This is a genomic window from Streptomyces sp. NPDC104313 (assembly GCF_055583985.1).
Genome location: NZ_JBVJMW010000018.1, coordinates 56018 through 113688, shown reverse-complemented (window position 1 = coordinate 113688; position 57671 = coordinate 56018). Strand labels below are relative to the sequence as shown.

Below are 57671 nucleotides of genomic sequence, written 5' to 3'. Positions count from 1 at the left end.
GTCCCGAAGAACTACAAGGTGGTCACCCCCACGTGAGCACCGCCGCCATCGGCACCGCCGCCGTACTGCGCGAGATGCGCTGGTGGGACATCGCGCCGGTGCTCGACCTCGAACACGTGCTGTTCCCGGACGACGCCTGGTCGCCCGGCATGTTCTGGTCCGAACTGGCCCACGCCCGCGGCCCCGGCGCCACCCGCCACTACGTCGTCGCCGAGGACCCCGCCACCGGGCGGATCGCCGGCTACGCGGGGCTCGCCGCCCTCGGCGACCTGGCCGACGTCCAGACGATCGCGGTCAGCCGCGAGGCGTGGGGCACCGGCCTCGGCTCCGAACTCCTCACCGACCTGCTGAAGGCCGCCACCGCCTTCGAGTGCGCCACGGTCCTCCTGGAGGTCCGGGTCGACAACGCGCGGGCGCAGAAACTGTACGAGCGCTTCGGCTTCGAACCGATCGGCTTCCGGCGCGGCTACTACCAGCCGGGGAACATCGACGCCCTGGTCATGCGCCTCACCACGCAAGAGCAAGCAGTGCACGAGCACGCACCAGAAACCGGGACTGAATGATGGCTGCCGACGAACCTCTCGTACTCGGCATCGAGACCTCCTGCGACGAGACCGGCGTGGGCGTCGTGCGCGGGACGACCCTGCTCGCGGACGCCGTCGCCTCCAGCGTCGACACCCACGCCCGCTTCGGCGGCGTCGTCCCGGAGATCGCCTCCCGCGCCCACCTGGAGGCGATGGTCCCCACCATCGAGCGCGCCCTGAAGGAGGCGGGCGTCAGCGCCCGCGACCTCGACGGGATCGCCGTCACCTCGGGCCCCGGGCTCGCCGGAGCACTGCTCGTCGGCGTCTCGGCCGCGAAGGCGTACGCGTACGCGCTCGGCAAGCCGCTCTACGGGGTCAACCACCTCGCCTCGCACATCTGCGTCGACCAGCTGGAGCACGGTCCGCTGCCCGAGCCGACGATGGCCCTGCTGGTCAGCGGCGGCCACTCCTCGCTCCTGCTGGCCCCCGACATCACGAGCGACGTCCGCCCGCTCGGCGCGACGATCGACGACGCGGCGGGCGAGGCGTTCGACAAGATCGCCCGGGTGCTGAACCTCGGCTTCCCCGGTGGCCCGGTCATCGACCGGCTCGCCAAGGAGGGCGACCCGGCGTCGATCGCGTTCCCGCGCGGTCTGACCGGCCCGCGCGACGCCCCGTACGACTTCTCCTTCTCCGGGCTCAAGACCTCCGTCGCCCGCTGGATCGAGGCGAAGCGCGCGGCGGGCGAGGAGGTGCCGGTACGGGACGTGGCGGCGTCCTTCCAGGAGGCCGTGGTGGACGTGCTCACCCGCAAGGCGGTCCGGGCCTGCAAGGACGAGGGCGTCGACCATCTGATGATCGGCGGCGGCGTCGCGGCCAACTCCCGGCTGCGCGCCCTGGCCCAGGAGCGCTGCGAGCGGGCCGGCATCCTGCTGCGGGTACCGCGCCCCGGGCTCTGCACCGACAACGGGGCGATGGTCGCGGCGCTCGGCGCGGAGATGGTCGCCCGCAACCGCCGCCCCTCCGACCTGGAGCTCTCCGCGGACTCCTCGCTGCCGGTCACCGAGCCGCATGTGCCGGGCGCCGACCACGCTCACGGTCGCGGTCACAGTCACGGTCACTCCCACGATCACGACCACGTGCACGAGATCAGCAAGGACAACCTGTACTCATGAGCGCCGGAACCATCGTCCTGATGTGGGAGGCCCGCGCCGCCGAGGGACGCGGCGGCGAACTCCTGGAGTGGGCGCGGGCACGGGCCGCCGAGCTGGCCCGCGAACCCCACCGCGGCGAACTGCTGCGCGCCCCGCAGGACCGGGTGCTGGTGATGACGTGGTGGCAGGACGCCTCGTACGGCGACGACCTCCCCGAACTCCCCGAGCCCGAAGCCGCCCTGATCACCCGCCCGGTGCACCGGTGGCGCTTCGAGACGGTGGGCTGAACGCGCGGGCACCGGGTCGGCGGGAGCCGTCGGCCCCCGCGTCCCGGGCCGGGTCTTCGTGCCCCGGGCCGGTCGGGTCTCCGCGCCCCGGTCGGGTCTTCGTGCCCCGGTCCGGTGAGGTTCTCGCACCCCGTGTCCCGCGCCTGAGCAGGCCGTCCACGATCGCGTCGAGCTCCTCGACGGTCTCGTAGTCGGCGGCGTACTCCCGCCAGCGGTCCTTGACCTCGGTGAGCCGGGGCAGCTCCGCCGCGTCCTTCTCGGTGACCATCTCCGGGAAGAACTCCCGGCGCGGCGGGCTCTCCGCCCGGCGGGCCGCCGCCCTGCGGAAGACCAGGTCCCCGTAGACGTAGCTCCAGATCGTCCGGTACGCCCGCACCGAGCGGGCCGGGGAGAGGCCGCAGGCGAGCGCGCAGTCGACGATCTCCTCCACCATCCACAGCGCGTCGCGGTCGGTGAGCTCGCCCAGCGCCAGGATGTCCAGCACCCAGGGGATCCGGCCGATGACGTCGTGCAGGTGAGCGGCGACCGCCACCAGCCGCTCGCGCGGGTCCTCGGGCAGCTCCGGGCGCGGGAACGCCGCCGCCGTGCCGGACAGGGTGAGCATCAGCAGCTCGTCCTTGTCCTGCACGTAGTGGTAGAGCGCCATGGGCGTGCTGCCCAGCTCCTTCGCCACCCGTCGCATGGACAGGGCGGACACGCCCTCCTCCTCGACGATGCGGCGCGCGGTGGCGATCATCACGTCCGGGTCCAGTCGGCGGGGCCGCCCAACGGGCCGTCCGGCGGGCCGTGGGGCGGGCCGCCCGGATGTGCCCGGTTTGCCGCCCGACACCGGATTTCTCATCTTCTTCGCCTTCTCGGTCTTCTCGGTGCCTGACACCTGGGCATTCTCTCCTCCCGGGGCTTTGCTCCGGTCCGCCGCGGAACCCTCCCGGTGCCTCGGCCTTTATTTTCTGTACGCGTACGGTAATTCTCGGTCGAGGGAAGCGCGAAGGGAAGGGGACGTCATGGGCGGCGCGGGGAGGAGCGGAACGGCAAGAGGCCCCGAGGGCGGGGCGGCGGGCACGCCGGGTGCGGGAGAGCGGCACGCGCGGTGGCTGCTGGTGGTGGCGCTCACGGTGCAGTTCCTGGTGTCGCTGGACATGTCGGTGGTGAACGTCGCGCTGCCCGACATCCGCAGCGACCTCGGCTTCGGCGGGGACGGGCTGCTGTGGGTCGTGAACGCGTACGCCCTCGCCTTCGGCGGGCTCCTCATGCTCGGCGGCCGACTCGCCGATCTGACCGGTCCCCGCCGTGTCCTGACGGCGGGCCTGGTGCTCTTCGGCCTGGCCGGCCTGGCCGGCGGGCTCGCCTGGTCGCCCGGGTCGCTGGTAGCGGCGCGGGCCGTCCAGGGCGTCGGCGCGGCGGCCCTCGCCCCGGTGGCGTTCGCCCTGATCACCCTGGCCTTCCCGGCCGGGCCCGCCCGGTCCCGGGCGCTCGGACTGTGGGGCATGGCGGGTGCGGCGGGCGGCGCGGTCGGGGTGCTGGCGGGCGGGGTGCTCACCGACGCGATGGGCTGGCGGTCCGTGATGCTGGTCAACGTGCCGATCGTCGTCTTCGCACTGGCCGCCGCCGCACGCACCGGACCCGTCGGCGGGGCGCGGCGGGCCGGGGCGCGGCTGGACGTGGCCGGGGCGCTGCTGGTCACGGCCGGGACGACGCTGCTGGTCCTCGGGCTGGTGCGGACCTCGGACCACGGCTGGGGCTCGGCGACCACGCTCGCCTCCCTCGGCGCGGCGGTGATCCTGCTGGTCGCCTTCGTCGCCGTCGAACTGCGAACCGAATCCCCGTTGCTCCGGCCCGGCCTGCTGAGGGGTCGGCCGGTGCTGACCGCGAATCTGTTCTGTCTGCTGCTGGCCTCGGCCCAGTTCGGCGCGTTCTACTTCGTCTCGCTCTTCATGCAGCTGGTGCTCGGGTTCCGGCCGACCACCGCCGGGTTCGCGTTCCTGCCGTTCTGCGTGGGCGTCGTCGTGGGCTCGATCCTCGCTCCCCGTGCGGTCGCCGGGCTCGGTATCCGGCGGCTGATGACGGTGGGCGCGACGCTGGCGGCGCTCGGCATGGCCTGGTTCGCGGCGACCGTCACGGTCGACGGCGGTTTCCTCGTCTCGATCCTCGGCCCGTCGCTGCTCTGCTCCTTCGGCATGGGGCTCTGCTTCGTCCCGCTCGGCACGGCCGCGACGACCGATGTGGCCACCGGCGAGACCGGCATGGCCTCGGGGCTGCTCAACAGCTCGCGGCAGGTCGGCGGCTCGCTCGGCCTCGCGGTCCTGGTCACCGTCGCCGCCCAGGTCTCCGGCGGCTCCACCGGGCTCACCGAGCTGTCCTCGGGGTTCGAGGCCGCGTTCTGGGCCGCGGCGGGACTCCTGGCGGCGGCGGCGCTGGCGGCGTACGTCCTCCTGCCCGCGGAGCGCAAGGCTCTCGACGGGCCGAGGCCGCGGCGCGGGGCCTGGGCGCGGGGCCGGGGCGCCGAGCGGGAGGGTGACGCGGCTTCCCGCTGAGCCCGTACGGACGCGGCTTCCCACTGAGCCCGCCCGGGTGGGGAACGGCGGGTCCGGGGCGTGTCCGATGAGTTCGGGAGGCGGGCCGGGTCTACCTTCCACGACGTCCGGACCGACCGGCCCGGACGCGTGGACGGCCCGACGAGGAGAAGGTCATGCAGAAGATCACCCCCTGTCTCTGGTACGACGGCAAGGCCAAGGAGGCGGCCGAGCACTACGTCGCGATCTTCGGCGGGGACTCCCGGATCCTGGACGTCACCCACTACGGCGAGTCCGCCCCGGGCGAGACGGGTTCCGTGCTCACCGTCGAATTCCGGCTCGCGGGCCAGGACTACATGGGGCTCAACGGAGGCCCGCAGTTCCCCTTCACCGAGGCGATCTCACTCTCCGTGGACTGCGCCGACCAGGCCGAGGTGGACCGGTTCTGGGACGCGCTCTCCGAGGGCGGCGAGGAAGGCCAGTGCGGCTGGCTCAAGGACCGGTTCGGGGTCTCCTGGCAGATCGTGCCGAACGAGCTGCCGCGCCTGCTGGCCGACCCCGATCCCGTGAAGGCGGACCGTGCCATGAAGGCGATGCTCGGCATGAGGAAGCTGGACATCCAGGCGCTGCGCGACGCCTGAACGGACGGGCGGCCGTGAGGGCTCGAACGGGCGGGCCGCCCCTGCGGCCGGGTCGGTAATGTTCTGCGCATGCCACGCCGTGCCCCGCTCCCGCCGCCTCCGCCGCCTGTCGGGATCCGCTCCTGGCCCGACCGCGAGGCGATGCTCGCCGACCGGGCGGTGGTTCTGGGCGAGCTGGTGAGGATGCACGTGGGGCCGGCGCGGCTCGGTCTGCTGTGGATGTGGGCGGGGCTCGTCGCGATCGGCTGGAGCCTGGTGGGCTCCGGAATCGTCATGTTCGAACAGGCGATTGATCTGGTCGACTTCACCAGCTATGCCGGCGGATTCGTCAGCCTGGTCATCGGCGTCACGGTGCTGATCCCGGCCGGCGTCTTCCTCCTCCTGGGCGTCCGGCGGGACCGGAAGGTCCGCTCGCTGCTCACCGCCTGGGGCGCGCTGGACCGGGACCCGGAGCGCGACCGGCGGCTGCGGATGCCCGGAACGAGCCTCGCCTGGCTGCTGCTGTCGTTCGCCCTGGGCACGGTGGGGCTCGCCCTCTGCGTGATCGGACCCGCGAGCGCGCGACCCGGCCGGGAGACGTACGGGCTGGTCGCCCTGGTGATGGGCGTCGGCATGGTCGCCTGGCTGACCGCGTTGACCGGCGCGGTCACGGCCCTGGCGCACCGCCGCTGGGTGGTGGGCGTCCTGATGAGGTCCGCCGGGCGGGTCAGCGTGGGGCCCGCCGGGCGGATCAGCCCAGCGGATGGCCGATCAGCATCGTCGGAGCCCCCGCCACCCGGGTCAGGAACACCGTCGCCGAGTGAGGACCGCTCAACTTCATCCGGCGACGCAGCTCCTCCGGCTCGACCGCCGAGCCCCGCTTCTTGACGGTCAGTACGCCGACCTCCCGCTCCCGCAGCAGCGCCTTCAGCTTCTTCATGTTGAACGGCAGCCGGTCGGTGATCTCGTAACCCGAGACGTACGGGGAGGAGTACCGCGTATCGCTCGTGACGTACGCGATCGTCTCGTCCACCAGCCGCCCGTCGCACCGCTCCACGATGTCGGCGACCAGATGTGCCCGGATCACCGCGCCGTCCGGCTCGTACAGATAGCGCCCGACCGGGCCCACGGGCGGGGCGGGCAGCGGGGCCGGGGCGGTCAGGGTCGCCCCGGAGGGCAGCAGCGTGGCCCGGAACACGCCGGACGCGAAGCCCTCCCCGTACCAGAGCACCGCCTCCTTCACATCGCCGCCGTCCGAGATCCACTCGGCCTCCGCCTCCGGGCCGATCGCCTCGTGCGGGACGCCCGGAGCGATCTTCAGCGCCGCCCTGGGGGCCTTCAGCGCGGCGGCCACCGCCCAGGAAAGCGGCGGTGAGTACGCCTCCGGATCGAAGATGCGGCCCCTGCCTCCGCGCCGTGCCGGGTCCACGAAGACCGCGTCGTACTGGGAGGTGTCGATCTCCGTGACATCGGCGCACCGCACCTCGATCAGTCGCTCCAGGCCGAGCGCCCCGGCGTTGGCGCGGGCCACTTCGGCGGTCAGCGGGTCGCGGTCCACGGCCAGGACGGAGATCCCGGCGCGGGCCAGGGCGAGGGCGTCGCCGCCGATGCCGCAGCACAGGTCGGCCACGCTCCGCACGCCGAGCCCGGCGAACCGGGCGGCGCGGTGGGCGGCGACCGAGGTGCGGGTGGCCTGTTCGACCCCGTTGGGCGTGAAGAACATCCGGTAGGCGTCCTCGGCCCCGAACTTGGCCACCGCCCGCTGCCGCAGCCGGGCCTGGCCCAGGGCCGCCGACACCAGCTCCGCCGGATGCGCGCGGCGCAGCCGGGTCGCGGCGGCCAGCTCGTCGGCGGGGTCGTGGTCGCGCAGCTCGGCCAGCAGTTGCTCGCCCTCGGGGGTGCGCAGCGCCGCGAAGGCGGCGCGGGCGGGGTCGTCGTCCGGGGCGGAGGGGGTCGTTGCGTTCACCCGGCCCATTGTGGCTGCCGCGCCGGCGCTGTGGGCCGGCCGGGGGACGGGGGCGGTCCGCTCGCGGTGTCGGGGCGGGAGGCGGGCCGAGGGCTGGCAGGATGCGGCGCCATGCAGCTAGTACGACAAAAAGAAAAATCAGCCATGAAACGTTACAGGTCGGGCGTCGTCGTGCTGGCGGCCCTGCTGGCCGCCGCCGTCGCCTCGGGGTGCGCGGCGGAGAGCGGCGGCGGCGCGGGAGCCCCCGGCCCCGAGAAGCCCGCCGCCGGCCGGCCGGGCGAGGCCGCTCCGAAGGCCGGGCCCGCCCGCGCCCCGGACACGTACGCCGAGGCGCTCAGGAGGAAACAGGCCGCACGGGCCGTCGCCGCGAAGAAGTGGGGGCTCGCCAAGACCCCGCTCGCGGCCCCCGAGCCGCCGAGGACGAAGCCGCGCATCACCACCCGCAAGGGTTTCGAGGTCGGGGACGACGCCGGACTGCCGCCCGTCTTCACCACGGTCCCGACCAAGGAGAGGATCGTCTTCCTGACGATGGACGACGGGGCGGAGAAGGACCCCGAACTGCTGCGGATGATGACCGAACTGGACATCCCGTACAGCGCGTTCCTCAGTGACTACGTCACCAACGACGACTACGGCTACTTCAAGAAGATGCAGAAGCGCGGGGTGACGATCAGCAACCACACGCTCAACCACCGCTATCTGCCCGGCCTCTCCCACACCGAGCAGAAGCGGGAGATCTGCGGCCAGCAGGAGAAGATCCTCAAGCACTACGGCAAGCGGCCCACCCTCTTCCGCCCGCCCTACGGCAACTACAACCGCGACACCCTCGTCGCCGCCAAGTCCTGCGGGATCACCGCCGTGCCCCTGTGGTCCTCCGAGGCCTTCCCCGACCACATGGAATGGCGCGAGTGGGACCGGGACCTGCACCCCGGCGACATCGTCCTCACCCACTTCCGGGGCGAGGAGGACTGGAAGGGCTCGATGCCCGACATGATCCGCCGGGTCATGAAGACCATCACGGACAAGGGATACGCGGTGGCGAAGCTGGAGGACTACGTCTGACCCGCGCCCTTCCCCGTACGGGGCCGCGGATGCGCCCGCGGCCTCCGCCGCGCGCACCCGCTCTCAGGGCACCGCCTTCCGTACCGTCGTACGGAAGGCGGTGCCCCGCCCCGGCGTTGTCCGGAAGGTGACCCCACGGAGCCCTGATCCAGGCAGCGTGAGGGTGGTGAATTGGCACTCCGCTTGACCGAGTGCTAATCGCGGTCATAGTCTCGGTGCTGGCACTCCCCCCTGGAGAGTGCCAGCACCACTCTGCGCGACAGGACAGGTCCGGCACCCGCGACGACGGGCCGGTCAGGTCGCCGCCCACAGACTGTTAAACCCCGTGAGATCTCCGAAGGGGGAGACCGGATCGTGTCGACCACCAGCTCCAAGGTTGCGATCAAGCCGCTCGAGGACCGCATTGTGGTCCAGCCGCTCGACGCCGAGCAGACCACGGCTTCCGGCCTGGTCATTCCGGACACCGCGAAGGAGAAGCCCCAGGAGGGCGTCGTCCTCGCCGTGGGCCCGGGCCGCTTCGAGAACGGCGAGCGGCTTCCGCTCGACGTCAAGACCGGCGACGTCGTCCTGTACAGCAAGTACGGCGGCACCGAGGTGAAGTACAACGGCGAGGAGTACCTCGTCCTCTCGGCCCGCGACGTTCTCGCGATCATCGAGAAGTAATTCACCCACGTTTGCTTGTGTTCTGCGCCCCTGGCCCCCTGCGAAATAACTAGCCGGGCGGCGAGGGGCGCAGTTCATTTTGAGAGGGATACAGCCCATGGCGAAGATTCTGAAGTTCGACGAGGACGCCCGTCGCGCCCTTGAGCGCGGCGTCAACAAGCTTGCCGACACGGTCAAGGTGACGATCGGCCCCAAGGGCCGCAACGTCGTCATCGACAAGAAGTTCGGCGCTCCCACCATCACCAACGACGGTGTCACCATCGCCCGCGAGGTCGAGCTCGACGACCCGTACGAGAACCTCGGCGCCCAGCTCGTCAAGGAGGTGGCGACCAAGACCAACGACGTAGCGGGTGACGGCACCACCACCGCGACCGTCCTGGCCCAGGCGCTCGTCCGCGAGGGCCTGCGCAACGTCGCCGCCGGCGCCTCCCCGGCCTCCCTGAAGAAGGGCATCGACGCCGCGGTCAAGGCCGTGTCCGAGGAGCTCCTCGCGACCGCCCGCCCGATCGACGACAAGTCCGACATCGCCGCCGTGGCCGCGCTCTCCGCGCAGGACACCCAGGTCGGCGAGCTCATCGCGGACGCGATGGACAAGGTCGGCAAGGACGGTGTCATCACCGTCGAGGAGTCCAACACCTTCGGTCTGGACCTGGAGTTCACCGAGGGCATGGCCTTCGACAAGGGCTACCTGTCCCCGTACATGGTGTCCGACCAGGAGCGTATGGAGGCCGTCCTCGACGACCCGTACATCCTGATCCACCAGGGCAAGATCGGCTCCATCCAGGAGCTGCTCCCGCTCCTGGAGAAGGTCATCCAGGCCGGCGCCTCCAAGCCGCTCCTGATCATCGCCGAGGACGTCGAGGGCGAGGCGCTCTCCACCCTCGTCGTCAACAAGATCCGTGGCACCTTCAACGCCGTCGCGGTGAAGGCCCCGGGCTTCGGCGACCGCCGCAAGGCCATGCTCGGTGACATCGCCACCCTCACCGGTGCGACCGTCATCGCCGAAGAGGTCGGCCTCAAGCTCGACGGCGCCGGTCTCGACGTGCTGGGCACCGCCCGCCGCGTCACCATCTCCAAGGACGACACGACCATCGTCGACGGCGGGGGCAACTCCGACGACGTCAAGGGCCGCGTCAACCAGATCAAGGCCGAGATCGAGTCCACGGACTCCGACTGGGACCGCGAGAAGCTCCAGGAGCGCCTCGCGAAGCTGGCCGGCGGCGTGTGCGTCATCCGTGTCGGCGCCGCCACCGAGGTGGAGCTCAAGGAGAAGAAGCACCGCCTCGAGGACGCCATCTCCGCGACCCGCGCCGCTGTCGAGGAGGGCATCGTCTCCGGCGGTGGCTCCGCCCTCGTCCACGCGGTGAAGGTCCTGGAGGGCAACCTCGGCAAGACCGGCGACGAGGCCACCGGTGTCGCGGTCGTCCGCCGCGCCGCCGTCGAGCCGCTGCGCTGGATCGCCGAGAACGCCGGCCTGGAGGGTTACGTCATCACCTCCAAGGTCTCCGAGCTCGACAAGGGCCAGGGCTTCAACGCCGCCACCGGCGAGTACGGCGACCTGGTCAAGGCCGGCGTCATCGACCCGGTCAAGGTCACCCGCTCCGCCCTGGAGAACGCCGCGTCCATCGCGTCGCTGCTGCTCACGACCGAGACCCTGGTCGTCGAGAAGCCGGCCGAGGAAGAGGCCGACGCCGGTCACGGCGGCCACGGCCACTCCCACTAGTACCGCCCCGTACCGTCCGGTACGCCCGAGGCCCGGTACCCCTGTCGCTGGGGTGCCGGGTCTCGGCGCGTTCCGGGCCGTTCCGCCGTGAGCCGGCCCTGCGCCGAGCGGGGGAGGGGCGGAACCGACTCGCGTACCGATCGACGACGGCGAACCGGCAGCAGGTGACCCGCCGCCGCGAACCGACTACTGCGGACCGTACTTGCGGCCCGTCCGCGACGTGACCCCGCCGAGCAGACCCCGCGGGGCGACCTTCACCAGTCCCATCAGCGCCTTGTAGCGCGGGTCCGGGATCGACACCGTCTTCCCCCGGGCCAGATCCGTCAGCGCGGACGCCACCAGCTTGTCCGCGTCGAGCCACATCCAGCCCGGGATGTTGTCCGTGCCCATCCCGGCCCGCTCGTGGAACTCCGTCCGCACGAACCCGGGACACAGCACCATCAGCCGCACCCCCGACCCGGCCAGATCCCGTGCCGCGCCCTGGGTGAACTGCACGACCCACGCCTTGGACGCCCCGTACGTACCGCGCGGCACGAACGCCGCGACGGACGCCACGTTGACGACCCCGCCCCGGCCCCGCTCCTTCATCCCGGTGACGGCTGCCGAGGTCAGCCGCAGCACCGCCTCGCAGTGCACCTTCAGCATCGTCAGCTCATCGGCCATGGACACTTCCAGGAAGCGTCCCCTGTTGCCGAACCCGGCGTTGTTGACCAGCAGATCGACCGGGTGCGTGCGGTCCGCGAGCCGCTCCTCCACCGCTTTGATCCCGCCGTCCGTGGACAGATCCGCGTGTCGCACCTCTGCCTCGATGCCGTGCCGGTCGTGCAGTTCGGTGGCCTGCTCGCGCAGCCGCGCGGTGTCCCGTGCCACCAGCACCAGGTTGTGCCCCTGGGCCGCGAGCCGCCGCGCGAACGCGGCCCCGATGCCCGCCGTCGCGCCCGTGATCAGTGCAGTCGTCATACGCCGCACGTTAGTGCCCCGCCCCGGACGCCCCTGACCTGCCCTCAGCCCTGCCGGGCACCGCGTCCCCGACCGGCCCTGACCCCAAAGGCTCCCATCGTGAATTCGCCCAGCCTCCAAGAATTTCTTATGATGGTTGGGTGATCGAAGCTCGCCACCTCCGTGTCCTGCGTGCCGTGTCCACCACCGGCTCGTTCTCCGCCGCAGCCCGCGAACTCGGCTGCACCCAGCCCGCCGTCAGTCAGCAGATGAAGGCCCTGGAGTCCTCCGCGGGCACCACGCTGCTGATCCGCACCGGACGTGAGATGCGCCTCACCCAGGCCGGCGAGGCGCTGGTACGACACGCCTCCGGCATCCTCGCGGGGCTGACCGCCGCCGAGGAGGAGGTCGCCGCCATCGCCGGGCTGCGGGCCGGCCGGGTCCGGCTGGTCTCCTTCCCCAGTGGCAGCTCCACCCTGGTCCCGGGAGCGCTGGCGGCCCTGCGCGCCGAACATCCCGGCACCCGGGTGTCGCTCGTCGAGGCGGAGCCGCCGCGCTCGGTGGACCTGCTGCGCGAGGGCGACTGCGACATCGCACTGGCGTTCCGTTACGGGAGCACCGGCGGCGAATGGGACGACCTGGTGGTCCGGCCGCTGCTCACCGACCGGCTGATCGGTCTGGTCCCGGAGGGGCACCGGCTGGCGGAGGCGTCGAGCGTGTCCATCGGCGAGCTGGCCGAGGAGTCGTGGATCGCGGGCTGCCCGCGCTGCCGCCGGCAGCTGGTCGAGGTCTGCGAGGAGTCCGGCTTCACCCCGCGCATCGACTTCGCCACGGACGACTACCCGGCGGTGATGGGGCTCGTCGGGGCCGGGCTCGGGGTGGCGGTGCTGCCGGAGCTGGCCGTCGAGTCGGTACGCCCCAAGGGGGCCAGGGCCGTGCCGGTCGAGCCCGCGATCGAGCGGGAGATCGTCGCGCTGACCCTGCCGGACCTGGCCCGGGTCCCGGCGGTGGCGGCCACCCTGGACCAGCTGTCGCGCACGGCCACCCGCTGAGAGGCTGCCGGGTGGGCCGCGGCGCCCGACGGGCCCCGCGGCCCACGGGCGGTGAGGGGTCCGGTCCCGCTGCGGCTGGTCGCGGGCCGGACGGCTGAAGGTGCCGAAGAAACGTTTCTTCGGCAGGTTACGGCGTACGGGTGTCAGGTGGCGCCGGGGCCCGGGCCCGCGGCGGGCGCCGCGGTGATCAGCCGGGTTCTGGCCCGGCCCATCAGCTCTTCGCGCTCGTCCTCCGTCAGGCCGCCCCACACTCCGTAGGGCTCCCGTACGGCGAGGGCGTGCGCCGCGCACTCGGCACGTACCGGGCAGCGCATGCAGACCTCCTTGGCGGAGGTCTCGCGGGCACTCCGGGCCGCGCCGCGCTCACCCTCGGGGTGGAAGAACAGGGAGCTGTCCACGCCTCGGCAGGCGGCGAGCAGCTGCCAGTCCCACAGGTCTGCGTTGGGTCCGGGAAGGCGGGAGAAATCTGCCATTGCTTGTCCCCTCGGAGCTGTGTCGCGTCGGAAGCGGCATCTCGACCGTCTGTGATCGACGGCCTGCTGTGATCGGACCGTCTGTGATCGGTGTGACCGAAGTCTCGACCGTACATCTACGGTGCTAGTAGATGTAAATATGACTGATTGCGAATCTAGCCACAGACACCCTCAAAAGGGAAGAAATGGCGCCAAAAAGGGCATGCCAACGAGTGAAGATTCGGTTGACGGGTGAATCACCCGTGCCGCTCTCCTCCGTGTGCGGCCCTTCACGTAGAGTGCCGAACCCGGGCGCCCGACCCGTAACTCTTTCGAGTGACCGTCGTTAAGGGAACGGATGCGGTTGACGGATATCCGGCTCGGGCACATGTCCGAGGGGGTCAACCGCACAGGTGACGACTTGTATCAGCCTGGAGGCTCAAGGTGACGCGCATCAGCTGCGGAGGACGGTCATGACATCCGTCCTCGTCTGCGACGACTCCCCGCTTGCCCGAGAAGCGCTCCGTCGCGCGGTGGCCACCGTGCCCGGCGTCGAACGCGTGACGACGGCGGCCAACGGCGAGGAAGTCCTCCGCCGCTGGGGTGCCGATCGTTCGGATCTGATTCTGATGGACGTACGCATGCCCGGTCTGGGGGGTGTGGAGACCGTCCGGCGGCTGCTCTCCGCCGACCCCGGGGCCCGGATCATCATGCTGACCGTCGCCGAGGACCTGGACGGCGTCGCGCTCGCGGTCGCCGCGGGGGCCCGCGGATATCTGCACAAGGACGCCTCGCGCGCCGAGCTGCGGGCCACCGTCACCCAGGCGCTGGCCGATCCGACGTGGCGGCTCGCCCCGCGCCGGCTGCGGTCCGCCGAGATGGGGGCGGCTCCCACCCTCACCGCGCGGGAGATCCAGGTCCTCGAAGGCATGAGCCACGGCCGCTCCAACGCGGAGATCGGCCGTGAGCTGTTTCTCTCCGAGGACACGGTCAAGACCCACGCCCGGCGCCTGTTCAAGAAGCTCGGGGCTTCGGACCGCGCCCATGCGGTGGCCCTCGGATTCCGCTGGGGCCTGGTTCGCTGACGGCCGGCCCGGGCCGCGCCCCGTCCGCAGACCGGCGGACGGGGTCACGGAGCGGGTCACCGGCTCCACACCCCGTATCCGGTCGCCCGCTCACGGTGCCATGTGACGCTTCCCGGCCGATGACGCATCCTTGAGTCGTGGAGTTCCTCAGGAACGATTCGGTCGAGCGGAAGGGGAGGGCGCAGGGCATGACATCCGGCGCACCCGCTCATAACGCTTCGGTGCACAACTCGGGACGCGGTGGAGCGGACCGGGCGGCCTCAGGGCACCATGGTCCGATGCGCGACGACGAAACCACGGTGATCGGTGCCCTCGTGCACCGGGCCGTCGACGGCGACGCCCAGGCCACCCATGATCTGCTGGCCCATGTACACCCCCTCGCGCTGCGCTACTGCCGCTCCCGGCTGAACCGTCTTCCCGGTGATGCTCGCCACTTCGTGGAGGACCTGGCGCAGGAGGTCTGCGTCGCGGTGCTGATGGCGCTGCCGCGCTACAAGGACACCGGCAGGCCCTTCGAGGCCTTCGTCTTCGCGATCGCCGGGCACAAGGTCGCCGACCTCCAGCGCGCCGCGATGCGCCACCCGGGGGCGACCGCCGTCCCGTCCGACGAGATGCCGGAGCGGCCCGACGACTCCCTCGGCCCGGAGGAGCGCGCCCTGCTCAGCAGCGACGCCGCCTGGGCGAAGAAGCTCCTCGCCAACCTCCCGGAGAACCAGCGCGAGCTGCTGGTCCTGCGGGTCGCGGTCGGGCTGACCGCGGAGGAGACCGGCCAGATGCTCGGGATGTCCCCGGGCGCGGTCCGGGTCGCCCAGCACCGCGCGCTCAGCAGGCTCCGGGCGCTCGCCGAGCAGTAGAGGCTTCCGCTCCGGCCTTCGCGGGAGAAGGCTGTGGGAAGCCCGGAGGAAGGCTGTAGGAAGCTACAGAACAGCCAAGTGATCTTGATCGTGGAATGAGACGCCCGCGGAGCCCGTTAGCATGGACATCCGCACCGATCAAGGCCATTTGGGGAAGGTGTCATGACTGCAAACGTCGACGGAGTGCCCGAGAAGTTCGCGACGCTCGGGCTGACCTACGACGACGTGCTGCTGTTGCCCGGCGCGTCCGAGGTCCTGCCCAACGCGGTGGACACCTCCACGCTCATCTCGCGCAACGTCCGGGTGAACATTCCCCTGTTGTCGGCCGCCATGGACAAGGTGACCGAGGCCCGCATGGCGATCGCCATGGCCCGTCAGGGCGGCGTCGGCGTGCTGCACCGCAACCTCTCCATCGAGGACCAGGTGAACCAGGTCGACCTGGTCAAGCGCTCCGAGTCCGGCATGGTCACCGACCCGATCACCGTGCACCCCGACGCCACGCTCGGCGAGGCCGACGCGCTCTGCGCGAAGTTCCGCATCAGCGGCGTGCCGGTCACCGACCCCGCGGGCAAGCTGCTGGGCATCGTCACCAACCGCGACATGGCCTTCGAGTCGGACCGCTCGCGCCAGGTGCGCGAGGTCATGACGCCGATGCCGCTCGTCACCGGGCGGGTCGGGATCTCCGGCGTGGAGGCCATGGAGCTGCTGCGCCGCCACAAGATCGAGAAGCTGCCGCTGGTCGACGAGGCGGGCATCCTCAAGGGCCTCATCACGGTCAAGGACTTCAAGAAGGCCGAGCAGTACCCGAACGCCGCCAAGGACGCCGAGGGCCGGCTGCTGGTCGGCGCGGCCGTCGGCGCCAGCCCCGAGGCGCTGGAGCGCGCACAGGGGCTCGCCTCCGCCGGGGTCGACTTCCTCATCGTCGACACCTCGCACGGGCACAACAGCAACGCCCTCGCCTGGATGGCGAAGATCAAGTCGAGCGTCGGGGTGGACGTCATCGGCGGCAACGTCGCCACCCGCGACGGCGCCCAGGCGCTGATCGACGCCGGCGTCGACGGCGTGAAGGTCGGCGTCGGACCCGGCTCGATCTGTACCACCCGTGTGGTCGCCGGCATCGGCGTCCCGCAGGTCACCGCGATCTACGAGGCCGCGCTCGCCGCGCGCGCCGCGGGCGTCCCGGTGATCGGTGACGGCGGCCTCCAGTACTCCGGCGACATCGGCAAGGCGCTGGCCGCCGGGGCGGACAGCGTGATGCTGGGCAGCCTCCTCGCGGGCTGCGAGGAGTCCCCGGGCGAGCTGATGTTCATCAACGGCAAGCAGTTCAAGTCGTACCGCGGCATGGGCTCGCTGGGCGCGATGCAGTCCCGCGGACAGGGCCGGTCCTACTCCAAGGACCGCTACTTCCAGGCCGAGGTCTCCTCGGACGACAAGCTCGTCCCCGAGGGCATCGAGGGCCAGGTGCCCTACCGAGGCCCGCTGGCCAACGTTCTCCACCAGCTCGTCGGCGGCCTCCGCCAGACCATGGGCTACGTCGGCGCCGCGTCCGTCGACCAGATGGAGAGCAAGGGCCGCTTCGTCCGGATCACCTCGGCGGGCCTCAAGGAGAGCCACCCGCACGACATCCAGATGACGGTCGAAGCACCGAACTACAGCAGGAAGTAACGCATTCGCACAGGGGAGGGGCGGACCGGAGTTCCCGGACACTGTTGGCGGCCAACAGTGTCGGAGTTCCCGGTACCGCCCCTCCCTGCGTGTCGGGGATACTGGTCAGCGCAGACGTAGAGGGAAAGGCCACACATCGTGACTGAGATCGAGATCGGACGCGGCAAGCGCGGCCGCCGGGCTTACGCATTCGACGACATCGCCGTCGTTCCGAGCCGCCGCACCCGCGACCCGAAGGAGGTCTCGATCGCCTGGCAGATCGACGCCTACCGCTTCGAGCTGCCCTTCCTGGCCGCTCCCATGGACTCCGTGGTCTCCCCGCAGCACGCCATCCGGATCGGCGAGCTCGGCGGCCTGGGCGTGCTGAACCTGGAAGGCCTGTGGACCCGGCACGCCGACCCGCAGCCGCTGCTGGACGAGATCGCCGAGATGCCGGTCGAGTCCGCGACCCGTCGGCTCCAGGAGATCTACTCCGCCCCCATCCAGGAGGAGCTGATCGGGCAGCGCATCAAGGAGGTGCGCGACTCCGGCGTCGTCACCGCCGCCGCGCTCTCCCCGCAGCGCACCGCCCAGTTCTCCAAGGCGGTCGTCGACGCGGGCGTCGACATCTTCGTCATCCGCGGTACGACGGTCTCCGCCGAGCACGTCTCGGGCGCGGCCGAGCCGCTGAACCTGAAGCAGTTCATCTACGAGCTGGACGTCCCGGTCATCGTCGGCGGCTGCGCCACGTACACCGCCGCCCTGCACCTGATGCGGACCGGCGCGGCCGGTGTCCTCGTCGGCTTCGGCGGCGGCGCGGCGCACACCACGCGCAACGTCTTCGGCATCCAGGTCCCGATGGCCACCGCCGTCGCGGATGTCGCGGGCGCCCGCCGCGACTACATGGACGAGTCCGGCGGCCGGTACGTGCACGTCATCGCCGACGGCGGCGTCGGCTGGTCCGGCGACCTGCCGAAGGCCATCGCCTGCGGTGCGGACGCCGTGATGATGGGCTCCCCGCTGGCCCGCGCGACGGACGCGCCCGGCCGCGGCCGGCACTGGGGCATGGAGGCCGTCCACGAGGACGTGCCGCGCGGCAAGCTGGTCGACCTCGGCTCGGTCGGGACGACGGAGGAGGTCCTCACCGGTCCTTCGCACACCCCGGACGGCTCGATGAACATCTTCGGCGCCCTGCGTCGCGCGATGGCCACCACCGGCTACAGCGACCTCAAGGAGTTCCAGCGCGTCGAGGTGACGGTGGCGGACTCGCAGCACCGCCGCTGATCTCCCGCACGTCGTAGGCAGACGGAAGGGCCCGGACCACCACGCGCCACGGTCCGGGCCCTTCCGAGTTCCCGTATGGCCCTGCGGGGGTCAGCCGGCCTTCTTGGCGCCACCGACGGCGGCGACCGCACCGAGGGCGAGGAAGAGGTAGGTCATGAAGTCGGCCTCCCGCGACCAGGCCTCCGTCACGGCGCCGAAGTGGTCGTCGACGACCTCGGAGAAAGGGATCTGCGCCAGGTCGGCGAGCACCATCGAGATGCCGACGAGCTGCCCGAGGTAGACGGCGCCGATCGAGAGGACGGCCGCGGCGCCGATGACCGCCGGGTTGGAGCCGCCGACCTTGCTCGACGCGAAGCCGACCAGGAAGCCGACACCGACCGCCGCGTAGCCGACCTCGCGCTCGATGGAGCCCGCGATCACGCCGTACAGGATGCCCGCGACGACGGCCGCGCCCAGGGCGACCAGCACGCCGAGCATGATGTTGTCGCGGGCCGGCGGCACCGGGGTGAAGGGCGTGCCGCCGAATGGTGCGTTCTGGCCGGGCTGCTGACCCGCGAACGGGTTGCCGGTCGGTCCCGGGGGCTGCTGGCCGTAATGGTTGCCGGTCGGGGAGGCGGGGGCGGGCCCGCCCGGCTGACCGGCGTACGGATTGCCGTCGACGGGCTGACCGCCGTAGGGCTGCTGGGGTTGGTTCGGCGGCTGCACGGGCTGACTCACGGCGGGGCTCCCCCTGGGATTGCTACGCACAAACGTGCGAGACACGCACGACTGTGCGCTCTGTGACGCCGCAGGGTAGCAGTACACCCCGGAACCGGTCACCGGCGATCTTTCGACGCCCCGTCACGTCTCGGAGCCGGTGCGCGGCTCCCGCCGGAGCCCCGTCACGGCTCAGAGCCGGTGCGCGGCTCCCGCCGGGGTGGCCCCCCGGGTGTCCAGGAGCAGTTGGGCCTTCACCGCGAGGCCCTGGAGGTCGTAGGTGCGGTGCTGCTGGAGCAGTACGGTCAGGTCGGCCGCGGCCGCCGCCTCGTACAGCGAGTCGGCGCGCGGGACGGGGCGTTCGCGCACCCGCCAGTCCAGGACGTGCGGATCGTGGTAGCCGACCTGGGCGCCCATGTCCATCAGCCGGGTCGCGATCTCGCGGGCGGGGGCGGCCTCCTGGTCGGCGCTGTCCGGCTTGTACGTGACGCCGAGCAGCAGCACGCGTGCGCCCCGGACGGACTTGCCGTGCTCGTTCAGGAGGGTGGCACAGCGCTGGATGACGTAACTGGGCATCCGGTCGTTGATCTCCCGCGCCAGCGAGACCATCCGCAGCGGGTGCCCGGGGGTGCCGGTGCCGTAGGGCGGACAGCCCGGGTCCACCGGAACGCCGTGTCCGCCGACGCCGGGTCCCGGCCGGAAGGGCTGGAAGCCGAACGGTTTGGTCTCGGCGCACCGGATGACGTCCCAGAGGTCGACGCCGAGGTCGTGGCAGAGCACCGCCATCTCGTTGACCAGCGCGATGTTGACGTGCCGGAAGTTGGTCTCCAGCACCTTCGTCATCTCCGCCTCGCGCGGGCCTCGGGCCCGTACGACCTTGTCGGTGAGCCGTCCGTAGAAGGCGGCGGCCGACTCGGTGCAGGCGGGGGTGAGGCCGCCGATGACCTTGGGGGTGTTGGCCAGGACATGGGTGCGGTTGCCGGGGTCGAGCCGGGCGGGGGAGCAGGCGAGGTGGAAGTCGCGTCCGGCGACGAGCCCCGAGCCCTCTTCGAGCAGGGGGCGCAGGACGTTCTCGGTGGTGCCGGGAGGCACGGCGGACTCCAGCAGCACGGTGGTGTGCGGGCGCAGCCGGGCGGCCAGCGCGCGGGCGGCGTCGCGGAGCGCGGTGAGGTCGACGGTACGGTCGGGGCCGAGCGGGGTGGGGGAGCAGATCACGGCGGTACGGACCCGGCCCAGCTCGGCGGCTTCGGTGGTGGGCCGGAAGCCGCCGGAGAGCATGCGGCGGATCTCGGAGGCGGTGAGGGTGCCCTCGACGGGGCTGCGGCCCGCTCCGAGTTCCGCGTAGGGCCGTGGGTCGGGGTCGTAGCCGACGGTGTCGATTCCGGCGGTCACGGCGGCCCGGGCGAGGGGCAGGCCGAGGTGACCGAGTCCGATGACGGCGAGGTCTGCGGGCATACAGGAAGACCCCCATAAGTGCGGAGAGCGAAGATCGCAACTGCTGTGGACAGCGCAATGTCAGACTAGGCGTAAATATGACCTATATGTCGCATTGTGGGGCTCCGGTCGCCCGAGTGTTGTCCACAGGCGGTGGCTGAACTCGGGGAGCGCGGACAGAATCGAGGGGTGGACACGGGCGGCCGGCCCCTCGGCCGGGTGGCACTTCCGTGTCCGACCACCCCGATCCACCGGGAGGCAGCAGTGAGGACAGCGACACTGGGACCCGCCGAGCGCACCGTCGCGCTCGCCGCCATGGCCGAGCGCGAACTGGACGTGCTGGTCGTGGGGGCGGGCGTGGTCGGCGCGGGCACGGCGCTGGACGCCGTCACCAGAGGCCTCTCGACCGGCCTGGTCGAGGCGCGTGACTGGGCATCCGGCACATCGAGCAGGTCGAGCAAGCTGATCCACGGCGGTCTGCGCTATCTGGAGATGCTCGACTTCGCCCTGGTCCGGGAGGCGCTCAAGGAGCGCGGGCTGCTCCTCGGACGGCTCGCCCCGCACCTGGTGAAGCCCGTGCCCTTCCTCTACCCCTTGCAGCACAAGGGCTGGGAGCGGCTGTACGCCGGCTCCGGGGTCGCGCTGTACGACGCGATGTCGGTCTCCTCCGGCCATGGCCGCGGCCTCCCCGTCCACCGCCATCTCTCCCACAAGCACGCCCTGCGGGTCGCCCCCGCGCTGAGGAAGGACGCCCTGGTCGGCGCCCTCCAGTACTACGACGCGCAGATGGACGACGCCCGCTTCGTCACCGAGCTGGTGCGCACCGCCGCGTCCTACGGGGCCCAGGTGGCGAACGGGGCCAGGGTGATCGGCTTCCTCCGCGAGGGCGAGCGGGTCGTGGGCGCGCTCGTGAGGGACGTCGAGGGTGGTACGGAGTACGAGATCCGGGCCAAGCAGGTGGTCAACGCGACCGGCGTGTGGACCGACGACACCCAGGGGCTCATCGGCGAGCGCGGGCAGTTCCACGTCCGGGCCTCCAAGGGCATCCACCTGGTCGTCCCCAAGGACCGCATCCACTCCTCCACCGGCCTCATCCTGCGCACCGAGAAGTCCGTCCTCTTCGTCATCCCCTGGGGCCGGCACTGGATCATCGGCACCACGGACACCGACTGGGACCTGGACAAGGCCCACCCGGCCGCCTCCAGCGCCGATATCGACTACCTCCTCCAGCACGTCAACTCCGTCCTGAACACCCCGCTGACCAGGGACGACGTCCAGGGTGTCTATGCCGGACTGCGACCGCTGCTGGCCGGTGAGTCGGACGCCACCAGCAAGTTGTCACGCGAGCACACGGTGGCCCACCCCGCCCCCGGCCTGGTCGTCGTGGCGGGCGGCAAGTACACGACGTACCGGGTCATGGCCAAGGACGCGGTGGACGAGGCGGTGCACGGACTCGACCAGCGGGTCGCCACCTGCGTCACCGAGGACACCCCGCTCCTGGGGGCCGAGGGGTACAAGGCCCTGTGGAACGCGCGCGCCCGGATCGCGGCCCGGACCGGACTCCATGTCGCCCGGGTGGAGCATCTGCTCAACCGGTACGGCTCAATGACCGAGGAGATTCTGGAACTGATCCTCGCCGACCCCACCTTGGGCGAACCCCTGCCCGCCGCCGACGACTATCTGCGCGCCGAGATCGTCTACGCGGCCTCCCACGAGGGCGCCCGCCATCTGGACGACGTGCTGACCCGGCGCACCCGGATCTCCATCGAGACCTTCGACCGGGGCACCCGTAGCGCCCGGCTCTGCGCGGAGCTGATGGCGCCGGTGCTGGGCTGGGACGAGGGACGGATCGACCGGGAGGTCGAGCACTACGAGAAGCGGGTGGAGGCCGAACGCGAATCACAGCGGCAGCCCGACGACCTCACGGCGGACGCGGCCCGGCTCGGCGCGCCGGACATTGTGCCGATCTAGGACATGCCCTCCCGGGGTCCGTGAGTTCTCGCGCCGTGGTCACCGCCCGCCTTCACCGGGCCAGTTGGGCTCCGTCGGCCCGGTGGAGCCGCGGAGGAGGCCCGGACCGGCCTGGACGGGGAGGCCGGGTTGGTAGGAGGCTGGGGGGGCTTCCCTCTTCGGGCCCCAGGGTCTGTCGTCCATGCGCCGCCCTGCCGCCCTCCGGGCGTCGGCGGCAGGTTGACGGCGGGCCCTGGCGCGGCGGACCCCGGACCCGGCACCAGGACCGGTCCCGGGGTGAGGGACAATGAACGCTCTGCCAGGGCGGGTTGATCGCAGAGGGGACGCATGTCGGAGGCGGAGCAGGCACGGGAGCCCCAACGGGACAAGAACGGTCGCCTCCTCGCGGGGCGCTACCGGCTCGGTGAGGTGCTCGGCCGGGGCGGTATGGGTACGGTCTGGCGCGCCGCCGACGAGACGCTCGGCCGCACGGTCGCGGTCAAGGAACTGCGGTTCCCCGGGGCGATCGACGAGGACGAGAAGCGCCGGCTGATCACGCGCACCCTGCGTGAGGCCAAGGCGATCGCACGGATCCGCAACAACAGCGCGGTGACCGTCTACGACGTGGTCGACGAGGACGACCGCCCGTGGATCGTCATGGAACTGATCGAGGGCAAGTCGCTCGCCGAGGCGATCCGCGAGGACGGCACGCTGACGCCGAGGCGGGCCGCCGAGGTCGGGCTCGCCATCCTCGACGTGCTGCGTTCGGCGCACCGCGAGGGCATCCTGCACCGCGACGTGAAGCCGTCCAACGTGCTGATCGCCGAGGACGGGCGCGTCGTGCTCACCGACTTCGGCATCGCCCAGGTCGAGGGCGACCCGTCGGTCACCTCCACCGGCATGCTCGTCGGCGCCCCCTCGTACATCTCGCCGGAACGGGCCCGCGGTCACAAGCCGGGCCCGCCCGCGGACCTGTGGTCGCTCGGCGGACTGCTGTACGCGAGCGTCGAGGGCTGCCCGCCGTACGACAAGGGTTCGGCCATCGCCACCCTGACGGCCGTGATGACCGAACCGCTCGACCCGCCGAAGAACGCCGGTCCGCTCACCGAGGTCATCTACGGGCTGCTCGCCCGGGATCCCGACCAGCGGCTCGACGACGCCGGGGCGCGGGCGTTGCTCAACGACGTCATCAACGCCCCCGACGTTCCCGCGCCGGCCCCTCCGGACTCCACCCAGATCATGGCGCTGCCGTCGGCGCCCGCCGCCGACCCCCTCGTCAAGCGGACGCCGAAGCAGCCCAAGGCCCCGAAGTCGCCGAAGCAGTCCACCGGGTCGGGCGAGTCCGGTGGCGGCTCCCGCGACCGGCTGCGCGGAGCCCTGCGCTCCGTGCGTAACGCGAAGACCCCGGCGGTGGCCGCGGGAGCCGCCGCGGCGTCGGCGAGTTCTCCGGCCGCCGCGGCCGGCGGCTCGCCCGCCGCACCGCCCAAGCCCCCGTCGCCGCCCGGGACTTCCGGCCAGGGCGCGAAGTCCCGGGCGCCCGCCGCGTCCGCCCCGGCGACCGTGAAGGGAGCCGCCGCGGCACCCGTCGGAGGCCCGGAGTCCGCAGCGGCGGCGCGTGCTTCCGTACCCGGGCAGCGTCCGCCGTCCTCGGTCGCGTCCACACGTGCCTCGATCACCGATGTGGTGCCTCGCCGCACCCTCGCGATCATCGCGGCCGTTGTCGCGCTGGCCATTCTCGGCACGGTCCTCGCGCTCACTCTCGGCGGTGACGACGTGGACAACGGCGGCTCCACGGCCACCTCGGCCGGAGCCTCGGCCGGCGGCGCCGACGACAAGGGCGGCGGCACCGAAGGCGGTTCGGCCGGTGCGAAGGGCGGCGGCCAGAAGGAGAGCCACGGCACCGAGGACGGCCGGGCCTCCGCTGCCCCGTCCGACGCCGACGACTCCGCTTCCGACGACCCCAAGGGTGACGGGGCGGACCCGGGCGACGCTCTGCCCGCCGGGTACGAGAAGGCCACCGACACCCGGTTCCACTTCACCATGGCGATGCCCGAGGGTTTCGAGCGCACCGGCATCGCGGGCAGCAACTCCGGCGGCATCTACAACGACAAGCAGGGCAGCTTCCCCCGCGTCCAGGTCGACTTCAACAACTCGCCCAAGGACGACGCGGCGGCCGCCTGGAGCGGGGCCGTCGCGAGCGCCAGGGGTCTCAGCGACGGCTACAAGCACGGCGACATAAAGAAGGTCGAGTACAACGGCTACCCGACCGTCGCGGACTGGACGTTCGAACGCAACCACAACGGCGTCCGGGTCAAGGTGCTCAACCGGGGCTTCAAGGTGGACGCCAGGCGCGGCTACTCGATCATGATCAGCTGCAAGGTGGACGAGTGGGACGGCGCCGGGTGCCGGACGCTGCGGGAAACGGCGTTCGCCACGTTCACGCCCACGGACTGACCGCCCGGCACCTCCGGAACCGGGTGTCCGCAACGTCCAGGGCTGACCGCCCGGCACGCCCGTCGACCCGTCGGGCACGCCCTGACCGGTCGATGGGAAACGTTTGTGCGGACCGGGTTGGCGCGACCAGGCCCGTCGGCCCGCGTTGCCACGTATCGTAAGAGGCCGGAGACCGTACGCAGCCGCGACGGCGGGTCAATTGTCCACCGAATGACCGTGACTGACGGATGGGTGCGCCTCCGGTGACCGGGGGGAAGAGCGCGCTCTGGGGAGGCGTCGTGGACGACTACGCGGGTCGGGTGCTTGCCGACCGCTACCGCCTTCCGCTGCCCCCGTCCGATGGGTACGAACTGGCCGAGACCCGGGCGTTCGACACATACAGCGGACAGGAGGTCCTGGTCCGCCAGGTGCCGTTGCCGGAGATCGTGGACGCGGAGGTGCTCGACGCCGACGGTCGGCCGTCGGCGTCCGGACGCGCCGCCGGGCGAGCGGTTCGCCGCAGTACGGACCCGGCGGTCCGGAGGGCGATCGAGGCCGCGCAGGCCGCCGCCCAGGTGCCCGATCATCCCCGGCTCGACCAGGTCTTCGACGTGTTCGCCGAAGCGGGATCGTTGTGGATAGTGAGCGAGCTCGTCGCGGCCCGCCCGCTCGCCGCGCTCCTCGCGGAACGCCCCCTGAACCCCTACCGGGCGGCGGAGATCGGCTCCGACGTGCTCACCGCCCTGCGGGTGCTGCACGCCCACGGCTGGACCCACCGCAACATCACCGTGCGCACGGTCCTGGTGTGCGACGACGGCCGCGTCATGCTCACCGGTCTCGCGGTGGGCGCCGCCGAGGAGGCGCTCTGCGGATACGCCCCCGGACCGGATCCCGACACCGACCCGGTGGCCGGTCCCACGACCTACGGCATCCCGGCCGTCGAGGCCGCCCCGTCGAGGGAGCTCGACGGGACCTACGTGCTTCCGCCGGCCAGGAGCGAAACGGAGTACGCGGCGGTCGAGGGCTACGGACCGGTCGAGGGCTACGGATCCGTCGAGGACGGCGAGGGCTACGCGGACGTCGAGGAGTACGCGGACGCGGAGGTCCAGGAGTACGCCGAAGACGACGGTGGCGAAGGCCGGGCGGACCAGCTGGGCCGGGCGGGCCAAGGGCTTCCCGTTCCGTCGTTGCCGCAGGGGTACGTACCGCGCCAGGACGACGACGACCGGCATGGCGACCGTTACGACCTGCCGCCGGGCCGGGAAGCCGAGCCCTTCGCGTCGCACGCCGGGCAGGAGATCGTCCCGCGCCCCGCCGCCCCCGCCGCCCCGTACAGCGCTGTGCCGCTCCCCGCCGAGCCGGGCGCCGCGAGCCCCGCCCAGCTGCGGGCCGCGCGCGCCGGAGCCATCGCCGCCTACCGGGCGGGCGCACGGGCCGCCGCCCGGGTCACCGAGGACCGGCAGCAGACCGACCGCACCCCGGCCGACCTCACGAAGTCGCCGCCGGAAGGGCGCGCTCCCGCCCCGAGCACCAGCGGCACCTACAGCACCAACGGCATCACCGAAGCCGGAACCGAATCCGAAGCCGGAACCGGAGCGGACGAGGATACCGACACCGGCATCCTCCCGCCGCGGCGCCCGGCGCCCGGCGCCCCGGCCCCGGACGCCCCCGAGCTCTCCAGGCAGACCGCCCCCTGGGGAGCCCCCACCGAGGACCCCTACGACGACGAGGACGACGAGGACGACGAGGACGGCCCCCGGCCGCCCGGCCGCCGCGTGCACCTCGCCGGGACCTGGGACGACGGGCCCGGTGCGCGGCCCGTCTCCGCGGGCGGCTCCGGTGAGGACGCGCTGCGCGCCGACTCCCGGCGGCCCGGCCCGCCGGCCCCGGCACCCAGGCAGCTCGCCCGCACCGCGCCCCGGGACGGGCGAGCCGCCCACCGGGCCTGGGAAGAAGCCGTCGCGGGCGGCGACGAGCCCGCCGTCTACCGGGGCCCCGCCACCCCGCTCGCCGCCGAACGCGCCCGCCAGGCGCGGATCGCCGTCGTCGGAGCCGTCACCGAGCGTTGGGCCCCCGAGCAGGCGGGCCCGGTCCACGAGAACTGGCAGCTCGCGCCGCCGATCGGCCCCTCCACCGACCTGTGGGCGCTCGGCGCACTGCTCTACCGTGCCGTCCAGGGCCACGCTCCCTACCCCGAGGAGAACGCGGCCGAGCTCGTCCAGATGGTGTGCGGGGAGCCGCCCGCCTTCGCGGAGGAGTGCGGTCCGCTGCGGCCCGTCGTCGAGTCCCTGCTGCGCCAGGACCCCACGGAGCGGCCGGACTTCGAGGAGCTGCGCGGCTGGCTGCGCTCGCTGGTGCGCTCCGCGCCGGAGCCGGAGGCGGGCGCCGACGTCGTGCCGCTGCCCGCGCCCGACGCCACCCGGCTCCCCGTCGTACGCCGCAGGGGCGAGCTGGTCCGCCGGCGCCGGGGCCGTTTCGGCGGCGGCGCGGCACATGGCAGACACCGCCAGGGCAAGCCCCAGCAGCCGCCGAAGCAACGCGGCGGCGGCAAGCAGCGGGACCGGCAGGAGTCGCTGCTGCCGCCCGACCGGTCCGCGCGGATGCCCGTCGAGGCCTGGGAGGAGGAGCGCCCGGCCCGCGCACCGCGTGCGCCCAAGGGGCCCCGGGTGCTGCGGGAACCGCCGCGCCGCGGTGAGGAGTCCTCCTCCCCCCGCAGTCTGGGCAGGCTGCTGCTCGTCCTCATCCTGCTGTTGATGGCCGCGGCCGTCGCGTACGCGGTGATGTTCCTGCCGAAGCAGGAGCCGGGCAGGGACGGTGGAGCGCCGACGTCGCCCGCCGGCTCCGCCGCACCGCCCGCCGCCTCGGGGGAGCCCGACCCGTCCGCCTCGGCGGACGGGCCCGCCGATCCCGGCTCCCAGCAGCCGCAGACCAGCCGGTCCGCCGTGGCGCTCGCCCCCGGCTACGCGCTCCGCGAGGACCCGGAGGGCTTCGAGATCGGCGTACCGAAGGACTGGCAGCGCAGCCCCGCCAACGCGGACCGGCAGATCCGCTACGGCAGCGACGGGTTCACCCTGCTCGTGGTGCCCGGCCGGGACACGGTGAAGGCGGGGGGCGGCGATCCGCTGGACTACCAGCGGGACAAGGAGCCCGAGCTCCAGCCGTTCCGCGACTCCAGCTGGTCCTCCTCGTCGGGACTGCGCCGGGTCGACGTCGGCAGGCAGGCCATGGCCGAGGGGCAGTTCACCTGGCAGGAGAGCGGCGGGCGCGAGGTGTTCGTCCGTAATCTCGCCATGATCGTCGACGGCAGGTACCACGTCATCCAGGTCATCGGGCCCGAGAGCGGCCGGGACAGGGTCACCGAGATCTACGAGCAGGCCATCGCCTCGTACCGGGTCACCTGACCGCCGGTCACACCCGATCGCGCGCACGTGCCCGCCCGACCGCTCCCATGTCATCGCCCGGCCGCTCCCGGCGCCCGCCTGACCGCACGTCATCGCAGCGGTCCGGCAGCGGGTGTTGCGTGGCGACGACAACCATCACAGTGCGGTCTCGTGGGCGATCCCCGGTTCCGTCTCCCCGCTCCGCCTCCGTAATCTGGCAATCCGAGGAACGGGGCGGGGACATCACGTGGATCGATCACAGGGCACGGACGCGGGACTGGTTCTGGCGGGGCGCTACCGGCTGGGCGACGTCCTCGGCCGGGGAGGCATGGGCAAGGTCTGGCGCGCCCACGACGAGGTGCTGCACCGCACGGTCGCCGTCAAGGAGTTGACCGCCGGGCTGTACGTCGCCGAGGCCGACCGGCTCGTCCTGCACGCGAGAACACAGAAGGAGGCGAGGGCGGCGGCGCGCATCACGCACCCGGGCGTCGTCACCGTCCACGACGTGATCGAGTACGACAACCGCCCCTGGATCGTCATGCAGTACGTCGACGGGCCCTCGCTCGCCGACGCGGCCAAGGAGAGCGGCGAGGTCGCCCCGCGCGAGGCGGCCCGCATCGGGCTGCACGTCCTGAGCGCCCTGCGCGCCGCGCACGCGGCCGGGGTGCTGCACCGCGACGTCAAGCCCGGCAACGTGCTGCTGGCGCGCGACGGGCAGGTACTGCTGACCGACTTCGGGATCGCCGCGATCGAGGGCGACGCCACCATCACCCGTACCGGCGAACTGGTCGGCTCCATCGACTACCTGGCCCCGGAACGGGTACGCGGCGGCGACCCGGGACCGGCCTCCGACCTCTGGTCCTTGGGCGCGACGCTGTACACGGCGGTCGAGGGGATCTCCCCGTTCCGCCGTACGTCCCCGATCTCCACCATGCAGGCCGTCGTCACCGAGGAGCCGCCGGCCCCGGTCAACGCCGGTCCGCTCGGCGCCGTGATCACCGCACTGCTGCGCAAGGACCCGGAGGACCGGCCCACGGCCGACCGGACCGAGCAGATGCTGCTGGACGCCATGGACGGCCGCGAACCCCGCGCCGCCCAGGCGCACGTACCGACGCAGCGCATCCCCGAGGACGCCCGGTACGCCAACCAGGACGCGGACGGTCCCGGCGGTCCGAACGGCGCCGACGGCACCACCGCCCGGCTGCCCGGGGCGACCCCCACCACAACGCCGCCCGCCCCCGGCCCGGACGCCACCGCCCCGGCCACCGCCCCTGCCCCGGTGACCCGGCGCGCCGGATCCCGCTGGCGCACGGTGCTGGTCGTGGTCGTCGCCGCGGCCGTCCTGGGGGGCGCGGCCGGGCTGTTCGCGATGAAGTACGTGGGGAGCTGGGACGCCCCCGGCTCCACCAGTGGCGGTACGGTCGCCGGCCGCACGCCGTCCGCGGAGCAGACCTCCCCGGAGCCGGCCGTCTCTTCGGAGGGGACAGCGGAGATACCCGACGGCTGGCACCGGGTCGAGGACCCGGCGGGGTTCAGCCTGGTCGTGCCGAAGGACTGGACACGGCAGGTCCAGGAGGGCCAGATCGACTACACGCCGGACGACGGGGCCCACCGGATCCGCATCAGTATCGACCCGGACCCGGATTTCGGCCATCCGTATCTGCACATGGAGAACATGGAGGAGCAGCTCTCCGAGCGGCTGCCGGGCTATCAGCGGATCGGGATGGAGAAGAACACCTTCCGCGACCGGCCGGGCGCCCTCTGGGAGTTCACCTGGAACGAGACCAAGGACCACCCGGGGCCCCGGCACGGGATCGACCAGCTGTACTACGGCGGTCCCGGCGGCCCCGAGTACGCGCTGTATCTGACGGCCCCGCAGGAGGGCTGGGAGGCCAGCCGCGAGAAGTTCGACATCATGCTGCGCAGTTGGAGCGCACCGAGCACGCGGCAGTGAGAGTGCCGTCAGGCAACAGCCCGATGCCGCGCCCGGGCCCGGAGTCGGACCAGTGGTCGCCGGGCGGTGTGCTGTACGCGGCGGGCTGGGCATGTCCCCGTACCGCCGCTCGCACACCCCGGCAACCTCCGGGCCGCGCTGTCCGCCGTGCCGCAGGTGCCTGCCGTGCCGCAGGTGTCCGCGAGTCGCAGGTGCCTGCCGAGTCGCAGGTGCCTGCCGTGCCGCAGGTGTCCGCCCGCGGCGCGGGCGCGTTCGGCACGCCCGTCATGCGGCTGATCCGCAAGGACCGCGCCGAGCGCCCGCCGTCCGCCGAGCGCCCGCCGTCCGCCGCAGGGCGGCCGACCGTATAGCCACTGATCAGCGCTTATGCCGCCAGCGATCACTGGCTCGTTCGGGGAGAGGGGCGGCAGGGGTGGCGGGTCCTGTGAAAAACTGTTACCCACGGGTACCCAAAGACTCCGGCTGGACATACTCTCGGCCTCATGACGGACTCGCAGGCCCCTGACGCCCCACTCGGTACGAACCCCGTGGCGGTCGCCCCCGCCGGGGTGCGTACCGCCGCCGACGTGGTCACCCCCGAGGTGATCGCCCAGCTGACCCGCGGCGTCGTCGGGTCGGGCCGCACGGCCAACCACACCCCCTTCACCGGGGAGAAGCTGGCCGACCTGCCCGAGTCCACCCCCGAGGACGTCGCCACCGCCTTCGACCGGGCCCGCGCCGCCCAGCCGGTCTGGGCCGCCGTCCCCGTACGGCAGCGGGCCGCCGTCCTGCTGCGCTTCCACGACCTCGTCCTCAGCCGCCAGTCCGAGGTCCTCGACCTCATCCAGCTGGAGACCGGCAAGGCCCGCCTGCACGCCCACGAGGAGGTGCAGGCCATCGCCATCGCCGCCCGCCACTACGGTCGCAAGGCCGCCGCCTACCTCAAGCCCCGCCGCCACACCGGCGTCGTCCCGATCCTCACCAAGGTCACCGAGCTGCGCCAGCCGCGCGGCGTCGTCGGCCAGATCGCCCCCTGGAACTACCCGCTCGAACTCTCCGTGGGTGACGCGCTGCCCGCGTTCGTCTCCGGCAACGCCGTCGTGATGAAGCCCGACACGGAGACCGCGCTCACCGCCCTGTGGGCCCGCGACCTGCTGATCGAGGCCGGACTGCCCGCCGAGGTCTTCCAGGTGGTCCTCGGCGAGGGCCCCGTCGTGGGACCCGAGGTCGTCAGCCACGCCGACTACGTCTCCTTCACCGGCTCCACCCGCACCGGCCGCGAGGTCGCCGTGGGCGCCGCGTCCCGGCTGGTCGGCGTCTCCCTGGAGCTCGGCGGCAAGAACGCCATGCTCGTACTGAAGGACGCCGACGTCGAGAAGGCAGCCGCCGGAGCCGTCCGCGCCTGCTTCTCCTCCGCCGGGCAGCTCTGTATCTCCATCGAGCGGCTGTACGTCCATGAGTCCGTCGCCGACGACTTCGTGGAGCGCTTCGCCACCCGGACGAAGGCCATGCGGCTCGGCAACGCCCTGGCCTACGGGGCCGACATGGGCTCCCTCGTCGGCGAACGCCAGCTGGAGGCCGTCACGCGCCACGTCGACGAGGCCGTCGAGAAGGGCGCGAAGGTGGTCGCCGGTGGCGTCGCCCGCCCCGACATCGGCCCGCTGTTCTACGAACCGACCATCCTCGACGGGGTGGAGGCCCCGATGGCCGTCTGCACCGAGGAGACCTTCGGGCCGGTCGTCTCGATCTACCGCTTCAGCGACGAGGACGAGGTGATCGCGCTGGCCAACGCCACCCCGTACGGCCTCAACTCCAGCGTCTGGACCACCGACTCCCGGCGCGGTCACCAGGTCGCGGCCCGGCTGCGCACCGGCACCGTCAACATCAACGAGGGGTTCGCCCCCGCCTACGGCAGCGTCCAGTCCCCGATGGGCGGCATGAAGGAGTCCGGCCTCGGCCGACGGCACGGCTCCGAGGGCATCCTCAAGTACACCGAGGCACAGACCGTCGCCCAGCAGCGGCTGATGCCGCTCGCGCCCGCCTTCGGGATGGACGACGAGAAGTACGCCGCGCTCATGACCAGCGGCCTCAAGGCGATGAAGGCTTTCCGGCTGCGCTGAACGCCCCGGAGACCGCCGCGACGTCCGCCCTTTTCGTACCGATTCCGTTCCGAGGAGTGCCATGTCCCAGGACAGCCCTGCCCAGAAACAGGTCGTGAGCCCCGCGTCGGCGAACTCCTTTCAGGCGAGCCCCGTTCCGGCGAGCCCCGCGTCGGCGAGCCCTGTTCCGGCTGAGGACGACGCCGCGTACGACTACGACGTCCTGGTCGTCGGATCGGGCTTCGGGGGCGCGGTGTCGGCGCTCCGGCTGACCGAGAAGGGCTACCGGGTCGGGATCCTGGAGGCGGGCCGCCGCTTCACCCCCGCCACCCTCCCCAAGACCTCCTGGGACCTCAAGAACTACCTCTGGGCCCCCGCGTTCGGCCTCTTCGGCGTCCAGCGGGTCCACCTCCTCGGCAAGGTCATGGTGCTCGCCGGGGCCGGTGTCGGCGGCGGATCGCTCAACTACGCCAACACGCTGTACGTGCCGCCGGCCCCGTTCTTCGCGGACCGGCAGTGGGCCTCGATCACCGACTGGCAGGACGAGCTGAAGCCGTACTACGACCAGGCCCGGCGCATGCTCGGGGTCCGCCTCAACCCGACCATGACCCCCTCCGACATCCATCTCAGGGCCGCCGCCGAGGCCATGGGCGTCGGCGACACCTTCCACCTGGCCCCGGTCGGCGTCTTCTTCGGCGACGGCAAGGACGCCGACGGCACCGCGAAGGCCGGGCCAGGCTCCACCGTTCCCGACCCGTACTTCGGCGGCGCGGGCCCCGCCCGTAAGGCCTGCACCGAGTGCGGCGAGTGCATGACGGGCTGCCGCCACGGCGCCAAGAACACCCTCAACGAGAACTACCTCCACCTCGCCGAGAAGGCCGGGGCGGCCATCCACCCGATGACCTCCGTCGTCGCGGTCACCGACGACCCCGAGGGCGGCTACCGGGTCCTCACCGTCCCCACCGACCGCCGCCGCAGGGCGAAGCCCACGAAGCTGCGCGCCCGCGAGGTCGTCGTCGCCGCCGGAACGTACGGCACCCAGACCCTGCTGCACACCATGAAGGACCGGGGTCTGCTGCCCCGGCTCTCCGCGAGGCTCGGCGAGCTGACCCGTACCAACTCCGAGGCTCTGGTGGGCTCCCAGACCAGCGATCGCCGCTACCGCAAGAAGCACGGCACGGCGAAGGCCGACTTCTCGCAGGGCGTCGCGATCACCTCCTCGATCCACCCGGACGACCACACCCACATCGAGCCCGTCCGCTACGGCAAGGGCTCCAACGCCATGGGCGCGATGTCGATACTCCAGGTCCCCTACGGGGCCCACCGGGTGCGCGGCTGGCTCGCCAACATGGTCAAGCACCCCACCCTCGCCGCCCGTTCGCTCTCCAACCGTCACTGGTCCGAGCGCACGATCATCGGACTGGTCATGCAGTCGCTCGACAACTCCCTGACGACGTACCGCAAACCGGGCGGCATCGGCAAGGGCCTGCTCACCGCCCGCCAGGGCCACGGCGCGCCCAACCCGACCCAGATACCGGAGGCCACCCACAGCGCCACCCTGCTCGCCGAGGAGATCAACGGCTTCGCCGGCTCCAACGTCGGCGAGCTGATGGGGACCCCGCTCACCGCCCACTTCCTCGGCGGCTGCCCGATCGGCGCGAACGCCGACGAGGGCGTCATCGACCCGTACCACCGCCTCTACGGCCACCCCGGCATCAGCGTCGTCGACGGCTCCGCGGTCTCCGCCAACCTCGGCGTCAACCCCTCGCTGACCATCACCGCCCAGGCCGAGCGCGCGATGTCCTTCTGGCCCAACAAGGGCGAGGCGGACCCTCGCCCGGAGCAGGGCGATGCCTACGAGCGGCTCACCCCCGTCGAGCCGCTCGCACCGGCCGTGCCGAAGGAGGCGTTCGGCGCGCTGAAGCTGCCGTTCCTGGGCATTCCCGTGGTGCCACCCAAGGGGACGGCGGAGGCCGGGGCGGACGTGAAGGGCGTCGGGAACACACCCGTACCCAATCCGTGATCATTCTCCGGGCAACTGTTCGGTGAGCTGCGCGGTCGAACCCGTACCGCGACAACTGTCACAGCAGTCAGACAGCTCCTGCCGAGTCCCAGAGGTTCCCGATGACACCCTTCTTCCCGAGGTCCGCGCTGCGCCGTGCGGCCGGCTCTCTCACCGCCGCGGGCCTGCTGGCCACGGTCTCGCTCGCCGGGGCGGCCGCCCCGGCACAGGCCGCCGGCCCCCCGGTGTTCACCCTCGGCGGGCCCGCCGGGACCGCCCTGCACCCGTTCCCGGAGAGCGGCGCACCGGAGGGGGCCACGGTCGGGATCACCGTCAACAACCCGTCGCAGGACGAGGGGAACGGCGGTTACGGGGGCGACTTCACCCTCACCTTCGATCTCGGCGGTGTCGAGGGCGTCGCCGACGTGGCGTTCGACGGCGAGTCCGGCCCGGACTGCGAGATCACGGGTACGAAGGCCGTCTGCGAGGACTGGGGCATCTGGCCCGGCCTCCAGAGCGTCGCGGACCTCACGGTCACCGCCGCCGAGGGCAGCGAGGCCGGGGACACCGGCACGATCACGGTGACCGGCGCGGCGCAGGGCGTGACCTTCACCCCGTTCACCACCCGGCTCACGGTCGGCGGCCCCGACCTTGTCATGGAGCAGCTCCCCTTCGACCAGGAGCTGAACCCGGGCGACGAGCAGCAGGCCCCGATCACCTTCGCCAACCGGGGCACCCGGGCGGCCGACGGCGTCCTGCTCACCCTGCTGTACTCCCGCGGCCTCGACCTACCGCAGCGCTACTCCAACTGCGAGTACACCGAGGACGACCCGGGCGTCCCCGGCGTCGGCTGGACCACCGCTCTCTGCTCGGTCCCGGGCTCCTTCGAGGTGGGCGAGACGTACACCCTGGAGACCCCGCTGACCATCGAGGCCACCACCCGCGCCTTCTACGACACCTTCGTCTACCGCATTCACGAGGACGGCGCCGCCCAGCGCGAGGCGCAGCGCGCGGGCGCCCCCTTCGCGCGCGGCGCGGGCCCCGTGCTGAGGGCCGTCCCGGTGAAGGACCCGCGGAAGAAGGGCGCGACCGCACGGGGCGGGGACCTCGCCCCGTGGGACAACCAGCAGGAGGCCGACTTCCGTACGAAGAACACGGCCGACTTCGTGGCCTACGGCGACCAGGTGTCCGGAGCCGAGGGCGACACGGTGAAGGCAGACATCGGCTTCCGCAACAAGGGCCCGGCCTGGATCGGTTACCTCCGCTCCGGCGAGGACGTCGCCACCGTCGACTTCACCGTCCCGCAGGGCGCTTCGGTCACCGCGAAGCCGGACCGCTGCCGCGCGGTGACCGCCGATGGGAAGGACCGCGAGGACCAGGGGAGCCCCGCGCCGCGCTACCTTTGCCACACCTCCATGACCGTGCGGGACGACGGCGGCCTCGACCTGCCCTTCGAACTGCGGATCGACGAGGCCCTGATCGGCGCGAGCGGCGAGGTGACCGTCCGCAGCACCTGGCCGCAGAATCCGAAGCTGCCGTTCGACCCGAAGCCCGCCAACAACACCGCGCATCTCGTCCTGAACGGCGAGGGCGAGGGGTCCGACTCCGGTGGCACCACGGACGGTGCCGGCGGCGGCTCCGGCGAACCGTCCGCCCCGCCGACCTCGGCCCCGGACCCGGAGGAGAGCCCGTCGTCCGCCACCTCCGGATCCTCGGCGTCCACCACGTCCGGCGGCTCGGCGGGTACGACCGCGGGCTCCGGCGGCGGGGGCGGCCTCGCCTCTACGGGATCGATCGCCCTGATCGCCTCGGGCATGGCCGCCGCGGCGCTGGCGGCGGGCCTGGTGCTGTTCACGGCCGCACGGCGGCGGGCCGCCGGGCAGAGCGCCTGACCGGCCGAGGGAGACGAGGCGGCGAAGGGGACGGGCCCGGCCCGGACGACGTTCCGATGCGGCCGACCCGGGCGTCCCCGGGTTCGGCCGCATATGGGGTGACCGGACTGCTGTCCCCTGCGGACCGGTCACATACGCCGAGTCGTGGTCCCACGACGTACCTGAGGTACGTCACACGTCCCGGCGGAGCCACGCGTGGTTCCTGCCGATGCCGCCCCTGGCCGGCGCGGACATCAGGACCAACGAAGGCACAGCGCTCCCGGTCACGCGCCGTACGGGTGAGACGGGCCCGAACGCAGATACGGCCCCTGTCCGGCAAGCGGAGAACCGTTCCCTCGAAGAGAGTCTCGCGAGGCTCCCGCAGGACCCCCGCGAGGCTCCCGCAGAACCCCCGCGAGGCAGTCCGCCCCGGCCGGGGCGCTCACACCCGGCCGCGGCACAGCTCCAGGAGCGTCATGGCCAGCGCGGTGCCCGGCTTGCCCAGCGCGTCCCTGTAGTGGCCGAGCACGGCCGTCTCCCGGGAGAGGTTGACCCGACGGCCGCCCGAGGTGATCCGGGCCTCCTGGATCACCGCCGAGACGGCCATCCGTTCCTGGACGAGACCGATGATCCGGTCGTCGAGGGTGTCGATGCGCTCCCGGGCGCCGCCGATCAGGGCGGCGGCCTCGTCGGTGTGGGCGCCGGTCCGCTCGGCGGGGGTGACGGCGGTGGTGGTGCTGCTCATGGTGGTGACTCCCGGTGGGGTGGCGGCCCCCCGAGCGATGGACCCGGACACGCGAGACGCCCCGGGCCTGTCGGCCCGGGGCGCCTGGAACGTTGCTTGTCAGTAGCTCAAGCAGCACGACCATGGCAGCCGGCGGGCCGGATGCCATAGGTAAAGACGAAGGTCGTGTGCTGACGCATGGGGCACAGTATGGCCCCGCTCCGGCAGGGCCGACAAAACGGGGCCCGGATCGTGAGACGCGCCACGTGCCGGTCCTGGCGTGTCCGCCCCCGTCACCGGCCCGGCCAAGGGTCCGCGCACGGCCGGTAGAATCGGAAGAACCGACCCCCCTTCACCACCGCCGGAAGGCCGCCCCGTGCCAGCAGCACCCCCCGCCGCCCCCGACGCCACGGCCGACGTGGTCCTCGTCGTCGACTTCGGCGCGCAGTACGCCCAGCTCATCGCCCGCCGTGTCCGTGAGGCCCGGGTCTACAGCGAGATCGTCCCGTCCACCATGCCGGTGGCCGAGATGCTGGCGAAGAACCCGCGCGCGATCATCCTCTCCGGCGGCCCCTCGTCGGTGTACGCGAAGGACGCGCCCTCCCTGGACCGCGCGCTCTTCGAGGCCGGGGTCCCCGTCTTCGGCATGTGCTACGGCTTCCAGCTGATGGCGACCGCGCTCGGCGGCACGGTCGACGACAACGGGGCCCGTGAGTACGGCCGCACCCCGCTGCACGTCTCCAAGGCGGGCTCGACGCTCTTCGAGGGCACACCCACCGAGCAGCCGGTGTGGATGTCGCACGGCGACGCCTGCTCGGCGGCCCCCGAGGGCTTCACCGTCACCGCGTCCACCGACGTCGTGCCGGTCGCCGCCTTCGAGAACGACGAGAAGAAGCTCTACGGCGTCCAGTACCACCCGGAGGTCATGCACTCGACCCACGGTCAGCAGGTCCTGGAGCACTTCCTCTACCGCGGCGCGGGGATCGAGCCGAACTGGACCACGACCAACGTGGTCGAGGAGCAGACCGCGCTCATCCGCGAGCAGGTCGGCGACAAGCGCGCCATCTGCGCCCTCTCCGGCGGTGTGGACTCCGCGGTCGCCGCGGCCCTCGTCCAGAAGGCCATCGGCTCCCAGCTGACCTGCGTGTACGTCGACCACGGGCTGATGCGCAAGGGCGAGACCGAGCAGGTCGAGAAGGACTTCGTCGCCGCGACCGGCGCGAAGCTGAAGGTGGTCGACGCACAGAAGCGCTTCCTCGACGCCCTGGCCGGGGTCTCCGATCCGGAGCAGAAGCGGAAGATCATCGGCCGCGAGTTCATCCGCGTGTTCGAGCAGGCCCAGCTGGAGATCCTCCAGGAGGACGGACCCGAGGTCGCCTTCCTCGTCCAGGGCACGCTCTACCCGGACGTCGTCGAGTCCGGCGGCGGCACCGGCACCGCCAACATCAAGTCCCACCACAACGTCGGCGGTCTCCCCGACGACATCGAGTTCCAGCTCGTCGAGCCGCTGCGCCAGCTGTTCAAGGACGAGGTCCGCATGGTCGGCCAGGAGCTGGGCCTCCCCGAGGAGATCGTCCAGCGCCAGCCGTTCCCCGGCCCCGGCCTCGGCATCCGCATCGTCGGCGAGGTCACCAAGGAGCGCCTGGACCTGCTCCGCGACGCCGACGCCATCGCCCGCGAGGAGCTGACGGCGGCCGGCCTGGACCGCGACATCTGGCAGTGCCCGGTGGTCCTCCTCGCCGACGTCCGCTCGGTCGGTGTCCAGGGCGACGGCCGCACCTACGGCCACCCGATCGTGCTGCGCCCGGTCTCCTCCGAGGACGCCATGACGGCCGACTGGTCGCGCCTGCCGTACGAGACGCTGGCGAAGATCTCCACCCGCATCACCAACGAGGTCGCCGACGTCAACCGCGTCGTCCTCGACGTCACCAGCAAGCCGCCGGGGACGATCGAGTGGGAGTGACCTTCCCGCTCCCGGCGAGCCCGTAGGGCTCTCCCGAGTCAACGCCGATGCCGTCGCTCATTCGTTTGGGCGGCGGCATTGTCGTATCGGATGGGTACGCTGAGTGAAGAGACGAGACTTCGGCGTATGGGAGTAATCATGAGCGCCGCACCCAAGCCCGAGCTTGAGGAGCAGGAGCCGTACCGGTGGCCCGTTCCGCCGGAGGGCGGCTGGACGGCGGACGACCTCGACCGGATTCCGGGCCTCCCGCCCCACACCGAGCTGATCGACGGGAGTCTCGTCTTCATGAGTCCGCAGCGCAAGTTCCACACACGAGCCATGTGGCTGCTGGAATCGGCTCTTCTCGCGCACGTTCCCGCGGATCTGGACGTCGACCGGGAGATGACCATCAGGCTGGACCGGAGGAACCGTCCGGAGCCCGACCTGCTGGTCTATCGGGCTGAGGCGGACACAGGCGCCGACCAGACCTGGTACGCACCGGAGGACGTCGTTCTTGCCGTCGAGGTCGTGTCGCCCGACTCCGAGGACCGCGACCGGGGTGTGAAACCGCGCAAGTACGCCGAGGCCGGAGTGAGGCACTTCTGGCGGGTCGAGCAGGGAGCCGATGACCTGCCTGTCGTCTACGTCTACGAGCTCGACCCGGCGACGGACACGTACACGCCCACCGGAATCCACCGCAAGAAGATGAACCTCGACGTCCCGTTCCCGATCGACGTGGATCTCAGCGAGATCTATCGCCGAGGCCGCCCGTAACCCACTGGCAGGGAGCCTGACCCCCGTGCCAGGCTCCCTCCTCATGTCCGCCGAAGAAGTCCGCGCCATCGTGTCCGCCGCCGGTAACGACCGCCTCACCTGGAACACCCCGCTCTCCGAGGAGCACGCGGCCCGGCTGGTCGCCGCCTGCGACCCCGCTCCCGGATCGCGGATCGTCGATCTCGGCTCCGGCTGGGGCGAGCTGCTGATGCGGCTCGTCGAGTCCGCGCCCGGCTCCACCGGGGACGGCGTCGAGACCGACCCGGCCGCCGTGGCGCGCGGGCGCAAGCTCGCCGGGGAGCGAGGGCTCACGGGCCGCGTGCGGTTCCACGGGGTGCCCGCCGCCGAGTGGGCCGGGGGCGGATACGACCTCGCCGTCTCCATCGGCTCCTCGCACGCCTGGCCCGGCACGACCCGGGAGGCCCTCACCGCCCTCGCCGCCACCGTGCGCCCCGGCGGACGGGTCCTGTTCGGCGAGGGGATCTGGCTGAAGGAACCGACCCCCGCCGCGCTGGAGGGCATCGGAGCCGGGCCCGGGGACTTCGGGTCGCTGCCGGAGCTGATCCGGCTGGCGGAATCCGTCGGGCTGCGCGCGCTCCAGGTCACCGTCGCCGACGAGCGCGAATGGGACCTCTTCGAATCCGAGGGCCCGATCGGGCGCGGGCAGCGCTGGGCGCTGGAACACCCGGACCATCCGCTGCACACCGAGGTGACGGCCGAGGTCGACGCCCGCCGCACGGGCTACTACGGCGGCTACCGCTCGTCCTTCACCCTCGCCTATCTGGTGCTCAGCACCTGACGCCCGGTCCGGGGCGCGTCGCGCCTCTGGTCACCTGACCCGCCCGGCGGTAGCTTCCGGTCCCGTACGCCCAGGGAACCCGAGGAGCCGCCATGCCCGAGCCGGTCGCCGTGCCCGCCCCCGCCCCGATCCCCGTCGAACAGCTCCGGTTCGCCATGCCGCCCGTGCACGCCTCGCCGGGCGAGGAACGCGCGTACCGCAGGGAGCGGCTGGCGGGCGCGCTGCGGCTGTTCGGGCAGCTCGGTTACGAGGACGGGGTCTCCGGGCACATCACCGCCCGCGACCCCGAACTGGCGGACTGCTTCTGGGTCAACCCGTTCGGCGTGCCCTTCGCCGACATCGCCCCGCGGGACCTGATCCTCGTCAACGGCGACGGCCAGGTGCTCCAGGGCCGCTTCCACGTCAACCAGGCCGCTTTCGCCGTGCACGCGGCGGTGCACCGGGCCCGCCCGGACACCGTGGCCGTCGCGCACACCCACTCCACGCACGGGCGGGCGCTCGCCGCGCTCGGGGAGCCGATCGAGCCGATCACCCAGGAATCCTGCGCCTTCTACGAGGACCATGCGCTGTACGACACGTACTCCGGGGTCGTCGTGGACGAGGACGAGGGCCGACGGATCGCCGCCGCGCTCGGGCCGCACAAGGCGGTGATCCTGCGCAACCACGGGCTGCTGACCGTCGGCGGCTCGGTGGACGCGGCGGCCTGGTGGTTCCTCACGATGGAGCGCGCCTGCCAGGTGCAGCTGCTGGCGCGGGCCGCCGGGAAACCGGTCCTCATCTCGCACCGGGACGCCGTCACCACCCGCGACCACCTCGGCGGCGACCTGGTTGCCTGGATCAACTACCAGCCCCTGTGGCAGCGGATCGTTCGAACATTCTGACGGTCCCCGCCCGCCGGTCGCCCCGATGCGGGAAGCGCCCGCCCCGTACGGCACAATTCGCTGATATCGCAGGTGAGTTGGCTGTACCGGGGCGGGAAAGGGTGTAATCCTCCGTGGCGTTGGACGAATCCAGGACGAGCGGCACGCACGGCGGCGGCTGTACGTGTGGCGACTGCCCGCACGGAGCCCGTCACGGACACCGGCGTGCGGTCGCCGCGTTCCTGGCCAAACGGGACGAACTGGCGGCGGGCAAGGGGCTCCCCGCCGGGGTCGCCCAGTCCGCGTCCGCGTCCCGCCAGTGGGTGTCCGACGAGCTGACCGGGTCCGCCCGTACCGTCGCCGAACGGGCCCGGGAAGCCGGTGACGCCTGGCTTCACCAGGTCTGGCGGGGGACGCTGTTCGCCGTCTGGGGAGCGGCCGGGGCCCTCCTCGTCGGTGCGAGCCTCACCGCGATCGGGGCCGGCTGGTCCACCGCCCGGACCGCCGCTCTGATCGCCGCCCTCCTCACGGCCGGGCTGCTCACCGCCGCCGCCCGCTTCCACCGCGCCCGGGGCGGCCTCCTCGCCCCGCTGATCGGGGAGGACAACCGGCTCTCCACCTCCCGGACGGTTGCCGCCGGATGGGTGCTGCTGGCCGTCTTCGCCGTGCTCGTCCTCGCGCTGCAACTGGCCGGGGCCTCCGACCCGGAGAGAAGGGACGCGCTGATCGAGGGGCTCGACCTCGTGCGTTCCGCCGGGGTCGTGGCCGTACTGGCCCTTGTCTGCGCGGTCGCTGTCGTCGTGCGCCGCGTGGTGACCGTGAGGGTGCTGGGCCAGCGGCTCCAGAAGCTGCGCGCGGACCGGCCGCGCGCCGCCGACCTGCTCACCGACGACTCGGGGCGCGGCTCCTTCACCGATGTGCAGTACGTGCTGGTCAGCGCCGTCGCCGTGCTGTTCGCCGGGGTCCGCCTGGCCCGCCGCCCCGAGCAACTGCCCGACCTGCCGTGGGGGCTCGCGCTGCTGGTCGCCGTCTCGGCGGCGACCTACTTCGCCGGGAAGTACGCGGAGGGCGGCCGGCCCGTCGTGCTGTCCGTCGTGCGGGCCCGGGAGGCCGGGGACCTGGACGCCCCGATCCGGACCGGCGACGACATCGAGATCCGGGGCGCGGGCTTCGTACCGCCCGGCTCCGGCAGCCCCGACCGACTGGCCCGGCTCGTCGTACGGATCGGCACCGTGCACGTCCACGTCCCCCTGATCCCGGTCGCCGGGGGCTTCGCCAACCCGACCGACACCGTCCTGACCGTGCCCGTTCCGGTCGAGGTCGAGCCGGGGACCGTGGACGTCCAGGTCGTCACCGCGGCCGGGGTGGAGACCAACCGCTGCCCGATCGACGTCACGGACTGACCGTCACCCGGCCCCGGGCGAATTTCCGCCGCCGATCGCGTCCCATCCCTGGTGAGCAGCGCGCCCAGGGCGTACGTATGGTCGAGGTGACGGGACTTCGGGAAGCGGGGCAGCGGTGATGAACGGTTACGGCGGCGGATCGTATGGTCTGGGCGAGCGCAGGACGCTGAGGGAGCAGGCGGGTACGTACGCCCTGCTGCCGCTGCGGATCTTCCTCGGCGTCACCTTCGTCTACGCGGGCCTCGACAAGCTCACGGACAGCGCGTTCCTGTCCGCGACCGGCACCGGATCCATCGGCGAGATGATGCGCGGGGTGCGCGACTCCTCCGCGATTCCCGCCCTCGTAGACCTGGGGCTGAAGAGCCCCGAGGGCTTCGGCTACGCCATCGCGATCGGTGAACTCCTCGTCGGACTCGGCACCCTCGTCGGCCTCTGGGCCCGGCTCGCGGCGCTCGGCGGCGCGCTGATCTCGCTGAGCCTCTGGCTGACCGTGAGCTGGCAGGCCACCCCGTACTACTACGGCAACGACCTGCCCTACCTGATGGCGTGGCTGCCGCTGGTACTCGCGGGCGCCACCGTGTTCTCCGCCGACGCCTTCCGTGCCTCGCGCCGCCGCCGCAGCATGTAGGCGGCCCACGTCACCGTCGCGGCCAGCCACAGTCCGCCGAGGAACAGCGGCAGGAAGAACGTCCACGGAACCTCCCAGGCGCCGGCGGCATCGGCCGCATACCCGCCGGCCAGGCCCAGCATCGCCAGCCCCGCCACCGCGCGGCCGGGCCGGAATTCATGACGCGGCACGGGTGACCTCCACCTGTCCGATGCCGACTTCCAGCACCAGTTCGATCGTTCCGGCGGGCTTCGTGCCCGCCGGCGGCGGCAGCGTCCGCTGCTTCGCCTCGTCGCTGTTGATCCGGACCTGGACCCGCTGCCCCTCCTCCAGCCGGATCTCCCCGAGACGCGCCTCGGCGCGCACCTTCACCGTCACGTTCTCCGGGACGACGACGGCCGCCCGCCCCGCCGTCACATCGAGCCCCGTCCGCACGGTCTCACCCTTGGCCACCTTCAGCCCGGACAGATCCAGCCGGGCGTCGCCCGTCCTCAGCTCGTAGTGAGGCCGGAGGGCGGCCACCGAGGCGGGCTGCCACTCCTGGCGGGCCCACGAGGTGCCGATGTCCTTCGGCAGCACCGCCGCTCCCGCCAGCAGGCCCGCCGTGACCATCGCCATGAGGACCGTGCCGAAGCCGGTCCGTCCCAGCACCGAGGCGATCAGCAGGCCGAGCCCGAACACCCCGAGGGCGGCGACCAGGCCGATCTGGAGAGCGGTGCCCAGCGGCTGCTGCTCCCAGCTCAGCCCGGTGCCCAGACCGCCCGCCACCAGCGCTGTCAGGAAGACCGGACCGCCGATGGAGCGCGGCCCGCGCGGCGCGGGCGACGGCTCAGGCGTCCGGAACGGGGCGTCCGCACCGGGCCGCCCGGCCTTCTCCCCGGCGCGTATCGTGCCGACGGCCGTGTCCGGCGGCCCCCACAGATAGCCGGGGCCGACCCGCCCCGTGGTCCCGTCCTTGACGATCGGGTCCCGCCACCACGACGGACTGCCCGGCGTCGGCGGGGCCTTCACCTCCGGCGGCGGCGTGCCGAGCCCGCCGGAGTGCGCGGGGCCGGGCGGGGCCGCCGGGGCGCCGGGCGGAGCTGCCGGGTCCGCCGGGGCCCCCGCCGTCCGCCGGGACTGCGTCCACACGGAGAACCCGACGACGGCCAGCGTCAGCAGCGCGGCGAACGCCAGCATCCCCCGGTTGTGCAGCATCGACAGGAACAGCCCACAGCCGATCAGCGCCAGCAGCAGCGCCACCAGCGACGCCCCGTCGACCCGCCCCGACAGCAGTTTGCGCGCCTCGTTCTCGTCGTCGCCGTCCGCGGGGAGCAGCAGCCAGGCGAAGCCGTAGAAGATCAGCCCGATGCCTCCGGTCGCCGAGAGCACACCGAGCACGATCCGGAAGATCACCGGATCCACGTCGCAGTACCGGCCGAGTCCGCCGCACACCCCGGCGACGACCTTCTGTCGCGGGGTGCGCCGCAGCGTCGGCTTCGGCGCTTCGGGGGGCGCGACGCCGGGAGCGGCGTCCGAGGGAGCGGTCATGACTCCATGGTGACGGTCCGGACCGCCCGCCGGGACCCGCGCCGACCCTGGCCGGTCCCTGATATTGCCCGCGTACGCCCCTGAAGGGCCGGGGCGCACGCGCCGGGCGGAGCGGGGAGGGGAGCTGCCATCAGGCCGTACGCGGGGGAGAGCGTCAGGGACACTTCGGGGGCCTACCCTGATGCCACCCCACGTCCGCGCGTGTGACGATCGGGGTATGCCAGCCGCCACCGCCCGAGCCGCCAGCTCCCTCGCCGCCGACCCGGAGGAGCCCGCAGCACCACGCAAGCTCTACCGCAGCGCCGACGGCCGGCTGCTCGGCGGCGTCGCGCGCGGGCTCGCCGGACACCTCGGACTGCCCGTCGCCTGGGTGCGGTTCCTCTTCCTCGGCCTGTTCTTCACCGACGGCCTCGGCGCGGTGCTCTACGCGGTGTTCTGGATCGTCGTGCCCCTCGGCGTCGGCGGCGTCGACGCCCCGCGCTCCGTGTTCGAGACGTCGGCGGACGGACGCCGCAAACTCCGCAAACCAGACAGGGGTCAGGTCTTCGCGCTGGTCGCCCTGACCGTCGGGGCCATCGCGTTCGTCGTCAACGTCGACATGGGCAGCGAGGCCGACCGCTACATCTGGCCCACCCTCCTGATCGGCGCGGGCTCCGTCCTGGTCTGGCGGCAGGCGGACAACGCCCGCCGCGCCCGCTGGATGGAGACCGGCCGCAACCGCAAGCTGCTGCACCTGGCCCGCGGCCTCGCCGGAGTGGCCCTCGTCGGCCTCGGCCTCGCCGTGTTCATGGTGGTGCGCGGCTCGGCCGCCCAGCTCGGCAATGTGCTCACCGCGGCCATCGCCGTCCTCACCGGCATAGCCCTGCTCGCCGGCCCCTACCTGGTGCGGATGACCCAGGACCTCTCCGAGGAGCGCCGCATGCGCATCCGCGCCCAGGAGCGGGCCGAGGTCGCCGCCCACGTCCACGACTCCGTGCTGCACACCCTCACCCTGATCCAGCGCAACGCCGACGACGGCGGCGAGGTCAGACGCCTCGCCCGCGCCCAGGAACGCGAGCTGCGCAACTGGCTCTACAACCCCGAGGGCACCGGCAAGGACGAGGACGACGAGCCGGAGACCCTGGCGGAGGCGGTCAAACGGGCCGCCGCCGAGGTCGAGGACAAGCACGGCGTCCCGCTGGAGGTCGTCGTGGTCGGCGACTGCCCCCTCGACGACAAGCTCACCGCACAGATGCAGGCCGCGCGCGAGGCGATGGTCAACGCCGCCAAGTACGGTGGCGAGGGTGGCGCCGTCCAGGTCTTCGCGGAGGTCGAGGGCCGCACGGTCTTCGTCTCCGTACGGGACCGGGGTCCGGGATTCGACCTCGACGAGGTTCCCGGGGACAGGATGGGCGTACGAGAATCAATCATCGGCAGGATGCAGCGCAACGGCGGCAGCGCCCGGCTGCGTTCGGTGCCCGGCGGGGGCACCGAGGTCGAGTTGGAGATGGAGAGGGCGAGCGAATGACCGAGAACACCGAAGCCACCGGGGGCCCGGAGCGACGGGTACGGGTCGTGCTCGTCGACGACCACCGGATGTTCCGCACCGGGGTGCAGGCAGAGATCGGCCGCACCGAGGAGACCGGCGTCGAGGTGGTCGGCGAGGCCGCCGACGTCGACCAGGCGGTCACCGTCATCACGGCGACCCGCCCCGAGGTCGTCCTCCTCGACGTCCACCTCCCGGGCGGCGGCGGCGTCGAGGTGCTCCGCCGCTGCGCCCCCATGATGGGCACGGCCGAGAACCCGGTCCGCTTCCTCGCGCTGTCCGTCTCGGACGCCGCGGAGGACGTCATCGGCGTCATCCGGGGCGGCGCGCGCGGCTACGTCACCAAGACGATCACCGGCACCGACCTGGTGAACTCGGTCTTCCGGGTCCAGGAGGGCGACGCGGTCTTCTCGCCGCGCCTGGCCGGCTTCGTCCTGGACGCCTTCGCCTCCACGGACGCCCCGCCGGTCGACGAGGACCTGGACCGTCTCACCCAGCGCGAGCGCGAGGTGCTCCGGCTGATCGCCCGCGGCTACGCGTACAAGGAGATCGCCAAGCAGCTGTTCATCTCGGTGAAGACGGTCGAGTCGCATGTCTCGGCTGTCCTCAGGAAGCTCCAGCTCTCCAACCGGCACGAACTGACCCGGTGGGCGACGGCACGACGCCTGGTCTGAGACCGGCTCTCCCCTGTTGGTCCGAGGCGCTCCCTGTTGGTCCGAGGCCGGCGCTCCTTGTCGGTCCGAGGCCGTGGCTCAACTGTCGGCCGGGTCGAGCGAGATATTGACCTTCTCGCCGATCCGGCGGTATCCGATGCTCGCGTAGACCCGCTCGACCCCGGGGTCGCCCGGCTCCAGCCAGACCGTCCGGCAGCCTTGGCCGAAGGCCCGTTCCGTCAGCCACGCGGAGAGCGCGGCGCCCACGCCCCGGCGTCGGTAGCGGGCGGTGACGGCGAGCCCGGTCAGTTCGCTCAGGCCGTCGATCGCGGCCGAGCAGCCGCCGGCCCCGGCCGGCGCGCCGTCGAGGGCGGCCAGTGCGGCGACCCCGTCGCCGGTGGCCGCCGCGCGCAGCCAGTCGGTCATTCCCCGCTCGGGCTCGCCCTCGCCGCCGAAGCCGTGGTGCTGGACGCGGGCGGCCTCGGTGAACTCCCGCTCGGTGACCGGCGTGCCGATGCGGAGGCCGTCGACCGGTTGTGGCGTCCGGAGGTCCTCGCGGCCGCAGGCGAGCAGCGGTGCGCGGTTCTCCACGGTGAAACCGGCGGCCGACAGGACCGGTTCGACGGCCGGCGCCCAGGCGGGCAGGAACTCCAGGCGGGGAAGCCGTTCGCGCTTGCCGAACGCGGCGACCAGCGCCGCCACGTCGTCCGCCGTGGGTTCCGCGTCCCGGTCGGGGATGGCGTAGTTGGCGTACTTCAGTTTCCAGCCCGGGTTGTGCCGGACGGTGAACGGGCCCACCCGGTAGTGGTCCGGAGAGCGCAGCGCGAGCGCCCGGGCGTAGTCCTGGACGGCGTTCGCCATCGACGTCATACGGGAGTTCCTCAGGCGGGAGATCGGGACCGGCGCGGCAGACTATGCCACCCGGGTCGCTCCGGCGAAAGGCAGGTGATCGACGGGCGCGATACGGACCGGCGCTCCCGGGCGCGGGGCGTGGATCATCTGGCCGCCGCCGATGTAGAGGCCGACATGGCTGATCCCGGGGTAGAAGAACACCAGGTCGCCGGGGGTCAGTTCGGATCGGGGGACCCGGACCCCGGCGTTGATCTGGGTGTAGGTGGTGCGCGGCAGGCTCACGCCCGCCGCTTTCCAGGCCGCCTGGGTCAGCCCCGAGCAGTCGAAGGCGTTCGGACCCGTCGCGCCCCAGACGTACGGCTTGCCGATCGCGCCGTACGCGAAGGCGACGGCCTGGCCGGCGCGGGAGTTGGGCGCGGTGACCGGGGTGCGAGCGGTGGAGCGGTCGGCGTGGGCCGGGCCGCCACCGTGCCGGGCGTCGGCGACGCGTTCGTAGGCGGCGCGCTCGTCGGCGGTCAGGGTGACCAGCAGCCTGCGGGCGTCGGCCAGCTTGGTGCGGATCGCGGTGCGCTGTTCGCGCAGCTCGACGCGGCGGGCGGCGAGGCGTTCGGTCTCCTGGTCGGCGCGGGCCTTGACGCGGGTGATCTGGGAGACCTGCCGCTTGATGTTCCGTAGCAGGCCGCTCTGCCGGTCGCCCACCCGGTCGAGGTAGGAGGAGCGTCGCAGATAGGCGTCGGGGTCGGAGGAGAGCGCCAGTTGCAGGGCCGGGTCCAGGGTGCCGCTGCGGTACTGCGCGGTGGCCAGCGAACCGAGGGCGTTCCGGGCGCTGTTGAGGCGGGCGGTGCGGCGGGCGGCCTCGTCGCTCAGGGTGTCGACGGCGCGGGTGGCGGTGGTCGCCTTCTCCTTCGCCCCGTTGTACTTCTCGGTGGCGACCTCGGCTTCGTGGTACAGCCGGTCGACCTTCGCCTTCACCTGCGTGGCGGTGGGGGCCGGTTCGGCGGGGGCCGCGCCCGCTCCGGTGACCGAGCCGGCGGTGGCGGCCCCGGCGAGCGCCAGAGTGGCGGCGGTGCGGGCAGCAGGGCCGGTGAGCGGGCGCTGCTTGGGTTTTCGGTGAGCTGACCTGCGGTGCGCTGCCACGGGGGCGGCATCCTTCCTGTCGGCTGCCCGCCGGGGGGTATCGGCGGGTCCGTGAAGGACGCTAATCCCGGTGCCGGGAAAAGAATCGCCATGACCACTATTGCCCTGATGTGACGTTCAACCGGTCATGGTTGATCACCAATACATCCACATATCAGGGCAATGCGATTCATCTCGGAGAAAGCGCGCAAGGAAGGCTTGCCTCACTGAAAGGTAAAACCCCGGCCGTGGCTAGTCTCCGGAACCATGGACGTACTCATCAATGTCTTCGTCGCCCTGCACATCATCGGCATCGCCTCCCTGCTGGGCGGTTTCCTGACGCAGATGAAGGCCATGGGAGCGGGCACCGCGCGCTTCATCCCCGCCATGCTGCACGGCGCGCTGACCATGCTCGTCACCGGCATCGCCCTGGTCGGACTCAATCAGGCCGACGGCCAGACCGTGAACAACGTCAAGATCGGGATCAAGCTCGCGCTGCTGGTCGTGATCCTCGCCCTCGTCTACGTCAAGCGGGACGAAGAGACGGTGGACAAGGGCGCGTTCGCCGCGGTCGGTGGACTGACGGCCGCCAACATCTTCATCGCCACGGTCTGGACCTGAGTCCGCGCGGGGTGCGCCCGCTCCGGGCGGTGCGCCCGCTCTAGGCGGTGCGCCCGCTCTAGGCGGGGCGTACGCTCCGGGCGGTGCGCCCGTTCTAGGCGGGGCGTACGCTCCCGTGGATCGGCATGTAGTAGATCGACTCCTCGCGCACGTTCGCACCCGGCTTCGGGGCGTGGATCATCATCCCGTCGCCCTTGTATATGCCGACGTGGCTGATGTCGTCGTAGAAGAAGACCAGGTCTCCGGGGAGCAGGTCGGACGTGGCGACCCGGGTCCCGACCTCGACCTGGTCCCAGGTCGTCCGGGGCAGGGTCACGCCTGCCTCCCGCCAGGCCGCCTGCGTCAGCCCCGAGCAGTCGTAACTGGAGGGGCCCGACGCGCCCCACACGTACGGCTTCCCGATCTGGGCGCGGGCGAAGGCCAGCACCTTCTCCGCCTTGGCGGCGTAGCCGCTGTCCGTACCGGTGCCGGAGCCCGGCTCCGTGCCCGTGCCGGAACCGGAGCCCGTGCCCGAACCGCCGCCGGACTCCTTCGCCGTCTCCTCGCGGGCCTTCTCCCCGGCCTCGGCCCTCTCCTTCGCCTCGGCGGCCTGCCGGGCGGCCAGCTTCGCCGCCTTCTCCTCCGCCTCGGCCTCCTTCTCGCGCTCCAGCTCCGCCAGCCGCGCCTTCTCCTCGGCGGTCAGCCTCGACAGCAGGCCCCGGGCCTCCGTGAGCCTGGTCTGCACGCCCTTCTTGCTGGAGGCGAGCGTGGCCTGCGTCTCCGTGAGGGCCTCCAGGCTCTTCACCGCCTCCGCGCGCTTCTTCGCCGCCGAGGCCTGCTGCGTACGGACCTCGGTGACGGCCTTCAGCTGCCGCTCCGTGGCCCGGTCCATCAGCCGGCTCTGGTCGAAGTACCCCTGCGGGTCGTCCGCCAGGAAGAACGTCGCGGTGGGCGTGATGCCGCCGCTGCGGTACTGGGCCGTCGCGTAGGAGCCCAGCGCCCTGCGCGCCTCGTTGATCTTCTCGGTCCGCTTCGCCACGTCGGAGAGCAGTGTGTCGACCTTCGTCCGCTGGGACGCGGAGGTGGCCTTGGCCCGGTTGTACTCCTGGGTCGCGGCGCCCGCCTGCCGGTACAGGGCGTCGACCTTCTTCCGGACTTCCTCGATGGCGGGCTTCGGCTCCGCGGGAGCCGCCGTGGCGCTCTGCGTGGAGAGCAGCGTCACGGAGGCCAGCGCGGCCGTCGTCAGCCCGACGGCGGGGGCGGTGGTGCGCACCTTCGTGCGCGGCTTGCGATGCGATGCCAAGGCCTGCGTCTCCTTCCGTGGACCGCCTACCGGGTCAGCTGTCGGGTTCGGACGGAACGGAAGGCTGTCCTACGGTCCGGATGCGAGGGCACGGACCGATTCACCCCGGTGCTGTGTGTGGGTCCCCGGTTCCGAACTGCCAGGGAGGCAGCACGGATTCGGCGGAAGTGCCCGTCGGGCGTGGTTCGCTCCAGGGAGGTACGGGTCACTTGACCGAGCACGCTAGCCAACCGGCCCCGCCGCTGGGAAGGACGATGAGCGATATGCCCGATACATTTTCGTGACCTTTCCGGCTCGGGGGTCCGGCACCCACCCCCGAGGGCTCCGGCACTCCCTCCGACCGGGCACTCCTTCACGGAACGTCGCCGCCCGTTCTCGGTGCGTGTCCGGCGGGTCCGGCGGGTGTCCGGTGGATGTCCGGTGCGGGCGTGTCGGAGGCCGGTACGGAGAGCCCGTTCTCGGCTTCGGCGGAAGGTTGTCAGTCCGGCCGCCTAGACTCGGGAGGCGATGAGCAGCCTCTTTGACGACAGTTTCCTGACAGGCCTCCAGCCCGCGGAGGACGGCCCCCCGCCGCCGCCCGAGGGCCACGCGCCCGAAGCGGTGCCGGAGGGACTCTTCGAGGGCGTCTACGACGCGCCCCCGCCGCCCCGGGACGGGTACTACCGGGACGGTCACCCGCGCCCGGTGATCGACTCCGCCGCGCTGCTCGACGGGCTGAACACCGAGCAGCGCGCCGCCGTCGTGCACGCCGGGTCCCCGCTGCTCATCGTCGCCGGGGCCGGTTCCGGCAAGACCCGGGTCCTCACCCATCGCATCGCGCATCTGCTGGCCGAGCGCGGGACGCACCCCGGGCAGATCCTCGCGATCACCTTCACCAACAAGGCCGCGGGCGAGATGAAGGAGCGCGTCGAGCAGCTCGTCGGCCCGCGCGCCCACGCCATGTGGGTCATGACCTTCCACAGTGCGTGCGTGCGCATCCTGCGCCGCGAGTCCAAGAAGCTCGGTTTCACCTCGTCGTTCTCGATCTACGACGCCGCCGACTCCAAGCGCCTGATGGCTCTGGTCTGCCGCGACCTGGACCTGGACCCCAAGCGCTATCCGCCGAAGTCCTTCACCGCCAAGGTCTCCAACCTCAAGAACGAGCTCATCGACGAGGAGACCTTCGCCGGACAGGCGGCGGACGGCTTCGAGAAGACGCTGGCCCAGGCGTACGCGCTCTACCAGGCCCGCCTGCGCGAGGCCAACGCCCTGGACTTCGACGACATCATCATGACGACGGTCCACCTGCTCCAGGCCTTCCCGGACGTCGCCGAGCACTATCGTCGCCGTTTCCGTCACGTCCTGGTCGACGAGTACCAGGACACCAACCACGCCCAGTACACGCTGGTCCGTGAGCTGGTCGGCCCGGCCGGAGAGGCAGACGCCCCCGCCGAGCTCTGCGTGGTGGGAGACGCGGACCAGTCGATCTACGCCTTCCGGGGCGCGACCATCCGCAACATCCTCCAGTTCGAGGAGGACTACCCGAGCGCGACGACGATCCTGCTGGAGCAGAACTACCGCTCCACGCAGACGATCCTCTCCGCCGCCAACGCCGTCATCGAGCGCAACGAGAGCCGCCGCCCCAAGAACCTCTGGACCAACGCCGGCAGCGGCGCCCGCATCACCGGCTATGTCTCCGACACCGAGCACGACGAGGCACAGTTCGTCGCCGACGAGATCGACCGGCTCACCGACGCGGGCGACGCCAAGGCGGGCGACGTCGCCGTCTTCTACCGGACCAACGCCCAGTCCCGTGTCTTCGAAGAGATCTTCATCCGCGTCGGCCTGCCCTACAAGGTCGTCGGCGGCGTGCGCTTCTACGAGCGCAAGGAGGTCCGGGACGTCCTGGCCTATCTCCGGGTCCTCGCCAACCCCGAGGACACCGTCCCGCTGCGCCGCATCCTCAACGTCCCCAAGCGTGGCATCGGCGACCGCGCGGAAGCCATGATCGACGCCCTGTCGATGCGCGAGAAGATCTCCTTCCCGCAGGCACTGCGCCGCGTCGACGAGGCGTACGGCATGGCCGCCCGCTCGTCCAACGCCGTCAAGCGCTTCAACACGCTGATGGAGGAGCTGCGCACGATCGTCGAGTCCGGCGCCGGACCCGCCGTCGTGCTGGAAGCGGTCCTGGAGCGTACGGGCTATCTCGCCGAGCTCCAGGCCTCCACCGACCCGCAGGACGAGACCCGCATCGAGAACCTCCAGGAACTGGCCGCCGTCGCCCTCGAATTCGAGCAGGAGCGTGGCGAGACGGAGGGCGCGGGCACGCTCGCGGAGTTCCTGGAGAAGGTCGCGCTCGTCGCCGACTCCGACCAGATCCCCGACGAGGACGAGGACGGCTCCGGCGTCATCACGCTGATGACCCTGCACACGGCGAAGGGTCTGGAGTTCCCGGTCGTCTTCCTCACCGGCATGGAGGACGGCGTCTTCCCGCACATGCGGGCCCTCGGCCAGACCAAGGAGCTGGAGGAGGAGCGCCGCCTCGCGTACGTCGGCATCACCCGCGCCCGCGAACGGCTCTATCTGACCCGGGCCGCGATGCGCAGCGCCTGGGGACAGCCCTCGTACAACCCGCCCTCGCGGTTCCTGGAGGAGATCCCGGAAGCGCACCTGGACTGGAGGCGCAAGGGTCCGATGGCCGCCCCCGCCGGGCCCACCTCCGGCATCACGTCCTCGCTGTCCTCCTCCCGCTCCCGCTCCGGCCCTTCGGGCTTCGCCACCAGGCGCGGCGGCGCGGAGAAGCCGACGGTCACCCTGGTGGCCGGGGACCGGGTCACGCACGACCAGTTCGGGCTCGGCACGGTGACGGCCGTCGAGGGCTTCGGCGACCAGGCCAAGGCGACGGTCGACTTCGGCGACGAACGCCCCAAGAAGCTGCTGCTGCGGTACGCGCCGGTCGAGAAACTGTAGACGGGCCGGGGCCGGACAGGGCACGCCCGTCCGGACCGGACAGACGGAAGCGGGAGGGAGGGCCTCGGCCCTCCCTCCCGCTTCCGTCTGTCCGCTTCCGTGATGTCGTTCTCGTGATGTCGTCTCAGCTCGGGTCGACGCCCTTGCTGCGCAGCCACGCCAGGGGGTCGATCGCCGAGTCGCCGCCGGGCCGGACCTCGAAGTGCAGGTGCGGACCGGTGGAGTTCCCCGAGTCTCCGGAGTACGCGATGACGTCACCCGCCTTCACCGGGCCCGAGCGGATCTTGGTGCTGCTGAGGTGGCAGTACCAGGTCTCGGTGCCGTCGGCGGCGGTCACGATCGCCATGACCCCGTAGGCGTTGTCCAGCTGGGTGCGCACGGTGCCGTCGGTCGCGGCCATCACCGGGGTGCCGTACGAGACGGGGAAGTCGATGCCGGTGTGCACGGACATCCAGTTGAGGCCCGCCTGACCGTAGTAGGCGCTGAGTCCGTGCTGCTTGACCGGCAGGACGAACTTGGGTCGCAGCGCCTCGCGGCGTGCGGCCTCCTCCTCGCGCTTCTTCTTCTCCGCCGCCTGCCGCTCCCGCAGGTCGATGCGTTCCTGGGTGCGGCTCGCGCGCTCACGGAAGTCGTCGCTGCCCTCGGAGAGCTGCTCCAGCTGGCTGTCCAGCCGGTTGTTCGCGGCGACCGGCTTGACCGTGCTGGGGTCGGCGACCGCCAGCGAGGTGGTCGTCTCCTCCTGCTTCTCCTCGCCGCCGGGCATCCCGCCGACCGAGGCGGCGGCGATGCCCGCGACGCTCATCACGCAGGCGGAGGGCACCGCGACGGTCAGCAGGGCGGAACGCTTGGCGGGAGTACGCCGACGGGCCCGGTTGCGGGGGGAGGGAGGGCGGGAGGCGGTGCGGTTCACGGTGTGCGGGGCGGGGAAGCCGTCCCCGGCGTCCGGCTCCGGCGCGGCGTCCGGTGCGAGCGCGGCGAACTCGGCGGTGGAGGAGTGGCCGGTCTCCGGGTCCTCGGCCGTACGGTCCGGTTCGGCCGCGGCCCCGGGCACCGTCGCGTCGACCGGCTGCTGTTCGTACAGCGGGTACGACGTCTGTTCGGGTTCGTACGCGGTGTCCCCGGGCGTGGCGCCGGAGTTCCACGCGGTCGCGTCGTAGGCGCCCGTGTCGTACGTGTCCGTGCCGTAGGACCCGGTGCCGTAAGCGCCGGTGTCATATGAATCGGTGTCATATGTGCCAGTGGCGTACGAACCGGTGTCATGCGTGCCGGTGGTGAAGGCGGTGGTGGCGTACGTCCCGGTGTCGGCGGCCGCCGTGCCGTACGCGCCGGTCGGATACGACCCGGTCTCGTAGGCGTCGGCGCCGTGGGCACCGCCGGTTCCGTACGCGGTACCGGCCGGGTACGTACCGGTGTCGTAGGCGCCGGTCCCGTAGCCACCGGTGTCGTGCGCCTCCGTGGCGTACGCGCCGGTGTCGGCGGTCGACCACTGGCCGGTCGACCACTGGCCGGTCAGGTCCTGTTCGGCGACCTGTTGCCAGGCCCCGGAGGTGTCCCACTGCTGCGGGGCCTGCTCCTGGACGGCGTAACCGTCGTAGGCGGACGTCTGCTGTGCGCCGGTGTTCCACGCGGAGGAGTCGTACGGGCCGCTGTGGTCCGGCTGTCCGGCCGCGTACGGGGTGTCGTAGCCGGCGCCGTAGGTGGTGTCGCCGTATCCGGCGGCAGGGTGACCCGCGCCGTAGCCGGTGTCATGGCCGCCCGGAAGGGAGCCGAAGAGCGGGTCGGTGTCGAAGCTGCCGGTCGATCGGTCGTCGTACCCGACATGCCCGGCGTGGGGGTGCTGGTCGCTCACCAAGTTCTCTCTCGCCTCGGCAGCAGGACTGTTCTGGGGCACCGGTCAGGGGAGTCCCAGGGGGGAAGCAGTGGCCGCGACTGTACCCGGCGGTATGTGAGGACGACAATCTTCGACAGGTTTTGCGTTCGCAGGAAACGGGCAATCGGCCGCCTTTCGGTGGACGGCAGGCGCAGCCTTGGCCCTACGTTCGAGTGATGTTCTATTTAAGGTCGCGGCGGTCGTCCCGGTGGGGGAACCGGCGGCGGTGGCGGTGCCCTCTCCGGCCTCCGGGCAGGGTGGTGGCCGCGCGTGGAGCTGCCTCGCCCGGGTGGTGGTGGCGAGGTGAGCCGCGTCGTCCTCATCGGCGCCGTCGGGGCCGGTGCTCGTCGGCCGGGGCGTCGGGCGGGGCGGCGGGGGAGGAGAGGGAGGAGATTCCGGCCGGCCTCCTGCGCCGGCGCACCGGGATACGGCTCCCGTCCCCGTGCGCCCTCGTGGGGTGCCGGCACGAGTGTCGCGGGGCCGGTGGGCGGCCGGGTGGCGACGGAGGCCGTACCACCGTGCCGTGCGGCTGGCGGCGCGGTGGTACGGCGACCTCGTAGCGGCTCCCCTTCGCGCCGGACCCCGCGCGGCCGGAACGCCGCGTGGTACCGGGGCGACGCCTGGCGAACATGTCCCCCATGTGATTTCCCCCTCCCCGCCTGCCGCGAAACAGCGCCTTGCGGGATGCTGTGGATAACGTTCGTTCACATCCCCGGCCCTTCAGGCGCGGGAGACCAGGTGGAGGCAGTGATGGGTGTGACCGGTCCGATCCGTGTGGTGGTGGCCAAGCCGGGACTCGACGGCCACGACCGCGGGGCCAAAGTCATCGCGCGGGCGTTGCGGGACGCCGGTATGGAGGTGATCTACACGGGGCTCCACCAGACGCCCGAGCAGATCGTCGACACGGCGATCCAGGAGGACGCCGACGCCATCGGTCTCTCGATCCTCTCCGGGGCGCACAACACGCTGTTCGCCAAGGTGATCGAGCTGCTGAAGGCGCGTGAGGCGGAGGACATCAAGGTGTTCGGCGGCGGGATCATCCCGGAGGACGACATCGCACCGCTGAAGGAGCTGGGCGTCGCGGAGCTGTTCACCCCGGGGGCGACGACGACCGAGATCGTCACGTGGGTCAACGCCAACGTCCGCCAGGCCGCCCAGGCCTGACCACCGATCCCTGGAGCGGGCCCGCTGCGTACGGGCCCGCGCGGGCGGCGGCGGTTCCGTCGCCGCCCCACGCCGTCGCCCACGCCCACGTCTTCGACCGCGCCCACATGCTCACTTGACACGGCGGCGGGCGGATCAGCTCTGCTTCCCTCTTCCCTGCGGCATCAGGACATCAGTTCCGCCTCCATCGCGGCGCGCAGCCGCAGGGTGGAGACCAGGCGCTGGAAGGCTTCCGACCAGTAGCCGCCCGCCCCCGGCGACGCCCCCTCCTGGTCGTCCTGCGCGGCCGTCAGGACCTCCAGTCGGTCGGCCTCGGCCGGATCCAGGCAGCGTTCCGCGAGACCCATCACCCCGCTGAAGCTCCAGGGGTAACTCCCGCCTTCCCGCGCGATGTCAAGAGCGTCGACCACCGCACGCCCGAGCTGCCCGGCCCAGGGGACCGTGCACACCCCGAGCAGCTGGAACGCCTCCGAGAGGCCGTGCGCGGCGATGAACTCGGCTACCCAGGAGGCGCGTTCGGCCCGGTCCAGGATCGAGAGGAGCTTCGAACGCTCGGCGATCGAGGCTGTCCCGGGGTCGCTCGCCGCGGGTGCTGAGGGACGCCCGAGCAGGGCCCGGGCCCACTGCGGATTCCGCTGCCGCACGGCCGCCCGGCACCAGGCGGCGTGCAGCTCGCCCGCCCAGTCGTCGGCGACGGGCAGGGCCACGATCTCCTCGGCCGGACGTCCGTCGAACCGCTCCTCCCAGATGCCGAGCGGGGTGGCCTCCACCAACTGCCCCAGCCACCAGGACCGTTCGCCCCGGCCGGCCGGTGGGGCCGCGGCGACGCCGTCGCGCTGCATTGCCGCGTCGCACTCGTGCGGCGCCTCCACGGCGATGGAGGCGATGTCCCCCGTACGGTCCGGGTTCACGCAGGACGTCGCGCGGGCCGCCATGCGTCCGGCGAGCGCCGACTCGGGCAGGGCGGACAGCAGTTCGGCGGCGGTGGCGCGGACATTGCGGCTGCGGTCGGCCAGAGCCTGTTCCAGGAACGGCTCGTCGTCGCCCCCGAGTCCGGACCGCAGGGAGTCCAGGAACATCAGCCGGTCCTCGGCCCGTTCGGCCGGCCAGGTGGTGGCGAGCAGAGCGAGCGCGGCGGGCGGATCCTGCGCCCGTACGGAGTCGAGCAGCGCGACCCGCTCCGCGAACAGTCCCTCCTCCCACAGTCGGCCCACCGCTTCCGGGTCCGTGGTTCCGGGGTGGAGCGCGTCGCTCGCCGCACCCCGCAGGGCGAACTTCCAGTCGGGATTCAGCCCGGCCAGCCACAGACCGCGCGGCCCGGCGAACGCGAGCGCCTGCGGGCGCAGGTCCGTACGGGCGCGGGCGGCGTCCAGCAATGGC

Annotated in this window: 46 protein-coding genes, 1 pseudogene and 1 riboswitch (2 of these 48 running past the window's edge); of the genes and pseudogenes, 33 read left to right on the top strand and 14 right to left on the bottom strand. The window is 72.2% G+C overall.

What is annotated here, in order from left to right; genetic code table 11:
• The 4 genes in view from tsaB to ACZ60Q_RS31480 are tightly spaced (at most 38 nt apart) and all read left to right on the top strand, a layout consistent with a single transcriptional unit that may run on beyond the window.
• Positions 1-36 carry the end of a tRNA (adenosine(37)-N6)-threonylcarbamoyltransferase complex dimerization subunit type 1 TsaB gene (gene tsaB / locus ACZ60Q_RS31495; protein WP_469640995.1) on the top strand. Its footprint begins 612 nt before the window's first position, so 36 of the gene's 648 nt are visible here — the last part of the coding sequence; its start codon lies off the left edge, out of view; its stop codon occupies positions 34-36.
• Between the two features lie 38 nt (positions 37-74).
• Complete coding sequence (rimI, locus tag ACZ60Q_RS31490) at positions 75-563, top strand: ribosomal protein S18-alanine N-acetyltransferase (RefSeq protein WP_469640994.1); 489 nt, start codon at positions 75-77, stop codon at positions 561-563.
• Positions 563-1699 (top strand): tRNA (adenosine(37)-N6)-threonylcarbamoyltransferase complex transferase subunit TsaD, encoded by a 1137-nt coding sequence (tsaD, locus tag ACZ60Q_RS31485; RefSeq protein ID WP_469640968.1) that lies wholly within the window; start codon positions 563-565, stop codon positions 1697-1699. Before rimI ends, tsaD begins: the two co-directional genes overlap by 1 nt.
• Entirely contained in the window at positions 1696-1965 is a 270-nt protein-coding gene (locus ACZ60Q_RS31480; protein WP_469640967.1) for a hypothetical protein, read from the top strand. The genes tsaD and ACZ60Q_RS31480 overlap by 4 nt, the downstream gene beginning before the upstream one ends.
• Before the next feature lie 121 nt (positions 1966-2086).
• On the opposite strand, the pseudogene ACZ60Q_RS31475 reads toward ACZ60Q_RS31480, so the two are convergent.
• A pseudogene (locus tag ACZ60Q_RS31475) lies at positions 2087-2842 on the bottom strand (TetR/AcrR family transcriptional regulator); the annotation flags it as partial.
• A 127-nt stretch (positions 2843-2969) separates the two neighbouring features.
• On the opposite strand from ACZ60Q_RS31475, the gene ACZ60Q_RS31470 reads away from it, so the two are divergent.
• Positions 2970-4499, top strand: a complete 1530-nt coding sequence (locus tag ACZ60Q_RS31470; protein WP_469640966.1) for an MFS transporter — start codon at positions 2970-2972, stop codon at positions 4497-4499.
• Positions 4500-4654: 155 nt separating this feature from the next.
• Positions 4655-5119 carry a VOC family protein gene (locus ACZ60Q_RS31465; protein WP_469640965.1) on the top strand — a complete coding sequence of 155 codons (465 nt, stop codon included), beginning with the start codon at positions 4655-4657 and terminating at the stop codon, positions 5117-5119.
• A 730-nt stretch (positions 5120-5849) separates the two neighbouring features.
• Here the strand turns inward: ACZ60Q_RS31465 and ACZ60Q_RS31460 are convergent.
• Entirely contained in the window at positions 5850-7073 is a 1224-nt protein-coding gene (locus ACZ60Q_RS31460) for a THUMP-like domain-containing protein (RefSeq protein ID WP_469640964.1), read from the bottom strand.
• A 135-nt stretch (positions 7074-7208) separates the two neighbouring features.
• Here ACZ60Q_RS31460 and ACZ60Q_RS31455 point away from each other — a divergent pair, with 135 nt between their 5' ends.
• The 3 genes from ACZ60Q_RS31455 to groL all read left to right on the top strand — a co-directional run bounded on the left by ACZ60Q_RS31455 (position 7209) and on the right by groL (position 10512).
• Positions 7209-8126 (top strand): polysaccharide deacetylase family protein, encoded by a 918-nt coding sequence (locus ACZ60Q_RS31455; protein ID WP_469640963.1) that lies wholly within the window; start codon positions 7209-7211, stop codon positions 8124-8126.
• 354 nt (positions 8127-8480) lie between these two features.
• Positions 8481-8789 carry a co-chaperone GroES gene (groES, locus tag ACZ60Q_RS31450; RefSeq protein ID WP_028439209.1) on the top strand — a complete coding sequence of 103 codons (309 nt, stop codon included), beginning with the start codon at positions 8481-8483 and terminating at the stop codon, positions 8787-8789.
• A 97-nt stretch (positions 8790-8886) separates the two neighbouring features.
• Positions 8887-10512, top strand: a complete 1626-nt coding sequence (groL, locus tag ACZ60Q_RS31445) for a chaperonin GroEL (RefSeq protein WP_469640962.1) — start codon at positions 8887-8889, stop codon at positions 10510-10512.
• A gap of 186 nt (positions 10513-10698) precedes the next feature.
• Here the strand turns inward: groL and ACZ60Q_RS31440 are convergent, their stop codons facing one another.
• Positions 10699-11472 carry an SDR family NAD(P)-dependent oxidoreductase gene (locus ACZ60Q_RS31440; protein ID WP_469640961.1) on the bottom strand — a complete coding sequence of 258 codons (774 nt, stop codon included), beginning with the start codon at positions 11470-11472 and terminating at the stop codon, positions 10699-10701.
• A 140-nt stretch (positions 11473-11612) separates the two neighbouring features.
• On the opposite strand from ACZ60Q_RS31440, the gene ACZ60Q_RS31435 reads away from it, so the two are divergent.
• Entirely contained in the window at positions 11613-12503 is an 891-nt protein-coding gene (locus ACZ60Q_RS31435; protein WP_469640960.1) for a LysR family transcriptional regulator, read from the top strand.
• A gap of 143 nt (positions 12504-12646) precedes the next feature.
• Here the strand turns inward: ACZ60Q_RS31435 and ACZ60Q_RS31430 are convergent, their stop codons facing one another.
• A complete protein-coding gene (locus ACZ60Q_RS31430; protein WP_073800659.1) occupies positions 12647-12976 on the bottom strand; it encodes a WhiB family transcriptional regulator in 330 nt (109 codons plus the stop codon).
• A 452-nt stretch (positions 12977-13428) separates the two neighbouring features.
• Here ACZ60Q_RS31430 and ACZ60Q_RS31425 point away from each other — a divergent pair, with 452 nt between their 5' ends.
• The 4 genes from ACZ60Q_RS31425 (at position 13429) to ACZ60Q_RS31410 (ending at position 17822) form a co-directional block, all read left to right on the top strand.
• The gene (locus tag ACZ60Q_RS31425) at positions 13429-14040 is read left to right on the top strand and encodes a response regulator transcription factor (protein ID WP_003948568.1); all 612 of its coding nucleotides are present in this window, start codon (positions 13429-13431) and stop codon (positions 14038-14040) included.
• Between the two features lie 278 nt (positions 14041-14318).
• Positions 14319-14894 carry a sigma-70 family RNA polymerase sigma factor gene (locus ACZ60Q_RS31420; RefSeq protein ID WP_469640959.1) on the top strand — a complete coding sequence of 192 codons (576 nt, stop codon included), beginning with the start codon at positions 14319-14321 and terminating at the stop codon, positions 14892-14894.
• Between the two features lie 162 nt (positions 14895-15056).
• Positions 15057-16559: an IMP dehydrogenase gene (gene guaB, locus ACZ60Q_RS31415; RefSeq protein ID WP_469640958.1), complete on the top strand. Its 1503-nt coding sequence runs from the start codon at positions 15057-15059 to the stop codon at positions 16557-16559.
• Positions 16560-16697: 138 nt separating this feature from the next.
• Entirely contained in the window at positions 16698-17822 is a 1125-nt protein-coding gene (locus tag ACZ60Q_RS31410; RefSeq protein ID WP_007453079.1) for a GuaB3 family IMP dehydrogenase-related protein, read from the top strand.
• 90 nt (positions 17823-17912) lie between these two features.
• On the opposite strand, the gene ACZ60Q_RS31405 is transcribed toward ACZ60Q_RS31410, so the two are convergent.
• On the bottom strand, positions 17913-18539 hold the full coding sequence (locus tag ACZ60Q_RS31405) for a hypothetical protein (protein ID WP_469640957.1): 627 nt from the start codon (positions 18537-18539) through the stop codon (positions 17913-17915).
• Between the two features lie 171 nt (positions 18540-18710).
• On the bottom strand, positions 18711-19973 hold the full coding sequence (locus ACZ60Q_RS31400) for a nucleotide sugar dehydrogenase (RefSeq protein ID WP_469640956.1): 1263 nt from the start codon (positions 19971-19973) through the stop codon (positions 18711-18713).
• 243 nt (positions 19974-20216) lie between these two features.
• Between ACZ60Q_RS31400 and ACZ60Q_RS31395 the strand changes: the two genes are divergently transcribed.
• The 8 genes from ACZ60Q_RS31395 to ACZ60Q_RS31360 all read left to right on the top strand — a co-directional run bounded on the left by ACZ60Q_RS31395 (position 20217) and on the right by ACZ60Q_RS31360 (position 35641).
• Positions 20217-21923, top strand: coding sequence for a glycerol-3-phosphate dehydrogenase/oxidase (locus ACZ60Q_RS31395; protein ID WP_469640955.1), 1707 nt, complete (start codon positions 20217-20219; stop codon positions 21921-21923).
• A gap of 327 nt (positions 21924-22250) precedes the next feature.
• Positions 22251-24356: a serine/threonine-protein kinase gene (locus ACZ60Q_RS31390; RefSeq protein WP_469640954.1), complete on the top strand. Its 2106-nt coding sequence runs from the start codon at positions 22251-22253 to the stop codon at positions 24354-24356.
• A 278-nt stretch (positions 24357-24634) separates the two neighbouring features.
• A complete protein-coding gene (locus ACZ60Q_RS31385; protein WP_469640953.1) occupies positions 24635-27736 on the top strand; it encodes a protein kinase in 3102 nt (1033 codons plus the stop codon).
• 226 nt (positions 27737-27962) lie between these two features.
• A complete protein-coding gene (locus ACZ60Q_RS31380; protein WP_469640952.1) occupies positions 27963-29669 on the top strand; it encodes a serine/threonine-protein kinase in 1707 nt (568 codons plus the stop codon).
• A 218-nt stretch (positions 29670-29887) separates the two neighbouring features.
• The gene (locus ACZ60Q_RS31375; protein ID WP_469640951.1) at positions 29888-30019 is read left to right on the top strand and encodes a hypothetical protein; all 132 of its coding nucleotides are present in this window, start codon (positions 29888-29890) and stop codon (positions 30017-30019) included.
• 132 nt (positions 30020-30151) lie between these two features.
• On the top strand, positions 30152-31768 hold the full coding sequence (locus ACZ60Q_RS31370; RefSeq protein WP_469640950.1) for a succinic semialdehyde dehydrogenase: 1617 nt from the start codon (positions 30152-30154) through the stop codon (positions 31766-31768).
• A gap of 61 nt (positions 31769-31829) precedes the next feature.
• On the top strand, positions 31830-33770 hold the full coding sequence (locus tag ACZ60Q_RS31365; RefSeq protein ID WP_469640949.1) for a GMC family oxidoreductase N-terminal domain-containing protein: 1941 nt from the start codon (positions 31830-31832) through the stop codon (positions 33768-33770).
• 101 nt (positions 33771-33871) lie between these two features.
• On the top strand, positions 33872-35641 hold the full coding sequence (locus tag ACZ60Q_RS31360) for a peptidase (RefSeq protein ID WP_469640948.1): 1770 nt from the start codon (positions 33872-33874) through the stop codon (positions 35639-35641).
• A gap of 421 nt (positions 35642-36062) precedes the next feature.
• Here the strand turns inward: ACZ60Q_RS31360 and ACZ60Q_RS31355 are convergent, their stop codons facing one another.
• On the bottom strand, positions 36063-36365 hold the full coding sequence (locus ACZ60Q_RS31355; protein WP_469640947.1) for a chorismate mutase: 303 nt from the start codon (positions 36363-36365) through the stop codon (positions 36063-36065).
• Positions 36366-36720: 355 nt separating this feature from the next.
• On the opposite strand from ACZ60Q_RS31355, the gene guaA reads away from it, so the two are divergent.
• From guaA to ACZ60Q_RS31325, 6 genes are all read left to right on the top strand, one after another.
• Positions 36721-38307, top strand: coding sequence for a glutamine-hydrolyzing GMP synthase (guaA, locus tag ACZ60Q_RS31350; protein ID WP_469640946.1), 1587 nt, complete (start codon positions 36721-36723; stop codon positions 38305-38307).
• 138 nt (positions 38308-38445) lie between these two features.
• Positions 38446-39060, top strand: coding sequence for a Uma2 family endonuclease (locus ACZ60Q_RS31345; RefSeq protein WP_469640945.1), 615 nt, complete (start codon positions 38446-38448; stop codon positions 39058-39060).
• A 43-nt stretch (positions 39061-39103) separates the two neighbouring features.
• Positions 39104-39859, top strand: a complete 756-nt coding sequence (locus tag ACZ60Q_RS31340; protein ID WP_469640944.1) for an SAM-dependent methyltransferase — start codon at positions 39104-39106, stop codon at positions 39857-39859.
• 92 nt (positions 39860-39951) lie between these two features.
• Complete coding sequence (locus ACZ60Q_RS31335) at positions 39952-40740, top strand: class II aldolase/adducin family protein (protein ID WP_469640943.1); 789 nt, start codon at positions 39952-39954, stop codon at positions 40738-40740.
• A gap of 113 nt (positions 40741-40853) precedes the next feature.
• Positions 40854-42122 (top strand): hypothetical protein, encoded by a 1269-nt coding sequence (locus tag ACZ60Q_RS31330; RefSeq protein ID WP_469640942.1) that lies wholly within the window; start codon positions 40854-40856, stop codon positions 42120-42122.
• 118 nt (positions 42123-42240) lie between these two features.
• On the top strand, positions 42241-42750 hold the full coding sequence (locus ACZ60Q_RS31325; RefSeq protein ID WP_469640941.1) for a DoxX family protein: 510 nt from the start codon (positions 42241-42243) through the stop codon (positions 42748-42750).
• Here ACZ60Q_RS31325 and ACZ60Q_RS31320 read toward each other — a convergent pair.
• Complete coding sequence (locus tag ACZ60Q_RS31320) at positions 42657-42920, bottom strand: hypothetical protein (RefSeq protein WP_469640940.1); 264 nt, start codon at positions 42918-42920, stop codon at positions 42657-42659. The two genes, ACZ60Q_RS31325 and ACZ60Q_RS31320, sit on opposite strands and share 94 nt — an antisense overlap.
• Positions 42907-44259 carry a PspC domain-containing protein gene (locus ACZ60Q_RS31315; protein ID WP_469640939.1) on the bottom strand — a complete coding sequence of 451 codons (1353 nt, stop codon included), beginning with the start codon at positions 44257-44259 and terminating at the stop codon, positions 42907-42909. The genes ACZ60Q_RS31320 and ACZ60Q_RS31315 overlap by 14 nt, the downstream gene beginning before the upstream one ends.
• Before the next feature lie 217 nt (positions 44260-44476).
• Between ACZ60Q_RS31315 and ACZ60Q_RS31310 the strand changes: the two genes are divergently transcribed.
• The gene (locus ACZ60Q_RS31310; protein ID WP_469640938.1) at positions 44477-45766 is read left to right on the top strand and encodes a PspC domain-containing protein; all 1290 of its coding nucleotides are present in this window, start codon (positions 44477-44479) and stop codon (positions 45764-45766) included.
• The gene (locus tag ACZ60Q_RS31305; RefSeq protein ID WP_007450924.1) at positions 45763-46458 is read left to right on the top strand and encodes a LuxR C-terminal-related transcriptional regulator; all 696 of its coding nucleotides are present in this window, start codon (positions 45763-45765) and stop codon (positions 46456-46458) included. Before ACZ60Q_RS31310 ends, ACZ60Q_RS31305 begins: the two co-directional genes overlap by 4 nt.
• 78 nt (positions 46459-46536) lie before the next feature.
• Here the strand turns inward: ACZ60Q_RS31305 and ACZ60Q_RS31300 are convergent, their stop codons facing one another.
• Both ACZ60Q_RS31300 and ACZ60Q_RS31295 read right to left on the bottom strand, forming a co-directional pair.
• Positions 46537-47307, bottom strand: a complete 771-nt coding sequence (locus ACZ60Q_RS31300; RefSeq protein WP_469640937.1) for a GNAT family N-acetyltransferase — start codon at positions 47305-47307, stop codon at positions 46537-46539.
• A gap of 42 nt (positions 47308-47349) precedes the next feature.
• Positions 47350-48426, bottom strand: a complete 1077-nt coding sequence (locus ACZ60Q_RS31295) for a C40 family peptidase (protein WP_469640936.1) — start codon at positions 48424-48426, stop codon at positions 47350-47352.
• 246 nt (positions 48427-48672) lie between these two features.
• On the opposite strand from ACZ60Q_RS31295, the gene ACZ60Q_RS31290 reads away from it, so the two are divergent.
• Positions 48673-49026, top strand: a complete 354-nt coding sequence (locus tag ACZ60Q_RS31290; protein ID WP_469640935.1) for a hypothetical protein — start codon at positions 48673-48675, stop codon at positions 49024-49026.
• Between the two features lie 94 nt (positions 49027-49120).
• Here the strand turns inward: ACZ60Q_RS31290 and ACZ60Q_RS31285 are convergent, their stop codons facing one another.
• Positions 49121-50308 carry a C40 family peptidase gene (locus tag ACZ60Q_RS31285; RefSeq protein ID WP_469640934.1) on the bottom strand — a complete coding sequence of 396 codons (1188 nt, stop codon included), beginning with the start codon at positions 50306-50308 and terminating at the stop codon, positions 49121-49123.
• An 8-nt stretch (positions 50309-50316) separates the two neighbouring features.
• A riboswitch (cyclic di-AMP (ydaO/yuaA leader) is annotated at positions 50317-50482 on the bottom strand.
• Between the two features lie 333 nt (positions 50483-50815).
• Here ACZ60Q_RS31285 and pcrA point away from each other — a divergent pair.
• The gene (gene pcrA, locus ACZ60Q_RS31280; RefSeq protein ID WP_469640933.1) at positions 50816-53257 is read left to right on the top strand and encodes a DNA helicase PcrA; all 2442 of its coding nucleotides are present in this window, start codon (positions 50816-50818) and stop codon (positions 53255-53257) included.
• Positions 53258-53381: 124 nt separating this feature from the next.
• On the opposite strand, the gene ACZ60Q_RS31275 is transcribed toward pcrA, so the two are convergent.
• Entirely contained in the window at positions 53382-55106 is a 1725-nt protein-coding gene (locus tag ACZ60Q_RS31275; RefSeq protein ID WP_469640932.1) for a peptidoglycan DD-metalloendopeptidase family protein, read from the bottom strand.
• 771 nt (positions 55107-55877) lie between these two features.
• On the opposite strand from ACZ60Q_RS31275, the gene ACZ60Q_RS31270 reads away from it, so the two are divergent.
• Positions 55878-56291, top strand: a complete 414-nt coding sequence (locus ACZ60Q_RS31270) for a cobalamin B12-binding domain-containing protein (RefSeq protein WP_003966859.1) — start codon at positions 55878-55880, stop codon at positions 56289-56291.
• A 164-nt stretch (positions 56292-56455) separates the two neighbouring features.
• Here ACZ60Q_RS31270 and ACZ60Q_RS31265 read toward each other — a convergent pair whose 3' ends face one another.
• A protein-coding gene (locus ACZ60Q_RS31265) for a DUF5691 domain-containing protein (protein ID WP_469640931.1) crosses the window boundary here: on the bottom strand, positions 56456-57671 show its 3' portion. 464 nt of this gene lie beyond the right edge of the window; only the last 1216 of its 1680 coding nucleotides appear in the window; the start codon falls outside the window, past its right edge; it ends in the stop codon at positions 56456-56458.

Bases quoted from the DNA above. Each gene is read 5' to 3' on its own strand.
- ACZ60Q_RS31455 (WP_469640963.1), top strand. From the start codon at position 7,209: ATGAAACGTTACAGGTCGGGCGTCGTCGTGCTGGCGGCCCTGCTGGCC.
- ACZ60Q_RS31425 (WP_003948568.1), top strand. From the start codon at position 13,429: ATGACATCCGTCCTCGTCTGCGACGACTCCCCGCTTGCCCGAGAAGCG.
- ACZ60Q_RS31300 (WP_469640937.1), bottom strand. From the start codon at position 47,307: ATGACGTCGATGGCGAACGCCGTCCAGGACTACGCCCGGGCGCTCGCG.
- ACZ60Q_RS31345 (WP_469640945.1), top strand. From the start codon at position 38,446: ATGAGCGCCGCACCCAAGCCCGAGCTTGAGGAGCAGGAGCCGTACCGG.
- pcrA (WP_469640933.1), top strand. From the start codon at position 50,816: ATGAGCAGCCTCTTTGACGACAGTTTCCTGACAGGCCTCCAGCCCGCG.
- ACZ60Q_RS31465 (WP_469640965.1), top strand. From the start codon at position 4,655: ATGCAGAAGATCACCCCCTGTCTCTGGTACGACGGCAAGGCCAAGGAG.
- rimI (WP_469640994.1), top strand. From the start codon at position 75: ATGCGCTGGTGGGACATCGCGCCGGTGCTCGACCTCGAACACGTGCTG.
- ACZ60Q_RS31290 (WP_469640935.1), top strand. From the start codon at position 48,673: ATGGACGTACTCATCAATGTCTTCGTCGCCCTGCACATCATCGGCATC.
- ACZ60Q_RS31310 (WP_469640938.1), top strand. From the start codon at position 44,477: ATGCCAGCCGCCACCGCCCGAGCCGCCAGCTCCCTCGCCGCCGACCCG.
- ACZ60Q_RS31305 (WP_007450924.1), top strand. From the start codon at position 45,763: ATGACCGAGAACACCGAAGCCACCGGGGGCCCGGAGCGACGGGTACGG.
- ACZ60Q_RS31325 (WP_469640941.1), top strand. From the start codon at position 42,241: ATGAACGGTTACGGCGGCGGATCGTATGGTCTGGGCGAGCGCAGGACG.
- ACZ60Q_RS31400 (WP_469640956.1), bottom strand. From the start codon at position 19,973: ATGCCCGCAGACCTCGCCGTCATCGGACTCGGTCACCTCGGCCTGCCC.
- ACZ60Q_RS31430 (WP_073800659.1), bottom strand. From the start codon at position 12,976: ATGGCAGATTTCTCCCGCCTTCCCGGACCCAACGCAGACCTGTGGGAC.
- ACZ60Q_RS31370 (WP_469640950.1), top strand. From the start codon at position 30,152: ATGACGGACTCGCAGGCCCCTGACGCCCCACTCGGTACGAACCCCGTG.
- guaB (WP_469640958.1), top strand. From the start codon at position 15,057: ATGACTGCAAACGTCGACGGAGTGCCCGAGAAGTTCGCGACGCTCGGG.
- ACZ60Q_RS31460 (WP_469640964.1), bottom strand. From the start codon at position 7,073: ATGGGCCGGGTGAACGCAACGACCCCCTCCGCCCCGGACGACGACCCC.
- tsaD (WP_469640968.1), top strand. From the start codon at position 563: ATGGCTGCCGACGAACCTCTCGTACTCGGCATCGAGACCTCCTGCGAC.
- ACZ60Q_RS31420 (WP_469640959.1), top strand. From the start codon at position 14,319: ATGCGCGACGACGAAACCACGGTGATCGGTGCCCTCGTGCACCGGGCC.
- ACZ60Q_RS31355 (WP_469640947.1), bottom strand. From the start codon at position 36,365: ATGAGCAGCACCACCACCGCCGTCACCCCCGCCGAGCGGACCGGCGCC.
- ACZ60Q_RS31480 (WP_469640967.1), top strand. From the start codon at position 1,696: ATGAGCGCCGGAACCATCGTCCTGATGTGGGAGGCCCGCGCCGCCGAG.
- ACZ60Q_RS31360 (WP_469640948.1), top strand. From the start codon at position 33,872: ATGACACCCTTCTTCCCGAGGTCCGCGCTGCGCCGTGCGGCCGGCTCT.
- ACZ60Q_RS31390 (WP_469640954.1), top strand. From the start codon at position 22,251: ATGTCGGAGGCGGAGCAGGCACGGGAGCCCCAACGGGACAAGAACGGT.
- ACZ60Q_RS31340 (WP_469640944.1), top strand. From the start codon at position 39,104: ATGTCCGCCGAAGAAGTCCGCGCCATCGTGTCCGCCGCCGGTAACGAC.
- ACZ60Q_RS31365 (WP_469640949.1), top strand. From the start codon at position 31,830: ATGTCCCAGGACAGCCCTGCCCAGAAACAGGTCGTGAGCCCCGCGTCG.
- groL (WP_469640962.1), top strand. From the start codon at position 8,887: ATGGCGAAGATTCTGAAGTTCGACGAGGACGCCCGTCGCGCCCTTGAG.
- ACZ60Q_RS31470 (WP_469640966.1), top strand. From the start codon at position 2,970: ATGGGCGGCGCGGGGAGGAGCGGAACGGCAAGAGGCCCCGAGGGCGGG.
- ACZ60Q_RS31335 (WP_469640943.1), top strand. From the start codon at position 39,952: ATGCCCGAGCCGGTCGCCGTGCCCGCCCCCGCCCCGATCCCCGTCGAA.
- ACZ60Q_RS31270 (WP_003966859.1), top strand. From the start codon at position 55,878: ATGGGTGTGACCGGTCCGATCCGTGTGGTGGTGGCCAAGCCGGGACTC.
- ACZ60Q_RS31315 (WP_469640939.1), bottom strand. From the start codon at position 44,259: ATGACCGCTCCCTCGGACGCCGCTCCCGGCGTCGCGCCCCCCGAAGCG.
- ACZ60Q_RS31440 (WP_469640961.1), bottom strand. From the start codon at position 11,472: ATGACGACTGCACTGATCACGGGCGCGACGGCGGGCATCGGGGCCGCG.